This is a genomic window from Gimesia aquarii (assembly GCF_007748175.1).
GTDB classification, from domain to species: domain Bacteria; phylum Planctomycetota; class Planctomycetia; order Planctomycetales; family Planctomycetaceae; genus Gimesia; species Gimesia aquarii_A.
Genome location: NZ_CP037422.1, coordinates 4,822,033 through 4,879,703, shown reverse-complemented (window position 1 = coordinate 4,879,703; position 57,671 = coordinate 4,822,033). Strand labels below are relative to the sequence as shown.

Here is a 57,671-nt window from a genome sequence, read left to right as displayed (position 1 = left end):
AAACGAATAATCTTAGGCGTGATCTCTACATATTCATCATACTCGATGTACTCTAATGCCGCTTCGAGACTCATTTCACGAGGTGGTTTGAGAACCATGTTTTCATCTGACCCGGAAGCACGCACATTGGTCAATTTTTTGCCGCGAATCGGGTTAACGACCAAGTCATTGTTACGAGCATTTTCTCCGACAATCATGCCTTCATAAACATCTTCTCCTGGTCCAATGAAGAATTCCGCACGGTCCCGCAGTTTCCACAAAGCATACCCAACAGCCTGACCGTTATCCTGTGAAATTAGCACACCATTCGCACGTCGGGGTACTTCCCCTTCACTCAGCTTGTATGCTTCAAAACGATGATTAATAATGGCTTCGCCTTTTGTTGCATTCAACAATCGCGTCCTCAGACCAATCAATCCTCGAGCGGGTATCGAAAATTTCAGATGTGACATTCCCGTCTCACCTGACGTCATATCGATCATTTGACCACGACGGGCACAGACCAGTTCCATTACAGATCCAACGACTTCCGATGGAACGTCGACTTCCATCGACTCAAAAGGCTCGTGCCATTTGCCATCAATTTTCTTACGAATAACTTCAGGTTTTCCTACAGAGAGCTCATAACCTTCTCGGCGCATCTGCTCGATTAAAACGGACAAATGTAAAATGCCTCGCCCAGAAACGGAAAATGAATCCTTATCCTCCCGTTCGGTAACACGTAATGCCACATTTGATTCCAATTCACGCATTAGTCGTTCGCGCAGATTACGACTGGTCACATACTTTCCATCCTGACCTGCTAACGGAGAACTATTGATCGTGAATAGCATCGACAATGTGGGTTCATCAACATCAATTCGTGTGAGAGCTTCGGGCTTCTCGGCACAGGCAACCGTATCACCAATTTCCGGACTATCCAGTCCGACTAATGCCACAATATCGCCGGCAGATGCTTCATCAACGGGTGCTCTTCCCAGGTTATTGAATAGCTCAACCGAGTCAACAGTGGTCTTTACATGCTCTCCACTTCTTTTGATGAGCGTTACCTTTTCTCCCGGGCGGACTCTTCCACTACTAATTCGACCTGTCGCTACACGACCGACATATTCGGACCACTCCAAGGTTGTTACCATCATTGTTAGTGGTGCATCCTGATTCACATCGGGAGCGGGTACGTTTTCCAATACCATGTCGAGTAACGGGTGAATACTATTGCCGAAGTTTTCAAGATCGTGCGTCGCAAAACCTTCACGAGCACTGGCATAGATATATGGGAAATCGAGTGTTTCATCATCTGCATCTAACTCAACAAATAAATCGAACATCTCACTCAGTACATGATCAGGTCGACAATCAGGACGGTCAATTTTGTTGATAACCACCACAGGCTTTAAGTGGCATTCCAGTGCCTTTTTCAAGACGAAACGTGTTTGTGGCCTGGGGCCTTCAAATGCATCGACCAAGATTAAAACGCCATCAGCCATTCGTAATACACGTTCCACCTCACCACCAAAATCCGCGTGTCCCGGCGTATCGATGATGTTGACTTTGACCCCTTTATACATCAATGCGATGTTTTTGGCCAAAATAGTGATACCACGTTCCCGTTCCAGATCGTTCGAATCCAGAATACAGTCACCTTTCAATTGAGAATCACGAAATTGGCCACTTTGATGTAGTAATGCATCGACCAGTGTCGTCTTCCCATGATCTACGTGCGCAATGATTGCAATGTTCCGCACATCTTCTCGTTTCATGACTCTCAACTCTTCCCACTATGAATCCCGGAACAGACCATCTTGATATTTAAACGTTCCGTACAGGGAACAGAGGGTCTTATCTAAAACCGCCTAAAAGCGCATCAGGCAACTATATAAGGGGCGAAATATATCAACAATAGATTAACAAAGCAAAGCCCAGAAATAGATATTCTTACTGGCAGTTCTGTCCGGTTTTAGCGATACTTTGACTATTCCTACGTCAAAACTTCATAAATTACGAGATAGCAACTTAAATCTCTAGCCTACAAAGGAGTTACATCGCATGAAACAGCTTCTCTTATTACTTTGTCTGTTTCTGCTGACAACCTTTACATCAGCTTTCTCAGTAATCGCTCAAGAATCGGAACCATTTGATCTGCTTCTGAAGGGTGGCATGCTGATTGATGGCACTGGAAAACCAGGATTCCAAGGAGACGTCGCTATTAGGGACGAGCGTATAGTATTAATCGCCCCGGAAATCAACACCCCAGCCGATCAAACTATTGAATGTCGCGGCCTGATAATCGCTCCCGGATTCATCGATTTACACAACCATAGTGATCGACAGATTGTCTCCCCGTTAACTCGCGCGAATATGAACTATGTCACCCAGGGATGTACTACAATCGTAACGGGGAATTGTGGCAGCGGCCCTGTTAATACCAAGGCCTATTATCAAAAAATTGATGATTCGGGAAGCGGGACGAATGTAATGCATCTCATCCCGCAAGGTTCTCTCCGTAATCAAGTCATGGGATCAGGACAACGAAAGCCAACACCTACAGAACTCAAAACGATGAAACATCTGGCGCGGAAAGCTATGCAGGATGGTGCCTGGGGAATGTCGACCGGGTTGATCTATGTTCCCAGTTCTTATGCCCAGACAGATGAACTCATTGAACTGGCAAAAATCGTATCACAATTTAAGGGGATCTATGCCAGCCATATCCGCAATGAAAGTACAGAACTACTCTCAGCTGTAAATGAAGCCCTCAAAATTGGCCAACAGGCTAAATTACCAGTTCATATTTCACACTTCAAATCCAGTGGTCGGGATGCCTGGGGATTAGTTATCAGAGCAGCTCAAATGATAGATAATGCACGTAAACAGGGACAAATTGTAACCGCAGATCAATATCCTTATATTGCATCGAGTACATCACTGGGAGCCACTTTAATTCCTGCCTGGGCCAGAGCCGGAGGGAATAAAGAGTTGATCAAACGTTTGGAGTCTCCAGAAACTGCTCCGAAAATCATCAAAAAGATTGAAAGTAACATTGAAAAGCGAGATGGAGGTCAAGCAATACGGATTGCCCGCTATTCAAAAAAACCGGAATGGGTGGGGAAAAATCTAGAACAAATTGCAGATAACGAAAAAAAAAGTGTGCTAGAGATTGTGTTGGAGATCACTCGGTATGGAGGTGCCTCAGTTGTGAACTTCAGTATGAACGAAGAAGATGTTCAACAAATTATGAAAATCAACTGGGTTGCGACTGCTTCAGACGGACGTGCCTACCTGCCAGGCTCAGATCGTCCGCATCCGAGGCAATACGGTACATTTCCCAGAAAGTTGGGATATTATGCCATCCGGGAACAAGTAATCCCATTAGAACATGCAGTTCGAAGCGCAACCGGGCTGCCTGCTGATATTCTTGGTTTAAAAGAGAGAGGTTACCTTCGTAAAGGAGCGTACGCAGATATCGTTGTGTTTGATCCAAAGACGTTAATCGATCTGGCGACATTTGACGATCCGCATCAGTACTCGAAAGGCATCCGATACCTCTTCGTGAATGGAAAACCAGTAATCACTGCAGGATCTCCAACCGGCAGTTTGGCAGGCAAAGCCTTACGTCACAAGCCGACTGAAAAGTCATCAGAAAAGAACAGCCGTTAAAGGCTCCAGGAAGGTTCTGCATTGAATCCACATCGTGTACAGCTTCTCGTCAGTATCAGGAACCGAGACGAAGTACTACCTGCGCTAAATGGCGGTTGTGACATTCTCGACCTTAAAGAACCTTTAAACGGCGCTCTGGGAATGGTCGATGAAGAAATACTCCATTCAATAAGCGACTACTTTTTCGAGCAACCGGTAAATGTCCCCTTAAGTCTGGCACTGGGAGAACTGGTAGAGCAGAAAGAAAAACACATTACTCCGACCATTCCTTCAGAAGTTACCTACTTGAAAATGGGACTATCAGAAACGAAACAATCAGACCACTGGTACTCAGATTGGTTAAACTGCAGACAGCGAATTGAAGTAACTAATCAAGCGACATTTCAGTGGATCGCAGTAGCTTACGCAGACTGGAAACAGGCTCGTTCCATTCCACCAGAGTATGTTCTTGCCGCAGCCATCAAAAGTCGGTGTGCGGGTCTATTAATTGACACCTACCACAAACAAGGTCAAAGCCTATTAAACTGTATGTGTCTTGAAGAGATTCAGCGACTCGTTGATCGAGCACAAAAATATAATTTAAAGATCGCCTTAGCAGGCTCGATTACGTCTGATCACCTTGAGTCGCTGTCGGATATTTCGCCCGACATCATCGGAATTCGAGGTGCCGCTTGTGTTGGAAGCCAAAGAACGAACCAAGTCCAAAAACTGGCAGTGAAGACATTTCGAAAAGAACTTGACCGCCAATATACGTTCATGGAATCAGGATGACATCCCAGTCGATACCGTCTGTTCCTTAGTATCCTTCAGTGGATTGTAGGGAGCATACTTTTTCAGTTTCAACTTTTCAATCATTGGAATCACATGGTTAGCCGGGATTGCAAATGACTTTGTTCTACCAGCACGCGCAATATTCAAACCTACGGCCTGTCCTTTAAGGTCCACAATGACTCCACCACAATCTTCTGGTCTTAATACAGCATCATGTTGAAAAACTTCAGTGAAGCCAGTTTTACGGCGGCTTAAGGCGCCACCCATCTTTTTCTGCATTTCGCGTAAACGATCATAAATCAGCATTTGGGGGTCCGTGAGGATGACTTCGGCTGTGAGTTCCTCCTTTTCTCTTAAAACCTTCAAAAGGACCCGGTCACCAGGCAAAAATTTGCGAACAAAACTAGAGAGCGCATTCGCATCTTCGATCTCGACACCAGCAACGTTTAATATCACATCACCGGCTTTCAGACCTGCCTGTTCAGCGCCGCTTTCTCGAAGCACTGATTTCACCAATGCTCCACCTTCGGCATCACCAATTTGTACTCCCAGAACTCCAGGAGCAGGCTTGACGGAACGTCTTGAAACACTGAGTACGCCTACACTCACAGGTGACATACTTAAACCAGGTGTTGCGAGCCATTGTCCAACCTTGGGATCTGAGGCAGAACGCCACCTGACTGTAGGAAGATTATGTGCATCAATCTTAATCAAAGCCAAATCCAGCTTTCCGTCTACTCCGATGATTTCTGCTTCAAAGCGTTCGGCCGTTGATAACTCACAGGTGATCTTACCTTGAAGTTGGCTGGCCTTAGTTAAAATCCAGCCATCTGAGCCAACAATGGCGCCCAGAGACGCTTCTTTTCCGTTCGAGCGTACTCGCACCGTCCATGATCGAGGTGTGGAGACCACTGCACGAAAAGCTTTTCGGATCTGAGAGCCCTCTGTCAATTGACTTGGTTGTAATTGATCCCAGGCATAGCCATATGAAGTAAGACTTCCCATGAACAGCGGAACGATCAAAAGCATCGCCAAAAATCGACGACTCGATTCTGTACCTTTAATTTTTTGATCCTGGTTCAAGAGTTTCTCCTTAATACATAAATACATAATTGCGACTGTGATCTTAAATCCAAAATAGAATCAAACATCTCAGCCTGTCCTGGCATTTTATTAGTCTCTGGCTGCCAATTGCACTTCGAACGTCATTGTTTTCTTGTCTCGAATCAACTTGATCTGAATGGTTTGTCCAGGCTTATAACGCTGAACGACCTCAGCCAGTTGCTCAATTCCTGTAATTCTCTGGTTATTTAATTGAATAATGACATCATTTTCTTTTATTCCCGCAATCTGTGCTGGGAAGCCTCGTGTCACACCCACGACTTTGCAGCCTTGATCAGTGTTAACTCCATTCACCCCTAAAACAGCATTTTGCCCTAAAGGTTTTGCTCCCCACATATCACCGGAGACAAGCTTTTCCCAATCGTTCTGAAACGCTGATGCCGGAATGTGAAAGTTCCAACTTGTTGAAGGTCCGATCCGACTGTGAATGCCTATCACATCCCCACTCATATTAAAGAGAGGTCCGCCGGAATCTCCACCGATTAGAGTGCAATCCGTTTGAATAAGATGCTTCTTTTGGGAAACAATTCTACCTAAACGTACAACAGGAGGACGCCCTGCCTGATATCCATTGGGGTGTCCAGTGGCAATCACCCAGTCTCCTGGCTCCACTTTGGAATTATCTCCCATCTTTACTACAGGGAGTTTACTAATTTTTGTCTTGTCTTCATCAACGAGCTTGATCAATCCGGCATCCATTCCCCGATTTAAACCCATTGTTTTCCCTTTAAGAGTTCGGCCATCATGTAAAATGATGGTCGCATTTTTTTGTGCTAACCCAATTACATGAGCTGCTGTGAGGATATATCCAGATTTATTGTCGATAATAACACCACTTCCCTGAGCGTCTCCCACACGAACTGAAACAGTACTGTGAATTGAGGCTTTCGTGAGAGAAGTCACTTGTTTCTCAATCTCTTGCAAATCCTCCAGTGAGTCAGGCACTGTCTTAAAAAAGACTTCAGAAAGCTTTGTCTTGACAACCGGAGAAACCGGTTTCCTGACTTTCACTTCCTCAGCTGTGACTTGTGAAACCATGAGAACGAGCGCGCATCCCAACACATTACTTAAAATGTGTCTAAGTAATGCAGTAGCTGCATCATTCTTGTTCAATGAATGGCACAATTTCATAAATCATCTACAACGAAAAAAGAGGATCTACTTCTTAGGTAAGAAATGTTGACTATAGGATACGCGATATAGGGTACCGTTTTCAAGAAAAAAGACAAAAAACCACGTGGTTACTCGTTATTCTAAATTCTTTTGAAAATTAGACTTGTGGCATATCAAAACGTTTAAAAAGATACTCAACTCTACTAGATCAGACTCTTACGTTGCTTTCATACAACAGAAAATCCGCTATGATTTATTGAAGAAAACGGATTTATGACAGCTTCAATCTAACCTGAAATCGAAACAGCTATCTAATAATGGACATACAACAAACGGATTTTCCCGGTTTATTAGTCATTACACCTCGAGTGTTTGCAGACGAACGTGGGTTTTTCAAAGAAACATATCAGCAAGAACGCTATCAAAAAGTAGGAGTCAACGAAACATTTGTCCAAGACAATTCCTCTCGATCTTCGGCTGGCATTTTGCGAGGGTTACATTTTCAAGTCAAACGACCTCAGGCAAAACTTGTTTTTGTTGTCCAAGGTGAAATTTTTGATGTTTGTGTTGATCTGAGAAAAAATTCGCCCACTTTCGGTAAATCATTCTCAATTACATTAACAGCAGAAAATCACCAGCAGCTATTTGTCCCAGCCGGGTTTGCGCATGGATTTTATGTTCTCAGCCCACATGCAGATTTTATGTACAAGTGCAGTGATTATTATTTTCCGGAACATGAAAAAACACTACTCTGGAATGATCCGGCCTTAGAAATTGATTGGCCAATCACTACGGAGCCCATTCTCTCTGAAAAAGATCGAAACGGCCTTCCGCTAAACGAATGCGAATATTTCGAAACGCTATGAAACTGCCATATATTGCATTAACCATGGGTGACGTTTCAGGCATTGGACCTCAGCTTCTCGATGCGCTCTGCTGCCGATCTGAACTCTTTGAAATCTGTCACCCGATCATTTATGGTAATGCCCACATCTTGAGTCGTGCTGCCCAGCAATCTGGTAGTGAACTGCAAATCGTTTCGATTGACGGTGTTTCGGACAAACTTGAATTCAAAGTAAAAACGGCTTTCTGCATTGATCGTGGAAAAGCCGATGTTATTGACGCGGCTCCCTGTGAGATTGATGCTCGATCTGGTCAGGGTGCTTACGATTATCTGGTGAGTGCAATAGATGATTGTCTGTCAGGACAAGTAGACGCCATCACTACTGCGCCGCTGAATAAAGAAGCGTTACATCTCGCCAACATCCATTATCCCGGTCATACCGAGATTCTGGCAGACCGCTGTCAGGTCGACGAGTTTGGAATGATGCTTTATCTACCCCATAATAATGTCATTAAACCACCGTCGGGGCTGGGCATTGTGCATACTACGTTACATACATCCATTGCCAGTGTACCAGGTTTACTTAAGACTCAAGAGATCTATGAGAAGATTCGTCTGATTTGCAATTTAATGGAAATTATGGGCGCAGCTGTCCCGCGTGTTGCTGTCTGCGCACTTAATCCTCATGCGGGAGAACATGGTCTCTTTGGCGACGAAGAAGCGCGTATCATCGCTCCGGCAGTCGAACAAGCTGCACAATTGGGACTAGATATCACGGGGCCTTTCCCTGCGGATACACTCATCCGGAGAGCAGTAAGTGGCGAGTTTGATGCTGTTGTTGCGATGTACCATGATCAGGGGCATATCCCATTTAAACTTCTCGGATTTGATCAGGCAGTTAACATTACGCTGGGGTTACCTATCGTAAGAACCAGTCCCAGCCATGGAACAGCCTTTGATATTGCCTGGACAGAGATAGTTCCTGATACTAATGGAATCATGGAAGCCATTAAAGCGGCTGCGAAACTGGCTCGACATAATAAACAGTCTTAGTCATCTATTTAGAATTACCGCACTGGAATTTGATAATGGCAAAAAGAGAATTCATTCCCCGGCCTGAACCCAATGTCACCAACCTGATTCTCATCAGGCATGGCGCCACACCACCAAATGAACAACGTCCTTATATACTGCAAGGTTGTGGAATCAATCCCAGCCTGAGCGAATCGGGTCAAAAACAAGTTGGTGCTTTGTCTGAGTTCTTGTCCGAAAACAGTTCGGTTAACCATGTGTATTGCAGCCCCATGACACGTGCCAAAGAAACAGCGATGGCTGTCTGCCAACCTTTTGGCTTGGAGCCTCGGGAGATTGCTGAAATCCATGAATGCGATGTGGGGCAATGGGAAGGAAAATCCTGGGATATTATTATGCAGGAATCTCCCAAAGCGTATCGGGCTTTCATGGATAACCCTGCGGAAAATCAGTACGAGGGAGGCGAGTCTTACGGCGATGTTCTAAACCGCTCAGAACCAGCAATGCAGAATCTGCTAGAGCAACATTTGGGTGAAACCATTGCCGTTATTGCTCATAATGTTGTGAATCGAGTCTATCTGGCAAAGTTGATGGGGCTCGAAATCAAAAGAGCAAAAGAGATCACACAAAACAATACTGGTATTAATATTATCAGACATAAACCAAATGAAACCAAAGTGGTCACGATGAACGCCATTTTTCACCTGAATGGTATCCCACACTAATCTGATTTTAATGTCAGTAAATAAGCGCTCAAAGTTTCCAAATTCTGACTGAAGACTTCACTGGAAATAAAACGACTATTGACTGGAAACTTTGGCTGTCCCACAAGGCGTTGTCCGGTACTGATGCTAATCCAGCGTGCCTGATCATCCAATGTATTCAGAATTGTTTTGACCTGTGGCATTAATTTACGCCTGTTTAAGTGAGAAGCCTGTTTCTGTTTACCAGATTTCACTAAATTGAATTCGCGTTGGAGTTCCGCCAATTGTGAATCGATTTTCCAGCCATAATGCCGTGGTAAATTCGAGTCATCATAGGTCAGGCTGTATTTTTTTCCATTCCTTGTCATGTAGAGTGGTCGATTCGTTTGCAACGCATAGTATCGTGCTAATTGTCCATTCGGTAATTGGGATTTCCTCAGATAAGAAAGTGCTTTCGGAATCGGTTTCAAATATTTTTTGTCTCCACTGAAGCGATATATTTTCATCAAAGTTTCGATGGCATCCTGCGATTCTCCGCCGGTTATAGCTGGTGGTTCAAATTTACGGGCCCATATAGGCTGCATTTCATAATTGTATTGTTGAGCCCAGGCAGGCTGCGGATCAGGTAGCTGAGCTTCAATCAAAAAATCTCCCAGCTTTAATACTGCCTGCTGATAACGCTCATCTTGGTAGATTTCATACGCATCTATCAGGACTGTAGACACATAGCCTGCCAATCCATCATTTAGTGTATAGTAATCCCAGTAATTCTTGATGCGTCCTTCCGTGCGCCAATCATACTTGGGAAAGTTAGCTGCTTTTGCGGGAATCTTTTTAACGGGTCCCGTCCATACCTGCGGAAACGCGCCCACCGGAAATTGTGCTTCGAGTAACGCGTTCAAAGCGATCATTGCTGCTTGATGAATCTTTTGATGCTGGAACTGGTGCGCTTTATCAACGTGGATTAATAACTGAATTGCTGACTGCGTAATTCCATCATCAAGTGTAGAATTATTTTTACCTCTCCCTTTTCCATTACGGTAATCAGCGGTTAATTTACTCTTAGGATTAAAATCGATCGAATTTGTCCAGCCACCGGATTTCAACTGCCCGTATACGAGGGAGAGTGCGGCATCGGTCGCTGCGTCAAGATAAAATTGATCTCCCGTTGCCTGCCAGGCTCTCAGATACGCTAACCCAACCGTAGGAGTTCCCGGCGGTTGTACCCAAATCTGGTTCGGCCCTGCTTTACCCTCTCCCCAGCGTTGTTGCAGATCGAGACTATAGTAATAAACATAACCTCCATGTACGGCAAGTTTGTCACGGTAATACTCACTCGCCTTACGCATCGTGTGAACAATATTTTGTTTCGTGACTTTCTCAGCCGCGAGTAATGAAGATTCTGCAAGTCCCTCAATCGAAATCAGAACGTAACATAACAACAAAGTCAAAAAAGCATTCTTCTTTTGCATCGCTGATTCCTCTTTCTAGACTTGAATTGAATCTTATTCACTTTGCGACTGGTAGCCACTGAACGGCATCAATAATCACATAACCGTCTGAATCCTCGTTTGTCACTTCGACTACCGCTGCCTCGTCTGTTACAAAGTCGTATTCTCCCAACGAAACAAAAATACCATCCAGTGACGGCAGCTTCTTCTGATTAATGGTGCGAAGTGCTTCACCGTTCGCATGTTTGACTGCGACTTTGACTTTCGAGCTACGATTACCATGAGGAGTATACGCATAGCGTACTTCATAGCGCCCGGATTTCGGTACTTTCGTTTCGAATCGAGCGATTGCCTTTCCATCCTGTGAGTTTGATTCGTGACTATAACCTGAACCGACATATTTTTTCGACGATCTGCTGAATTCCCATGATCCTATTAGATCGGCCCGTGAATCGTCGAGTACAATGCCCTTCAACTTCGCTGGATCCACACCATTTCGACCAAATTTTGCTTCGGGAGGCGCTTCCAGAATTTGCCCTTCTTTGACTAGTTTTTCTTTGAGAACAGCATAGGGTACATCTTGCACATCCAATTTTTGATCAATGGCGATGCCGGCTGCTGTGGCCGCCGAATGTCCTAAAATCATAAAAACTGGTTCCATTCGAATCGAACCGAAGGCAATATGTGAACTGGAAACACACACGGGTACAAGCAGATTTCCACACTCTCCTTTTTTAGGAACCAGACTACCATAGGCAATCTGATAGGGACCATGGGTTGAAACACCGATGTCTCCCTCATTTTGAACGTACCCTTCAGGTGTGACATATCGCTGCACGTTATGCGAGTCCATTGTGTAAGATCCCATACCAACTGAATTGGGTGTGGGGCGTTTTTTCAACAGTTCATTCTCTGTCATCACAAACTGTCCAATCATCCGACGTGCTTCACGAATATAGAGTTGATGTGGCCAGTTTCCATTATCAGTAAACTCATCCTTGGCGAGTCCCCATTCCCGCATTTTTTTCTGTACTTCACTTGGAACGCGCGGATCATTGGCAATAAAATAGAGCCAGCCTTTTTGATAGGTCTCATGTTCTTTGATAATTTCTTTTCTGCGTTTATAAGAGGCCTCGGGATAATCGTAATTATAGCCAATGTTATCAGTACTCATTGGACCGTGATTGTTCGTATCCGTTTTATAATTGGGAATAGGATCAAATTTTGCGAAGGTTTCTCTCCAACCCGCCTGATAAATTCTCAATAACAATTCGTACTGGCTCGGATCGTAGCCTTCGGGCTTGGGAAAAGGGACACGATTTTCGGCATGTTTGGTTAAGCACATTCTGAAACAGTATGCCTGAATCTTGTCATCACCGGCACCATACTTCCCTGGATTCGCACCGCTGATACGAGGTAGCAAACCACTGGAAGGATCTCCGGGAATACAATAGGGACTGATCTTTTGTTTGACGGCTCGGAGACCAAAATGGTGCTTGTGATGTAATACACCAGTTTGTACTCCATTCCATTTCTCACCGTATACACTATTGGACTCTCTTCCAACGTGATAGCTGACATCGGCTGCCGCCATGAGGTCACCTTCATAAGTCGCATCAATAAATATGAGACCAGAATAGATATTACCGTTGAGCATCGTAATAGAGGAAATGTTCTTACCTGACATTTTCACTCCCTGCTGACGATCCAACCATTCATTGCGATGTACGGGAATCTTGTATTCTCGAACAAAGTCTTCGAAAACCTGCTCAGCAACGTGTGGCTCAAAGATCCACATTGTCCTTTGTTTCCCGTCAATGGCAGGAGTACCCTGCCCTTTGTCACCATACAATTCTCGTTTTTGCCACTTCCAGGTTTCTGGAGCCTGATAATACTTCCAGATCCGATGATAAAACTCGCGTGCCAGCCCACCTATGACTGCTTTATTTCCGGTATCAGTCCAACCTAAACCCCCACTGGACAATCCACCAAGATGTTGATCAGGGCAAACAACGACAACTGACTTGCCCATGCGTTTTGCTTGAACGGCAGCTGTCACCGCGGCTGAAGTTCCTCCATAGATCACCACATCGTATACCTCTGCCTGCACAGCTTGAGTTGAGACTGTCGCGAACAGACACAATGTGATAAATTGACGAATCAAATTCATGTGTTGTATTTCTCCAAGATGATTTTCGAACTCTTTCTCAATGACTTCACTTTATCAAAATCGACCTTTCATTCTACAGAAGAGAAAACTCAATACAAAGTCAGAATTGATGAATCCCAATTATTAAAGAATGTTCATGGATCAAATCAAATCGTGTTCGTTTAAGCTGTCGATATTAACAATTCCACAATTTCTCATCATGTACTCTTTATAAAACATAATGGACTCAAATTGACTGAAGAATTAACGGCTTATCACGAAGCAGGCCATGTATTGATGGCAGTTCATGTCGGTGCCCGCGTTCATTCCGTTACGATCGATCCCGACTGGGATGATGGTCCTGAACGTTTTGGCGATGCACAACTCTCTTGGCCTGAGGGGCTATTTGACCAAAAAACCTATCTTGAAAAAGCCGTTCTGGTTGCGTTGGCAGGACCTGTTGCAGAAATGATTCATACAGGAGACCCGTTTCACCCTGCCATGGTTGCTGAATGGTCGGGCGATTGGCGAGAAGCATGGAAAGCTGCTGCGACTCTGTTTCCTCAGCAACCAGCGAGAATGCAATATTTAGAACAAAAAACTCGGGGACTCTATCAAATGTTTCGAACTGATGCTTACTGGTCGGCTATCGGAGAACTAGTAGATCAACTCTTAGCACATGAAACCCTGGAGGAGGAAATGATCTATGAAATTATCTCTCACTGGGTTTGATCTTCATAATTAAGTATCTGGTCATTCTCATCAAAGTTAGACTGCTGTTTTTTGCGAATGGTATTCAGCAGATTCTGATGCATCCTAACACTCTTTTGGTCAGAATCGGGCAGAAAAGAAACTTGTTGCAATTCATCCAGATAACTTACTGGGAATTTGTGAAACTGAGCCCCCAGCATGACTAACTCATGGTACCAATCAAAGGGCTTGAGTGAATGCTCGATATATTGAGGCATCGCCTGATAAGTAAACACATTCATTATTTGATTCTGCTGGGTTAAAACATTGATCTTCAAGATTTGATAGCCCTGTCCCAGTGATTCATATTGATCAAGTCGACTTTTTTGTCCTTCTGATATTTGATAGACGACTCCCCAAACTTCCTTTGAATGATTTTGCTGGAATACAATGTCACATTTTCCAGAGCGATCCAACCCTGTTTTATGAAATCGCAGTTCCGCCCGCGGTAAACGAGCTACCGAAATGATATCACATGGTCCAATACGCTTTTCCAACCTCGCTGGGTGCATATTTGAACCATACGCAAAATACTTCTGAAACTCTATCATACAGCCTCAACTCTTACTTTAGTTTGATCTATGTCGCTAATGTGGTCGAAACTGTATACGTACTAAAACTATTCGCATCAGTTTTCTTCTGTTAAAATCAATTTTAAACTGACTTCAATAATTCAGCAACGGCATTCATCAGGAGCGAGTTAAGAGTGGGTATATTGAGTGATGACCAACTACCAGGACCTTTTTCAATCCCTGCAGCCTGGAAAGGTGATGAGCTGATTCAGAGACAAGACTGGTTGATCCATCTTAATGAACTACAGCTTCAAGATCTGGAACAAGCGCTGGATACGATTTCAAAAGAAAAACTGACTTTCGATCAGATTTCTAAAGCACAATTCCCGCTGCCAAACTTAAGTCCCGTTTTAAAACAAATTCAACATCAATTGGAATATGGCTCAGGAGCCTGTCAATTAAAACGATTCCCTGTCGAGAATTATTCTTCATCAGAGCTGGAGAGCCTTTTCTGGTTACTCTCGATTCATTTGGGAACACCAGTTTCTCAAAGTGCCACTGGAGAAAAAGTGTTTCATGTCAGGGACGAAGGCTATCAGGTGGGACAAGCACAGGCGCGGGGGCCAAACACACGCAAACGACTCAGTTTTCATACTGACCGTTGCGATGTTATCGGATTTCTCTGTATCCAACCCGCTGTTTCCGGCGGTAACAATCAACTTGTCAGCTCGGTTTCACTCTATAATGAGATGCGTACCAAATGCCCTGAATTGGCTAATGTTCTGATGCAGCCTTTTTATTATCTGCGTCATAATGTTGATACAGGTAACCAAAAACCATTCTGCCAACAACCAATTTTTTCAGTTCACGAAGGACATTTTGCAGCCAGTTTCTTACGTGTACTCATTGATCGTGCATATGCTTCTCCTGATCTGCCTGAAATGTCACAGGCACAACAAGATGCTCTGAGTCAACTGGAAACACTGGCGGAATCACCAGAATTGAACGTTACATTTCAGCAGGAAGCAGGTGACCTTCTCTTTTTGAATAACTGGGTAATCTTTCATCGCCGCGACGAGTTTGAAGACGCTGACGAAGATAGTTTAAAGAGACATTTGCTACGTGTCTGGTTGTCAGTCCCTAATAGCCGTCCGCTCGATCCACTATTTGCAGATAATTATGGAAACACAAAAGCCGGATCCATTCGAGGGGGTATGCAACCTTCGAAATAATCCTTGATTGTTTTCAACGTCAACCAGACTGCGGGATTTACCTCAGAGAATAGTATAAAAAGTTCGATCTTGTTCTAAGACTGAATTCAGCTAAAATATTTTATTCATTTCTGCACTCAAATAATACAGACCTTTATTTACATGATCAGAGATTCTCAACCGCAAAAAAAACTCTCTAAGGATTCAAGCAGTCCCAGAATGACCTTGGACCGAATTGCGTTTGATGAAATCCATCCTGCTTTTTTAGACACACTTGATGAAGTCTCCGTTCCCACAGTAACAGGTATCAAAAAAGCAGCTTATCTGTTTTTTGCACTCGTGTTTTTTGTGTTAGGTGTTCTCGGTGTTGCGCTACCGGTACTTCCTACGACTCCGTTCCTCCTTTTGACCAGCTTTTTTCTAATCCGGACATCACCTCGATTGAATCGCGCTTTATTACGTTCCCCGATTTTGGGACAAGTTTTAAAAGACTGGCAGCAGGATGGTGGCATTCGAATGAATGTAAAAATCCAGGCGATTTCGATCGTTGTCATCATCATTACAGCGACGTTGATTCTTTCTCCGCTTTCAATGCCCCTCAAAACGACTCTCGTCGTCCTGGCCTGCATTGGAATTCTGGTCGTCATCCGACTCCCGAGCCTCTCCTGAGCACGTTTTCAACTGAGTTTTCAGCATTTCATAATAGCAATCTCACTGTAGAATGACTGACTTTTGCTCACTTGAAACGATTCCAAGACAAATCAGGTGCATCCCCTGCGCACTTTGACTAGAATAATTATCTCCCAATAATCAACCGAACTAAAATTCACAATCAGGAGCCAAACATATGCAACGCCGAGAGTTCCTTAAAAACAGCGTTATTGCAGGCAGCACTGCTGCATTTGTGGGAAGTACAACTCAAGCTGGTGAATCAGACGATAAGAAACCGTTTCACCTGAAATACGCTCCTCACTTCGGCATGTTCAGAAACGCAGCCGGAAATGATCCCCTGGATCAATTGAAATTCGCCGCTGACCAGGGTTTCACAGCCTGGGAAGATAACGGAATGAAAAAGAAACCCCAAGCGCTCCAGCAGCAAATAGCAGACACGATGGACAAGCTGAATATGGAGATGGGTGTTTTTGTAGCACACGGTTCCATTGGTAAGCTTACATTTACTCGTAAAGATAAAGATGTTTGGAATTCAGTTCTAAAAGACATTAAAGACTCAGTCGAAGTCGCAAAACGGGTGAATGCCAAGTGGATGACTGTTGTTCCAGGCAATGTCGATGAAGGCCCTCGTGGTCGATTGGCAGAAGGATACCAGACTGCGAATGTAATTGAATTGCTCAGACGCTGTGCTGATATTTTTGAACCTCATGGAATGGTAATGGTACTGGAACCTCTAAACTGGTATGCCAACCATGGTGGTGTTTTTCTGCAAGGCTCACCTCAGGCTTATGCAATCTGTAAAGCCGTGAATAGTCCGGCCTGCAAAATTTTATTTGATATTTACCATCAGCAAATTACGGAAGGGAATCTGATTGTTAACATCGACAATTGCTGGGATGAAATTGGTTACTTCCAATCTGGAGATAATCCGGGACGGAAAGAACCAGGTACGGGTGAAATCAATTATCTGAATGTATTTAAACATATCCATTCCAAAGGATTCGATGGTATTATCGGAATGGAACACGGAAATTCCAAGCCTGGTAAAAAAGGTGACATGGCTGTCATTGAAGCCTATAGAGAGGTTGACCGGTTTTAAAATGAATCAAAAAAAAGCCAAAAATGTACTTGGTACAGAACTGGAAACTTGCTCGATGGACCCGGTCACTGGATTTTATCGGGATGGTTGTTGTAATACTGGTAGCTCTGACATGGGACTACATACAGTTTGCACAGAAGTCACGGCAGAATTCCTCGCATTCTCTAAACAACGGGGCAATGATCTCAGCACACCTCACCCTCAATTTGACTTTCCGGGCTTGAAACCCGGTGATCGATGGTGTTTGTGCGTAGAACGCTGGAAAGAAGCTCTTGAAGCAGGTATGGCACCTCGCGTGGTTCTTGAAGCCTGTCACATTTCGACACTTGAATTTGTCGATCTGGAAGACTTGGAGCAATACGCAATCGAAGCATAGTATGGCACCAAGCAATTCATATTAAAAAGAAAAACCACGGAACCTTGACTAGGTCTTCCGTGGTTTTTCTTTTATTAGTTGTATTAGTTGCAAATTAGACTCAAATGCAAGATCTGATTATTTTGATTTGAGCATAAAAATTTCACTAAAAGAGGAAGTAAGAAACATCTCGCCATTCTGATCTGTTCCGAATGTCATCACCGGTATGCTCGGCGATTCAATCACATGGTTTGCAGTGACTTTCTTGTTCTGGGCATCATATTTTAATGCCCAGAATTTACCAGAGACATAATCACCGTAAACGTACGCACCTTGTATCGCAGGAATCTTTTTACCGCGATAAACCGAACCACCAGTAATCGATTTTCCTACACTATGATCATATTCCCAAATCGGTTCAATTAAATGAGGACGCGGTTCCACTCCGTTGGGGCCGAATGGATGTTTTCCTTCACGGACGGACCAGCCATAGTTCCCTCCTTTGACGATAATATCTATCTCTTCCCAGATATTTTGTCCCACATCACCGGCCCAGAGGACATCCGTTTTCGTATCGAAGGCGATTCGCCAGGGATTACGTAATCCATATGCCCAGATTTCCTTGCGGGCTGTTTTGATCTCAGCACTTTTTCCGTGTAAAAAAGGATTATCTTTGGGAATCGCGTAGTTTAATCCCGGGTCCTTATGATCAACATCGATTCGACAGATCGTTCCCAAAACGGATGACAAATTCTGACCGTTATGGAAAACATCATTCCCAGCACCGCCATCTCCAAAGGCAATGTAAAGTTTTCCATCCGGTCCAAAGACTACTGTCCCACCTCCATGATTCCAGGCAGGCTGTTTCACACGCATCAATACTTTTTCGGAATCTGCAAGTGCTTTATCGGGATCATTCCCGGACACACGAAAACGCGAAATCACTGACGTATTCACGGGTTTGTCGGGGGTACTATAGTAGATAAAGAACTCGCCGTTCTCTTTAAATTTCGGATGAAAAGCAAGTCCTAACAAACCTTCTTCATTCTGTTTGTCGTTGTAAGTCACACGATCCGAGATATCGAGAAAAAGCTTTCCTTCTTCAAGATCTTCATCTTCGGGTGTATTTGGTACGACATAAACTTTCCCCTTCTGCGAAGCAATAAACAGGCGATCCGATCCATCACCCGCATGAGTAACTACAATCGGACGATCAATTTTGAGATAGGGAAAGACTTTCACAATCTTGACTGGAGCGGGCGAAGTATCGACTTTCTCTGCCGCGAATGCTTGCTGAGAAATCACAAGCACTACAATGAATAGAAGCATGGATATTGTTTTCATAAGCTGTTTTCTTTGTAATTAATCGAGGTTAACGGATGAAAATTATGACTAACATCAGTCATTAGCCTGGATCTAGATTTATAATAGCATTTAAGCTACAATCTTTATCTTGGACGCACTCCAGAATAGAAAAAACGACGTGGCAACGCTACTCACCAGACAAAATTGCATTCGTCGAAAGATAACAGAGTTATTTCTTTAGAATCAAAACTGGACGACACCAGTTGACATGATCTTGAATATCTGCATTCTTCCCAAAGTCCACTTTCAGCACTAACTCTTTGGCACCAGTAAGATCGATATGTGGAACAACGACTGCTTGCTGTTTGCTTCCACGAATCACTTTCTGAAAGACAATGCGTCGATCGACGAGAATCGCTACTTTAACATCACCTGCTCCATTAGTTGCATCATCGATTCCCACTTCTGTCTGGAACCTGGCATATTTGCCATCAAGATCATAACTCAATTCAGCAGCGCTGTGCATTCCGATACCAAAGGCAAATTCCTTACCTCCTACAATCAGCGGTCCTGATAAAACATTCCGATTTCGACTCCAGCCCCACTGTTGAGAAAAAAAAGGAGTAAATTCATAAGCAGTCGGTTTGAGTTGTGACAGGTAAATGACCTTTCCGTCTAATGGGACAATAGAATTCAATTGATTTAACTCAATCTGGATCTCTGCCCCAAATAATGTTTTGATCGTTGCCATTTTCTTGACGATTGTAAGTGAAGATGCTGTCAGACGTGTACCGTCTGACAGTTCTATTTGATAGTGTAACTGATCCGGTTGCGGAAAATTGATCAACTCCGGATTAAAACAAAAAAAACGAATTCCCCGCCGGGGAATCGCTGTTTCGCCGGCCCTCGATTCGAATCGGAATGTCGATGCATTAAATCCCAGAAATTCCCCTTCCAGAAAATCTCCGTTTTTCAAATAAAAGAGATCTGACTTTTTTTCTATACGTGCAATTTTTTTTATAAATTGTGAACGACCTTGCTGCATAGAAGGCCATTGAAAATAAACAGCCTGTATCGTTTCCAGTGGTACTTTCAATTCTCCCACTTCGGGATAGGAGACTAAACGTATGAGGATCGTTTCATCTTCGGAGCGAAGTAATTTTGCATGTATACGATCATCATTCGCAAGAACAATCAGTCCTTCATTTGGTCGAGGAAGACTATGATTTCCCAAGTTAACTCTGATCGTTTCATCGGCAGGAAAAATTTGTTTGCCTGATGTTGTCTGTAACGTAATCTGATTCTGGTTAACTTGTAGTAATTTACCCTGAACGAAATTCCCCTCGATCGGATAGAGCTCAGCAGCCATCACAGCCACTTCTAAAATAAAGCAGCAAACAAAATAGATGATCACTGAAAATCGCATAACAGACCGAACAAAAAAACTATGAAACCGATAAAATTAGTTTAACGCTGAAAGATAGGGATATTATTGCGTGGAATCTGTAACACAATACAAGACATGGCGGTACTATATTCGATGCAATTTGAACTGTCGGGACGCCAACCACCACTTGTCATTTGGCCGGAAATCAATTCTTCTCTGATTGCAGGATACCAACGTCCCCAATATTGACCTCCAGCTTGCCACATTGCCTGTACGGCATAATATTGGCCATAAAAAAAGTGGCTCCCCCTGAAATAACGCTGATTGGGTAGATGCCGCATTAAATAAGACAGTCCATTCTGAATTTCCGCCCCTTCATAGATCCCGGCGCTATAAAGGGCCACAACTCCTGCAGCGGACCTGGGAAATTCACTCACAGCTTGTCTTACAAGTTGATAGCGAAATCCTCCATCTGGATTCTGGCTTTTCTTAACATAATCAATACAACGATCAATGACGTCTTTGGAAACAAAGATTCCACAATTCCGAGCAGCCCTTAATGCCATAATCTGGCAAACCGTCACTGACAGATCAGCGTCTTTACTCTCGGGAGTATATCGCCAGCCCCCTTTTGAATTTTGAGACTTCACAATCAGTTCCACAGCCTTTTCTAATTTTACACGCACATCTTTACTGCGAGTCATCCCATACACTTCCGCAAGAAACAATGTGGCAAAGCCATGACCGTACATGGGACCGTGTGAAATGCTATCGGGAGAAATGATATACCCAGATGGTTTGCACGAAGCCAGAATAAAATCAACCGCCTTTTGGACCTGAAGTCCATATTTCCCTCGCCCTGGTGTATTCCCATCTGCTAGAAACGCCATTCCACACAGCGCAGTAACAGCAACATTCGTTTTAAACGTGGAACCAGAACCAAACGAACCATCGGGGTGTTGTCTTTCCGCAAGAAATTTAAGACCTCGCTTTACGGTAACGCGCGTCTGTGGCGTATAATACTTTTTGCCTTGTACATCAATCGAACGGTTCACTTCCACCTGAGCGTAGACTGCAGTTCTCCCAACAGCAAAAATCGCGCTCAACACAAGCAATATGAGCCAAAAACGATCAGCCAATTTGGAAAGTGGAATAAAACGGTAGAATTGAAATTTCAAAATAGCTACTTACCCTGAAATAAAGTTCAAAGCGTCTCTTCAGATACTGTATTGTACGTAATGCACAGGCAATGAAAAGTAGAAGCATAGAAAAAGCATATCCGGTCAGTGCGATTAAGGACGAATGACTTCAGGATATTTCGAATTGCGACCCGATAATTCCGGTACAGGGTGCAAAGTTTCTCCCGGACGTGGCTGCACAAAAGGACGGCTACGCATTGACTGTTCAATCGCCAACCTTGACTCGGTTCGCTGAGTCCCAAATTCACGAGGACGTACTACATCCGGACCTAAAGCACTGGATGGCAATGGATCTTCGAGCTCCATTAGTTTTTTTTCCTGGATGCGCTGACCGCGAGTCATAGCCTGACGCCCCGGAAAAATACGTGGAATCCGGGTGTTATAGGAATTAAAGCACCCCGAACAAGCAGGTAGCAATAAAGCAAGCAGGAACACGCGAAAAAAGAAGCTCATGAAACGGCGTACTTATTTAGAAGCAAATCTTTGATCTCATTTTGATGAAAATCAAGACAGAACAGAATCTGTGAGGAGTTGCGGACTATACCAGATTCACTCTATAACGAATAGATCGATTTCCACTGGTCCCCAGAAAAAACATTCCACATAAACCACTAATAATAAAAGACTTATAAACCCAAAACGATAATCATTTATTCGGAACACAGGAAAACAGAGTTTTTATAGGGTATCAACGCCGTAACTCTGGAAGAAAAATGGTTTTCGCAATAGCATCCTTCTTAACGAGAACGCCTCTCATCCCCCTGGAATTTGTAGTAAAATTGTAAGGATTAGTTCTGCTCTTATGTCAACTTCCCCAAAAGTCTGTGTGTTACGTGCACCCGGAACAAACTGCGACATCGAAACCGCACACGCATTCGATCTCTGTGGAGCCCATCCAACAAGAATTCATTTACTTCAATTGCTGGAGAATCCCAATCAGTTAGACGATTATCAGATTCTCTGCCTTCCCGGCGGTTTCAGCTATGGGGATGATGTAGGCGCCGGTGTGATCTTTGCCAGTCACTTGCAGGGGCAACTCTCCGAAACAATTGGAAATTTTCTTGCAGCAGATAAATTGGTTTTGGGGATTTGCAACGGCTTTCAAGTTCTTCTCAAAGCCGGAATTCTTCCCGGAGGTGCGAAAAGCTGGCCTTCTCCACCAAATCAAAGCCGCGATGCAACACTGACCTGGAATACTAATGGAAAATATACATCGCTCTGGGTTCAACTCGGAGTGCTTGCACCAGAAAATGTATTTCTGAAGGGAATCGATCAGATTGAACTTCCTATTGCCCATGCCGAAGGACGCATTGCGGTGAGCGATGTGGCGGTTATTGAAAGGTGGAAAGCCAATCAGCAAATCGCCATGTGTTATCGTGAATCAGGAGAAGCAGAAACAACTCTTCAAGAAGAGATCTTGGATTATCCAATCAATCCCAACGGTTCGGCTTACAATATCGCCGCATTGGGTGATCCTACAGGGCGTATCCTAGGCTTGATGCCACATCCTGAACGTTTTTTATTCGCAACGCAACATCCCCAATGGACGCGTCTCGGCCTGGAAGGTGAAGGCGCAGGTATCCAGCTCTTTCGTAATGCCGTCAATTATTTTGAATAGCATCAATCAGACAGCCTCAGTAACAGATCATCATCGACCAGTTCCCCCTTGGGAAGTTCTTTGATCGCGACTAAAACGCGCTGCAACACTTTTTCGTTTGGCTCTTTTCCCAATTCGTGCAGCCGATGTAGAATTGCTTTCTTTCCACTGTGCCGTCCTAACACAAGCTTAATGCCATCTGCTCCTACCGTTTCTGGACGATAAGGCAGATAAGTATCAGGATTTTTGAGCAAACCATCCTGATGAATTCCTGCTTCGGTCGCAAAGATATTACAGCCCCCCACCGGCTTCATGGGTGAGAGTGAAATCCCTGTCAAATTAGAGACCAATTGACACAATGGCTCTAATTGAGAGATATTCAAATGATGGGGACGCTCAAACTCATCCTGATGTAAATACAATGCCATCGCGACTTCTTCGAGAGCCGCATTTCCGGCACGCTCTCCGATACCATTCACAGTGCACTGCACCACATTTGCACCTGCTTCAATACAAGCTAATGTATTCGCTACCGCCAAACCAAGATCATTGTGAAAGTGAACTGCCAACAACACGTTTTCAATACCCGGAACCTGGTCTTGGATCTGGCAGATAAAATTCTGAGCTTTATAAGGCGTCAGAATCCCCACCGTGTCTGGAAATCCAATCGTCGTGGCACCGGCAGCAATCGCCTCTCGGTAGACCTCACACAGAAAATCGGGTTCGGTTCGACTCGCGTCTTCGGGACTGAAAGCCACAATATCAAATTTTTCTACCGCATATTGAATACTATCAACGATCAGTTTGAGAACTTCCGCTTTGCTTTTCTCGAGTTTAAACTGGCGATGCAAAGGGCTGGTTCCACAAAATAGACTCACTCCTCTTTTATGTGGTGGATTTCCAGCCAATGCCAGTTCGGCAGCGTCAATATCACCCGGTAATGTGCGGCACAAGGCTGTGAGTACAGGTTTTTTAATCACACCTACCATACTTTGAATGGCTTCGATATCTGCCTGTGAAGATGCAGGGAACCCGGCGTCTAAAGAATGCACGCCTGCCGCCTCCAGTGCTTTGGCGATTTGTAGTTTCTCGATCGGATCCAACGTGGCGCCGGGCATCTGTTCGCCATCCCGTAACGTGGTATCACTGAATAAAACAGTACCTGACCGGCGATGATGTCGGATGACCGCACGCTTTACTTTGATTTTAACGTTTTTTTTCGCACGCGAGAAAAGCTGAAACATCAAATTGTATCCATACAAAAAGTTGATCTCACAGTTTTTGAATTGCAGAGGATTATAGCATGTCAACAAAAAGGCCCATCTGTCAAAACGACAAATGGGCCAAATTTATTAACAATAAATCTCAAACATTTTAGAGCTTCGCTGTAGATGGAACCACAAATGGAGCACGATATTCACGTGTCAGTTTGGGATTTGCTGTGGAAGCCATTGAACCGGTGAAGACTTCCTTCTTACCATCAAGACTCAACTCAGGCCCTAAGCTGACTTGGGTCTTGGCTGGGTCCAGCTTGTTGTTGCTCAGGTGCTCGCGATAACGTCCTAAAGTTTCCTGAGCTTCCGCATCACCTGTAAATCGGGCGTTAAGCTCTTGCACAGGAACCTGTTCACCAAGTTCATAGGAGATATTACCCAAGTGACAGAGGGCACTGGAGATATGGCCTTCTTCGATATCCGCATTCAGATCACTAATTTTACGACTGCGAACAGCATCCACAAAGTTTGCAAAGTGATCTGCTGAACCAGAAAACTTCTTGATCAATTTTCCATCTAGATCGAAAGCAGAAGCGCTGTTATAGCTCGGAATCACCACATAACCTTCTGAACCATAGAAGATAACTCCTACCTTAGCACCTCGGTACGCTTCGGTTTCTAAGCCACGGACTTCAAATACAAGTCGCTTATCACCAAACTGATGAATACTGACCTGTGTATTGGCAACATCACCTGCATCAACATAACCGAGGCGACCACCGTAGGCTTGCACACTGTCTCCAATGCTGTCGACGCCTAATCCCCAGCGAGCAACATCCATTTGATGAATCCCCTGGTTCCCCAGATCACCGTTACCCGTGGGTGTTTGCCAATGCCAGTCATAGTGGAATCGTTTTCGCGTTAGCGGCGCCATAGGTGCCGGTCCAAGCCAGAGATCATAGTCTACACTGGCAGGCACATCATAGTTGCCTTTAGGACCAATCGACTTTCGTCGTTTGTAACAAGTTCCTCGAGCCAGCTTCACTTGACCAATACCACCATCTTTGACAAATTTGATTGCATCAATCAAACCTGGTTGTGAGCGGCATTGCGTCCCTGTCTGAACGATCTTGTTATATTTTCGAGCTGCTTCGACAATCCGTCGTCCTTCACTCACATTGTGACTGACGGGCTTTTCACAATAAACGTCCTTACCAGCTTGAATCGCCCAGATTGCTCCGAGGGCATGCCAGTGATTCGGAGTGGCAATACTGACGATATCAATTTTCTGGTCGTCAAACGCTTTTCGCAGATCTTTATAATAGGCTGGTTTTTTGTTGGTCTTCTTATAAACGTTACCGACACCTTTTTTCATCCCGACACTCTCGTCAGGGTCGACAACCGCTACCACTTCTGTATCTTTTCGCCCGGTAAAGGCACTCAAATGAGACTGACCGCGGCCATTGACACCCAGTAAGGCAACTCGCAGTTTTTCATTCGGACTGCTGGATTCTGATTCTGCAGCAGAGAGATGAGGAATCGAAGCACCCAACGCTGCCGCACTGGCTGCAGCAAACATGGATTGTTCAAGAAATTCGCGACGAGAGTGTTGAGACATCTTCTTTGTTCTCCTCAATAAATGTCAATGGAAGGATTGCACTGAGTGTTCTCAGGTAGGATTGTACAAAGCCCATGCAACTTGATGACTTTTAGATCGATCTAAACTGGCCATCAAAATGAACTTCTTTTGTACCATAAAAAATGGTCGTGATTACTAAACTCTGTTAATCAAAGTCTAACCGATAAAAGTACGAATATTCAAGGTTGAACCAAATTTCATCATATAGTAAGCGTTATTTTCCTCCGAAATCACTTTCGATTTCCCAGCCTGGGAAATTGTTATTTCCCTCACTCTTTACGCTCATTTCTGGGATATCAATGGTAGAAAACTTTGTAATCCAATTTCCTCACGACTGGCATAAGGTTCACCATAGGCGCGGTGGATCGACCAGCCCCAATATCGGGCACGATCTTGGATGTCATCGAGAATAGTGGGATGTTCTGTAGAACGGCCCCTCAGCATCTGGCTTTCATAACATCGAATGGCCTGCATTTTCTGTTCAATGTGGTCAGAAATATCGAATACAAAGCTTGGTTTAGGATGAATCCGCAGATGAATGCTCCAGAAATAATAAATCTGAGGCGGCCAATAGGGTTCCCCCGCCATGTCAGTTTTACTCAATTTGGACCAAAATCGAGCTGCATCAGTCAAATGACTGGCGGCAACATGATCGGGATGCACATCATCCCAATAAGGCGCCAAAATGACTTTGGGACGTCGTGTGCGAAATACCACTGCCAACTTACGCCGTGCTTCTAAGTTTGACTCCAAACTTCGATTTGGAAGTCCCAGATTTTCACGCCAATCAATCTCCAGAACTTGTGTCGCGGCGGCTGTTTCTTTCGCACGGATTTCTGGACTACCGTAAGGCGTTGGTTCACCATTGGTTAATTCAATCACTCCTACTTTAAGGCCCTGCTGTTTGCAGGCCAGGATCGTCCCACCCACACTGATTTCCGCGTCATCAGGGTGTGGTGCCACAACGAGTATATCTAGAGCTGAATCCACGTATGCTCCTTAAATCAGGAATATTTTTGCTTGCTAAACGACTCTCAAAAAATGGGGTAGACGCAATTCACGAAATCATTAGAATCCAGAATCTCTTCTCTCAAAAATAACACTCAATCTCTCACAATTCATTTCTAAATCGTTAACCATCAATCTTAACGGCTGAAGGTCTGTTTGTCCTCATCCGTCGTTGGTTGTATGGAGGAACACCTCATGAAATCGTCCATTTTGACCCTCTCTATCGTATTATTCCTAAGTTCTGGCTGTACATCAATGATGGATTCCATCGCCGATGCCAATCAGCAGACATGGCGTGCCTTAAAACCAAAGGCATTTGATTCGGACTGGAGTAGTGGTGGTGAGGAAGAAATCGATCAGTGGGGTTTTGTGGGAGAAGAAGCCCGTGGAGATCGCCCCAAAGAGTCTGATCCTGACCCCTGGTGGCAGAAGTATGTCATGAGCTCCAAGGCTAGAAATATAGAACGCAATCTCGGAATTGAATAGAAACACAGCATTTACTGCTGATGATAGCCATCGTCTTTTCACCAGACAGGACGACTTCTTGCATCTCCCCTCTGAGCGAGTTAGAATAAAGGCTGGTATTTTAGCCACTATAATGTTTTAACTTACCTGCTGCTTGTTTCTAAAACAGTTAGCTACCGTTGGTTTACATAACGACGGATCGGTATCACCAAACCTAAATTCGTAATGTTTGATGTACCAACAACCTCTAATTCCGCTTACGAAATGGAATGATCCAGAAGTTGCATCAGCATTGCCAACCTTCCCGAAGGTGAATGCCAATGTTTGATCTCTCACAGAGATTTCTTTTAGTTGGGATGATGTTCCAGTGCTTTGTTGTCAACAGCATTGCTAGATCTGCAGAACCATCCAGTAAGACTAGTCCTGTTGCTGATGTCGATTTCAATCGAGACATCCGGCCGATTTTGTCCAAGAATTGTTTTCATTGCCATGGACCAGATGAAGGCACACGCGAAGCGGATCTACGGCTAGACCAAAGAACATCGGCAACGGCAAAACTGGATAGCGATCATCGGGCTATCGTTCCTGGTAACGTTGCCGAAAGTGAACTCTACCGCCGCATCATTTCAACGGACGAATCCGAAGTCATGCCTCCCCCCGATGTGGGAGAAAAATTGACAGCTTCTCAGATTGCCTTAGTCAAAAAATGGATCGAACACGAGGCACCATATGCGCGGCATTGGTCCTTCGTACCACCGAAACAACCAAAACGCCCTACAGTCAACTTAACAGACTGGCCAGCGAATGAGATTGACTACTTTATTCTATCACAACAGGAAGCAGCAGGGATCAAGCCCAGTCCGCAAGCAGACCGCTACACTTTAATTCGTCGTTTGAGTTTTGATTTGCGTGGGCTGCCTCCCACTTTGGATGAAGTGGACCAGTTTCTCAAAGACACTTCTCCTGATGCATATGAAAAACTGGTAGATCGATTCTTAGAAGACACGGCATACGGAGAACGTTGGGCGCGAAAATGGTTGGATCTCGCACGCTATGCCGATTCAAAAGGTTACGGCTCTGATCCGCTGAGAATGGACATCTGGCGTTATCGCGACTGGGTCATCTCTGCTTTCAATCAAAACATGCCCTTTGATCAATTCACACTCGAGCAACTGGCGGGAGACCTCCTACCGAATGCCACTCTTGAACAAAAAGTAGCGACTGCCTTTCACCGTAATACGATGACTAATACCGAAGGTGGCACCGATGACGAAGAATTTCGGACTGCCGCTGTTACCGACCGGGTAGATACAACAATCCAGGTCTGGATGGGGCTCACAATGGGCTGTGCGAAATGTCATACACATAAATATGATCCAATCTCGCAAAAAGAATATTATCAGCTTTACGCGTTCTTTAACCAAACCGCTGACAACGATCAACCAACGGACGCCCCTACGATCGCTGCTCCTACACCAACCATGTTGGAAGCAACCAAACGCATTGATGCAGCAATTGTGGCCTTGAATAAAAAAATTCAGACACCAACTAAAGAACTCGAATTAGCACAACAAAAGTGGGAATCGACGCTGCACGCCAAACCAAAGTGGAATATCCTGACTCCTTTATCCGCCAAATCGACATCTGCAACGACCAAGTTTCAAATTCAAAAGGATGGTTCTGTCCTGGCAAATGGTCCAGCTGCGAAAGAAAAATATATCATTAAAACAGAACTCGATCCCTCAACCTTTAAAGGCTTGAGATTAGAAGCGATTTCCGATGATCGATTGCCTGCTAACGGACCGGGCCGTGCCAAGGATGGCAATTTTGTGCTCTCAAATATCAAACTGGAGACCCAGCCACTCAAAATAGATGATGCACCAGCCAAAGGACAGTTCCTGAGAATCGAACATCAGGGAACGAAAAAACAGATCCTGTCACTGGCGGAAGTCCAGGTTTTCCAAGCCGACACAAATATTGCCAGTCAGGGAACGGCTTCTCAATCAAGTACCACGCATTCTGCTCCTGCTAAGTTAGCCATCGATGGTAAGACGGACGGTCACTTTTTTAATGCAAAGTCAACTACGCATACCAAAACCGAAGTCAAACCCTGGTGGGAACTCAAGCTCAAGGCAGAAACTTCCATTGATCGAATTACCATCTGGAACCGCTCTGATGGTGCCCAGGAACGGCTTGCCAATTTTAAAGTCAGTGTACTTGACGCAAAACGTAACGTTGTCTGGCAGAGCATCGTAGAGGCTTATCCGAAACCATCGACGACTCTGGCGGTTTCACGTCGCAAAACGATCCCATTGAAACGCACGTTTGCATCATTTTCGCAAAACGGTTTTCCAGTGAACGCAGCCATTGACCTCGCCAACAAAAACAAGAAGGGCTGGGGCATCGCCCCTCAATTCGGAAAAACGCACGCCGCCTACTTCATCCCCGAAGCCAGTCCTACTGCGAAAGCAGGGAAACAACGTTTGATTGTTACTCTATCTCACTCGTTTAATGATCCTCAGTACGCATTAGGACGTTTTCGTATTTCGTCTACAACGGAAGCAAAACTTGAACCACGACTCAAAGTCCCGAACGATATTCTCGCGATCGTCGATACTAAACCGGAAGACCGTCAGCCCGCGCAACAGAAAAAATTAGCGACCTACTACCGGAGCATCTCTCCTGCACTCAAGTCTACGCGGGATCAGATTGCGAAACTCCAAAAATCCAAACCCGTTTATCCGCAACTACCCATCATGCAGGAATTGCCAACAGACAAACAACGTGAAACGCGCATTATGGTTCGCGGCAGCTTTCTCTCACCTGGAGATGTTGTCAAACCAGCAGTATTGAGTGCGTTCAATCCCTTGCCTGAAAACGTACCCACCAATCGTATTGCGGTCGCCAAATGGCTGACTTCACCAGAAAATCCTTTGACGGCTCGCGTTGCCGTGAATCGTTTCTGGTCAGAACTGTTTGGCGCAGGTTTAGTTGTGACAGAAGAAGACTTCGGAACACAAGGTGAACTGCCCAGCCACCCCGAATTACTCGACTGGCTGGCAACGGAGTTTGTCCAGAATGGCTGGGACATGAAAGCAATACTCAAAACGATTGTAATGTCGAGTACCTACCGTCAGTCTTCGACAACAAAACCAATACACATCCAGAAAGATCCTCGTAATCGACTCCTTTCTCGCGGTCCACGTTTCAGGCTGGAAGCGGAAATGATTCGCGACCAAGCGCTACAATTGAGTGGGCTGCTTAATCGAAAGATTGGTGGACCTTCCGTCTACCCTGTTCAACCAGAAGGAATCTGGCGGGCAGCTTTTAACGGACAGCGGAACTGGGCCACCAACAAGGACGAAAATCGATTTCGCAGAGGTCTCTACACATTCTGGCGACGTACTGTCCCCTACCCTTCGATGGCGACCTTTGATGCCCCCAGCCGGGAAATCTGTACGATTCGACGTATTAGCACAAATACTCCGTTACAGGCTATGATTACATTAAATGACCCGGTCTTTATTGAGATCTCTCAAGCGTTAGGGCTACGCATTTTTAGAGAGGGTGGTGATTCTCCAGAATCACGCATCAAATACGGCTTAAAGCTTTGTTTGATTCGCCCTGCACTCTCCGAACAGATCGCCCCCTTACTGAAACTCTATGAATCAGAGTTAAAATACTATCAATCTCACCCTGAGGAAGCAGCGAATCTCGTTGAGAATTCGTTGAACCCTTTACCGGATCAATATAATAAATCGGAGTTGGCAGCCTGGACCGTCATCGCTAACGTTTTACTTAATTTAGATGGCGTTCTCACAAAAGGATAATGAAATGGACCTGAAGCACAAACGATTACAGGCAATCACCAGACGACATTTTCTGGGGAAAGGCTCTACTGGTATCGGCGCACTCGCTCTGAGTTCGATGTTATCCGATAGTCATAACGTCTCAGCCAACTCGCCCAGTCAACCCGATGCGACAAAATTCCGCATGCCCGCGAAAGCAAAGAGCGTGATTTTTCTACACATGGCAGGCTCACCTCCACAACAGGAATTCTTTGACTACAAACCTGAGCTGGTCAAACGCAATATGCAACCTTGCCCTGATTCCTTCCTGAAAGGGCGCGGCTTCGCGTTCATTAAAGGGCATCCCAAAATGCTGGGAACGCCCTATCAATTCAAGCAATATGGCGAGTCGGGCACTTGGATGAGTGAGCTACTGCCACACTTCCAAAAGGTAGCCGATGATGTCACCGTCATCAAATCGATGCACACCGACCAATTTAATCATGCACCAGCCCAACTCTTCCTCTACACGGGGACTCCTCGTTTCGGAGGTGCCTCCATGGGTTCCTGGATTACCTATGGGCTTGGCTCGGAAAACAAAAATTTACCGGGCTTCATGGTGTTATTGAGTGGTCCCAGCGATCCAAGTGGTGGTAAAAGCCTTTGGGGGAGTGGTTTTCTGCCCTCAATATTTCAAGGTGTTCAATGCCGAACAACAGGCGATCCGATTCTGTATGTAACCAACCCGAAAGGGATCAATCGTGAAGTGCGTCGGCGCAGTCTGGATGCATTAAAATCACTGAACGAATTCGAACTCAAACAATTCGGTAATCCGGAAACCTTAACGCGCATCAATCAATACGAACTTGCCTTCCGGATGCAGATGTCCGTTCCGGAGGCGGTTGATCTAAGCAGTGAAACAAAGCAGACCCATGAATTATATGGTACGACAGGCGATGCCCCTTCTTTTGCCAATAACTGCTTATTAGCCCGCCGCATGGTGGAACGAGGTGTACGGTTCATTCAGTTATTCGATTACGGCTGGGACATGCATGGCACGGGAGCCGGCAACGATTTAATTACAGCTGTTCCTCGCAAAGCAAAAGAGATTGATCGCCCCCTCTATGCTTTAATCACTGATCTCAAACAGCGAGGCTTGCTCGATGAGACTCTCGTTGTCTGGAGCGGAGAATTTGGTCGAACGTCAATGAACGAAGAACGCAACGGCTCAAAATTCCTTGGTCGCGATCACCATCCTCACTGCTACTCCATTTGGATGGCCGGTGGTGGCATTAAAGGCGGCATGTCCTACGGCGCAACTGACGAACTCGGTTATTTCATCGCCGAAAAGAAAACCAGTGTTCGCGACCTGCAAACCACGATTTTACATCTGACCGGCCTGAAATCTCGAAAACTAAAGGTCCCTTATCAGGGTCTGGATCAACGGCTTATCGGTCCCGCTGATGAAGATCATTTATTGAAAGAGATTCTGGCTTGAGACAATAAAAGTAGCTGGTCTCGTTCATACCAGCTACTACTCAAGAAATCCGCTATACCATCTCGCCCGATCAATCAACTGCGGCCCCTCTGGTTGTGAGACACGTTTCTCTTCTTTACAGTTCTCTATTAGTCGTCGAGGCACTGGATTGGCCAGTCAACTTTCGGGTGAGAGTTTGATGAATCACATATATGGAACTGATTGATTAGCGATACCTTTTTTGGCCGGGATGCACTCACTACTCATGAGCAACCAGATGAGAATATTTGAAGTTTTTTTTGGATAAAGAAAGTTTTTGTGTCCAAATATTCTCCGTATGATGCTTTATCTTTATCAGTAGGAGTTCTAACAGATTTCCTACACCATTTTGCGACTCACTTCTAGAATGTCGGGCCTCATAACATTCAGTAATTTATTAAGATGCGTAAGATTCTTAATGAGATTAATAATTCAAGTCTCGTAGTAATTGCTCCAGAAAACCCCACTTTGCATGAAATTCACATAGATTTCTTAATTAATCAGATGTATATTAATAAACTGATGTATTAATTTGGACTCTACTGAATCAGTTTACGCTAAACAATTATTTTATTGAAAGTTAGGCTCACATTATTTGCCCTAAGTTTAGGTCCGCTCCTTTGAACTGTCAAAATTTATCTCTTTTGAGATCAACATTATTTATTGATATTCATTCTTTATTTTTCAAAGGAAATAAAAGATGCGACGCTCGAAAAATTCCGGTTTTACTCTGATTGAACTACTCGTGGTGATTGCAATTATCGCCATTCTCATTGCTCTATTGTTACCCGCCGTACAACAGGCGCGCGAGGCTGCCCGCAGAAGCCAGTGTAAGAACAACATGAAGCAACTTGGGATCGCGATGCATAACTACCACGATGTATTCCAGATGTTTCCCATCGCTTCTTCAGTAGCGCCGCCTGTCGCTGATGGACCTCGTAACAGAAATATGGACAAAGTTCATGCCTGGCCGTGGGGAATGCGAATTTTACCGTATATCGATCAAGCTCCGCTTTACAATCAACTTGATGTTGGTAGCTCCAGTATCACCATTCCCACTGCGGATCTCAGCGTGACCACTGATTTTCTCACAGCCCAGACTCCCGGCTCCATTGAATCGTTGCTCACAACGACCATACCCGTTTATCTCTGTCCCTCTGCAACAGGTAAAAATGTCAACCACTACCAACACAATCTGGGAACCATGATGTATGCGATGACGTCAAGGTTCGCCGTCTACCCTAATACAGACAATCCTCTTGGGATTTCAACTGCCGACGTACTTGACGGAACATCGAATACGATTTTGATGGGTGAAAAGGCGTTGATGGAAGCACCTTTCGTTTCAATCGGTGCGACCTGGGCATCGCATCGCCCTGCTGGGTCGCGTATTGGTATTGTGCACCACACGAGTGCAATCAATACTCCGTTTGACGGAACTCGCGACGCGGCAAACAATATTTATATTGAGAACACTCCCTTGGATGTCACTCGTGCAGTCATTGCCAGTGCACACACCGGTGGTGCCCACGTATTGATGGCTGACGGCGCAGTACGATTTGTCAGCGAAAATATCCAAGATGACCCATCAAGATCGCTTATAGGGAACTTCCTTTATTCAAACTTATTTCAACTGGAAGACGGCAACACTGTTGGCGAATTTTAGCCTTGACCAACAGGTGTATTCGTGAAGTGAATTTAACAAAATACGGAGGAGGACGAACGTTGAAACTGGCATCTTGTTTGATGATCTGTTCCCTATTTTTACTGACTGGTTGCGGAGGAGATGGTCGACCGACACTCGTCCCAGTCGATGCCTCAGTGACTCTGGATGGACAACCTTTGGATGGTGCCACCATCGCATTCATACCAAATGAAGGAAATCCCATTCAGCGCGGATCAAATGCAAACTCCACCGCTGGTGGAAAATTTACAGTCGGAACTTATACCAAAGATGATGGAATTCCCGTTGGCAGTTATAAAGTCACTGTGATCAAGAAGGAACTTGTCAGCAAATTGACTGATGATTTTAACTCCGAAGATCCGGCAGCCAGTTCAAAACCCATAAAGTATAAATGGATTACGCCCCAATCATATTCAATACCTGAAGAATCCGGACTGAACGTCGAAATCACGTCTGACGGAATGTCCCCTTCCACAATAGCCCTGACTTCTGATGGAGCAGGTCCTGTTGTCGAGACTGTTGGCGGTCGTGCCGCCAATGAACCTTAATTAAGACGTTATTTTATTTTTATTCATTTTTCAGCTTAGAAGGAGATGTCCATGAAGCTCCAAAAAAGAAACGCGTTCACACTGATTGAATTGCTGGTGGTGATTGCCATCATTGCAATTCTAATCGCACTGTTGCTGCCAGCAGTACAGCAAGCACGCGAAGCAGCCCGTCGTACAGAATGTAAGAACAAACTCAAACAGTGGGGCCTGGGACTGCATAACTACCATGATAACTACCAAACGTTCCCACCAGGTACCATGGGCCTTAACAATAGCTCTACAAACCCCTGCAATAACCACCCGTGGTCTGTACGGGTATTGCCCTTTGTAGATCAAGCTCCGTTGTACAACACATTTAATTTCAGCTTATATTATAATGACACGTCTGGTTCGCCAACCAACCAATCACGCCGCGATGAAAAGTTCCCACTCATGCATTGCCCCAGTGCCCGTACTCGTGACAGAAAACCTTCAAATCAAGCTGAAGGCTGGACAATCCACTACTATGGAATTGCAGGCCCTAAGGGAGTTCGCCCTGCCCCGTTAACTGGTAATTGGCCAAGAAAAAATGGAAATAGTTTGACAAGCAATCATGGAAACCATAGTACCAGTGGAATCCTGTTTCGACAGAGTAATGTTGCGATTCGCGATATTACTGATGGGACGACGAATACCTTTCTACTGGGAGAAATTTCATCGAAACCGACCGGTTCCAATAGCTATCGCGCCTGGATCCAGGGTGCCAGTAACGGCACCGACGGCTTTGCCAGCTACGCGTGTAAGAACCTCAAAGATGGAATCGGCCCCTCCGGCTGGGATAGTGGAAATGCGGATCGCCTCTTCAACGATGTGGACTTCGGTAGTAATCATACAGGAGGCGCTCACTTCCTGATGGCAGACGGTTCTGTTCGCTTTATATCTGAAAACATCAACTTTGCCACCTATCAGGCTGCTGGTAGTCGTGACGATGGTTTGACACTGCAAATCAACGAATAAGCCTTTCTTATAATTCTGAATCAGCCACCTCGCAAACGGTTTTCTGAGGTGGCTGTTCATTTCCCCTACAACATTAAGCAGAAGAACATGAAGATATTCGTAACAATGATGATCGGTCTCTCATTTCTGTTTTTGAGTGCTTGCGGTGAAAACGGTGTTGAGCGACATGAAGTATCTGGGACAGCAACATTTGACGGCCAACCCATTGTATTTGGTACAATTCAATTCATCCCAAAGCTGGATAATGAAAAGGAAGCACCAACAGGAAGCGCAACAATTGAAAACGGAAAGTACCACACAGATGAAGGTCAGGGAATTGTAAGTGGCCCACATGAAATCCGCGTGACAGCATACCCGTCTAAACTAGTCGATTCCGAAGACGAAACAGCGGAAGTTGAAACTGTTGAACCAATTTTCGTTGGCTATTCCCTAGAGGCTTCAATTGAACCTCCCTCGTTTGATGTAATCGTTCCCGCCGAGGCTGAAGGTTATAACTCAGCAAACACAGGTACAACTAGTCGCTCTATAAACGATCCCTAAAAAGTGCCATCCGTTTATTGATTATCTTCAATTGGCCACAAAATCTGATACCGTATAGCCACTCTTTCTCGCGATTGGTCAATCAAGAATCATATTCTTTTGCAACAGCGTGGTCATTTCGTAAATAGTGATCAAGACGGAACTTGTAAACTCTCTTCAAACACGGCTCGTCAAACCGCTTATAGAGATCACCATTCTATAGATTTTTCAGTTACAATATCCAATTTATTTAGGTATCAGTACCTATAGTAAAGGATGAAGAAAAAACATTACAATTTGAATGAGAGTTTTATTTGACTGCCTCCTCTTCCTGGCCAATTTACGTTCGACAGACTTGGGCTGATTTTTTACGAGTCTGTATCAATAAAAGATACATCGCAGAGAAGGAGAACAACGAATCATGAAACGATTCTCATTTCTATTGATTACTTTTACTGTAATTCCCATTTTGGCACTTGCCGAAACAAATGAGGGCAGTTCAAGTGTGGGTCGATACAATATTGTCGCTACGAATGAAGGTCTCTATTTTTTAGATACAGCGACCGGATCGCTCTGGCTTAAGAGGGGTCACGGAGCTTGGATACAAATTGAAAGCCCTGTCACTTGGAAATCGAATCAAATAAAACAATCGAACAAGCCAGTTACTCTGACACTTCCCCAAGAGGGAGTCACAATACCAATGATTCAAAGAGAGCGACGAAAAGTTCCCGGTTCGTCCGGCACACTTTCCGTTCAACTGGGCGACATTACAGCCGGACAAGTTTTTGTAGAAGTAGTCGACATCAATGGGAATTATTTGGCAACACGCACTTCGTTAAAGAACAATGAATTCCTGAAATTTAAATTAGATGGGGAAGACGTTTATCTCCAGATCTTTGATATGGTAAACAATTTGATTGGCGAAGACATCTGCAAAGTTCGTCTCTCATTTGAGAAGCCAAATAAGAAGTCGAAAAAAGAGAAGCCTGAGAAGGCGATAGAAAAGCAATCAAACAAATCATAGAATGAGAGTGACAGATTTCCTGATTGTTAGTTGAGGTCAAGTAAGCTTGAAGAATCCTGGCTTTCCATGTTCCAAAACGTTTCATATTTCAAGACACTCATAATTGCAGCCTATTGTCTCTTCGGAGTCACTATTGCGCATGGACAAACGAAACTGGTTCAACCAGCAGTCGGCACTACGCTTGTTCAATCGCTCGTTTTTCCAGGTCAATTGCAAGGTGAAGAAGGGTTGATCATTGTTCCCGAGAATCGTGAGAATCCATCGGGCCGGATGATCAGCGTTCATTACCTTCGATTTCCAGCAAAGGAAACGGTCGGTTTACCCCCAGTTTTCGTATTACCTGGCGGTCCTGGCCAGTGCATCACAGTCGAAGATATTCAACAGGGCTTACGGCAGAAGCGTTATAACAAGATTTCTGAAATTGTTGCCTTCAATCGAAACCGCGATGTGATCATTGTCAATCAGCGTGGAAACAGTCGAGTGCCAGGAATTCACAGCCTGCCCTCAACATGGTTCGCGAAACCTGGAAAGAGTTCAGAACCAATGTCATTCGAGAAATCATCACGGCGACTGGTTGCAGGTCTTAAGGCTTCACTGAAAAAATGCGAATCCCTGAATATCGACACGAGGGGTTATGACATTCTGCATCTGATTGATGATGTGGACGCGATACGCCGTGTTTATGGATATGAGAAGATCGCATTACGTGGCAGTAGTTTTGGCTCTCAATGGGCTCTCGCGTATCTAAAACGGAAGCCGAAGCATGTCGACCGGATGATTCTATCCGGTGTTGAGCCATTGGACCATGGTTACGACAGTGCCGATGGTATTTGGAACGTATTCAAAAAAATCGAGGAGGAAGCGCGTAAGTCCAAGGATGTAAAATTACCTGACGTAGGGCTTTTAGGGGCAGTACGAGCAGTGATCGCGCGCCTTGAGGAACAACCGGTACGAATTCGTGGACATCATCCAAGAAAGAATTATACCGCGAAAGTCGTAATTGGAGCTGATGACTTTCGGCATTACCTCACTCGTCCGATTCTTGACGCTCCGATCCATTCGCGGAAGATGCTTGAATTCTGGCCGAAATTTGTGCTGGAAATCTATCGGGAAGACTATCAGTATCTTGCTGCAAAGATCATTGACGATCGCCCTGAGTACCAACATCATAGTTTACTGCTGACACTCGTCGATAATAGCCTTGGGATTACCGCAAATCGCGAAACAAAACTACAATCTGAGTCAGCCTATCGGTGGCTCGGCGATCAGAATTGGTTTTATAAAGCAACGCGTAATGTAACTCCCACACCGGTAGTCAGCGATGAGTTTCGTCAACCTAGTGTCAATCAGACACCAATATTAATGATTCATGGGACACTTGACCTCGCAACACCAATTGAAAACGCAGAAGAATTGTTACCGTACTTTCCCCAAGGACATCTCATCACTGTCAAAGGAGGTACTCATGCGGCAACACATCATGCCGCTAGTGTTGATCCGGATTTTTTGGAGTATTTATCTGAATTCATGAATTCCAATGATCCATCAAGTATCGTTCAAAAGATCCCGAATACGATATTCCTCCCTGCATTGCAATTCAAAACTAGTAAAGATCGCTCACTATTCTTTGAACTGATACAGAAAAAAGACAATCATCAAACAAAGTAATTTCTGAACTCCACTTCCGCTACAAGACCTGGTCCTATTTACGTTTGTACTAGATTCTCAAGATGGTGTAGGCTACGATAGAGCAAAGTCACACTGCCGGTAATAACGTAAAAGGTAAGATGTCTACATCCCATTTACGTTTCTCTCCAACTCCTTTGGTAATACTCGCATCAGCTCACTGAAACTAGAGGTTCGCTAGAAAATGTTCTCATCAAATCACTGTTTTCTGAGAAACCGAACGCTCCTTGTTATATTTTTTTTCTGTGATGTACTTCTTCTAATCGCGTTACCTGGTTGCTCTCAATCCGAACGTGACCAAACTTCGCCTACTTTTGAAAAACAAACGACAAAAACCCAGGATTCTACCCTCTCTCAGCCAGCAAATGATGTTACAGAATCGTTGGATGTCACACAAATCTCTCAGTCGTCCCCCTCATTGCAGGCACAACATTCGGGAAAAGTGAATCAAATCCAGTCAGACAAACAAACCAAATCTACAGATAAGACACCTGTGCTACAAGCGAAACCGCTGTTGGCACCTTTCAGTCAACTTAGTGCCCAAGACATGCAACTTGCATGGGCTTCATCAATGAATCTTGAAGTCCTGAAAATCAATAGTTTAGGAATGCAACTGACATTGATACCACCTGGTGAGTTTATGATGGGATCTCCTGTCACTGAAGAGGAAAGTCAAAAGACGGAAGTTCCACATCGTGTACAAGTCACGAAGCCATTTTATCTGGGGAAATTTGAAGTTACTCAAGCTGAATATCAAAAGGTCATGGGAGAAAATCCGAGTTGGTTTTCCAAAAATGGTCGTGGGCAAAATAAAGTTGCAGACCAAAACACCGACCGATTTCCTGTAGATTCTGTCAGCTGGCATAATGCAATTGTCTTCTGCCGTAAATTGTCAGAACGGGAAGGAAAGACGTACCGACTTCCTACCGAAGCAGAATGGGAGTATGCGTGTCGCGCAGGAACGACAGGACCATTTCATTTTGGAACGATTAATAATGGCCGATTCAGCAACTCAGATGGGAGATATCCTTATGGAACAAATGCAAAAGGCCCCTTTCTGGCTCGAACGACTCAAGTGGGATCTTACAAACCAAATGCATTCGGTTTATTTGATATGCACGGAAATGTTTTTGAGTGGTGTGCTGACTGGTTTGACCCTCAGCTCTATCATCGACGGCAAGGAAAGCTGACCAGCAATCCCTTCGTGTCTACTAAGACTCGTTTTGTGACCACTCGAGTCTTAAGAGGCGGTTCGTGGTTTAAAGGTAAAGACCTACACAGTCGTTCTGCCTACCGTCGTGGAAATTTACCTTCATGGAAAGGACAAAATATTGGTTTTCGAGTCGTTCAGGAAGCGAATTATAATAGTCGCCCAACTGAAATTGTGGAATCCCGCAATGCGAACAAGAAAGACTTCGTAACAATTAATGATCCGAGAGCAGGAAAGCTGGTTTACATTCCTGCCGGGACTTTTTTGATGGGAGCCCATGCTAATGAAAAAGAGTCAAGGCCCTCTGAAAGACCGCAACATAGTGTGCAGATCAAAAAAGGATTTTATATCGGGGAGCACGAAGTAACCTTTTTACAGTTTCGAAAGTTTGTTGCAGAAACGAAGTACATAACCGACGCTGAAAAAGTCCCTAAAGGGGGAGCAGGATATGATGCCCGTCGACAAGAAATTGTAAACCATGATCCTCAATTTTCTTGGAGAAATACAGGGTTTAAGCAGGAAAGTAATTCACCTGTCGTCAATGTGAGCTGGAATGATGCAGTCGCCTTTTGTAAATGGTTATCAGCGAAAGATGGAAAATACCATTTTCGTTTACCTACCGAAGCAGAACGTGAATATGTTGGCAGAGCGGGAACAATCATGCCTTACGGATGGGGAAAAACGTCAGAATCTCTCATTGGAAATGAAAATATTTCTGATCAATCTCTAGCAAAGATTCTTAGTAATAAATCGTTCCACAAAAATCGATGTGGAAAAGGAGATGATGGCTACCCATTCAATGCGCCTGTTGGCTCATTCAAGCCTAATCCCTTTGGTTTATATGACGTTCATGGCAATGTTTCTGAATGGTGTAATGATGTGTATGTGGAAGACCGTTACTTGATTTCCGATAGTCGTATTCCAACAAACGGAAAGAAACGAGTGCTTCGAGGTGGTTCAAGTAATTACTGGCCCATTGATTGCCGTGTTGCCAGAAGAATCGGAGTTCCAGCAACCGAGACGCGCTGTGATCGTGGTTTTCGGGTGGTACGTGAGGAACTGCCCGGACCAGTTACAAAGTCGATTGTAATCGCTCCCGACTCGCGCCCCCATCCAAGTAAAGTTGTTCAGCCTAAATCCTTCGTGCGTGAAGTGATTCAATTCCAACCATTCCCGATGGATGAACCGGTCACCTCTTTTACGATCTCGGAGGACAACCGCTTGCTGATCTGCTCGCATCAGGCGGCAAATCAAGTTTCAATATGGGATGCAATATCAAAAGAAAAAGTGGCGATATTGTCTACGACAGCGCCCCGATCTATCTTGAGTCGTGGAAACCAATTACTTGTGGCAAACGACGGTGAAGGAACAATCAGCGTTTTTGAGCAAGAAAATAATTGGGCTCTTACGAATCAACTGGAAGTGGAAAAGCCGCATATTGTTCATCTAAGTGCAGCAAAAGGGAAGTTTTTTAAAGGCGATCTAATCGTTACTTGCCATGGGCAAGGTAATAAGGCATCTTACCATGATTGTCATATCTATCATTTAAATGTGAATACCGGCCGCGACAAGCATGTCTCAAGGTCTGCTATGGCGACTTGTAGTTACGATGGCCGGATAGTGATTACTCAAGGATCGTTCAACCTTAGCCCGTCTGGAGGAATCTCCGCGTTTGCCTGGAAAGATTTCATTTCTGGTGAGTCTCCAAAACCCATCTATCGAGGAGGGATTCCCCAAACCCCTTATGCATATCAGATCCATCCCGGATCTTTCTGGGTTGCCAATAATAATATCTTTGGTGGTATTCCCCTTGCCAACATCAAGCGAGGTCTGGGCTACATCCTGATTGCCGATCGCTCCAAAAAAATGATCTATTCAGTGACGAAAGAACGCATCCATGCACATCGCCTGAATGTGACAGTCGATGAAGTTGATGATCGCAAAGTTCAATTTCCGAAAGGAGAATTCAGCAGGATTTATCACAATATCTATCGAATCCGTGATTATCTTCTCGATCATCCGATTGCCTTCACAACCAATGATGTCACTCACTTTTTTGTGATTGATATGGAAAAGAATTTAATACTGTCTGGAAGCACTCCTGCGTTTAGCGAATCGAAAAGCAAACTGACTACTTCCCCGTCAGATACTGATCCACCTACATCAACTCCGACTACGGGCAATGCGGTTGCCAGACAATCAGATCTCCTACCCGCACGGATTGCGGAAGGAGAAGAGTTTAATCATTCATTGCCTGAAAAAACAAATACAAAATATCATTTGATGAATGGTCCAAAAGGTTTGAAACTGGAAAATAATATTGTAACTTGGAGGCCTGATTCTGACGACGTTGGTTCTCACGAACTAAAATTCAAATTAACCCAGGGAGATAAGATTTCATTTGCTTGGGTTAATCTTGAAGTGGTTTCTCAAGACCTAATCAAACATGCCGGTTCTTTAGCCTCTGTTGATTCTTTTTCGCGTCTCACATTAGAACCTGATTTATTTAAACTCGTGCCGACAAACGGCCACCAATCTCTGTTGCTCTTACAAGGTGACTCTGTAAAACGGCTCAAAGGAGACGGAATTCAAATCGTACAGAAGTATCAGCTCCCTCAGCGTTACAATTTCCTGGCAGAGCGCAAGAATACGTTTCTCGCTTTGGACCAGAGTCAGAAACAACTTGATCTCATCGACCAAAACACTCTAGAAATCACCAGAAGTATTCCGTTAAAACTGTCTAATCTCACCGTGATGGAGATCACCGACCTGACAGTTCACCCAGAATTACCCGTCAGCTATGTGACCGTCAAAATACAGGGAGAGCAACCCCGCTATCGAGTGCTGGTTGTTGATGAACAAAAGGGGGAGGTTTCTGCACCTGATGAGATGCTGGGAACCTGGGTCCGAGTCGACCCTGCCGGAAATATGCTCTATGTCGGCTACAAAGATTTATTTCGGAAAGGAACACGATTCCAGATTAACCCTCGCTGGCAAGTTCTGGAGATTCCCGAGTATGGAAGTATCGACTTCTTATTCAGCTATAATCTGCGTAATGGGTTCCCATATCTCAGGCAATATATTCCTAAAGCAGGCGCGAATGGAACGGGGATCTGTATCTCTCCTGACGGTCAACGTCTCACTTATCTTTCAATCGGAGGTACGCCTGCCCGTTCCAATAATCTTGCTGGCTGGAAAACGAACAATCTCAAGAAAACTCCTATAGTATATAAAACGAAAGATCGAGCCACTACAACTCTGCTGGCATTTCATCCGATGCTCAATCTTGTCGCTGTACCGGGAGGCAAATCTGCTATTATTTATGATCGAGAAACAGGGCAAGTCATTGAGCGAAAGCTCTTAATAACAACTTCTGGATTAGGTGAAGTTACAGTCGAAAACTTATTTTTTTCTCCCGATGGATTGTCTCTGCTATTTGTCTGTAATGAAAAATTAGAAGGACGCTACCTGCGAAGTGTTCTACTGAAACTGAGTCCTGAGGAAAAAGTTCGAATTCGCGAAGGAGTGAAGATCACTTCACAGAAATCGTTGATTGCAAATTATAAACAAGTTGTGAATCAGTTAGAAATTGACTCACTCGGTCCAGCACTGAAAGCAAAAAAAATTACTTCACAAGAAATCGCAAAACAGTTTAATCAATCTGTTGTACTCATCAAAAGTAATGAAGGCTCCGCATCAGGTTTTGTAGTAGGCCAAAGTGGTTTTATTTTAACTTGTGCCCATGCGGTTCCTTTCGACGGTAAAATTATCGTTTCTTATATGTCAGGAAAAACTAATCCGAAAAGCAAACAGGAATCTGAGGCGGAACTGGTTCATATTGATCAGGGTCTTGATCTTGCACTGATGAAAATGAAAGGAACATTCGATTTAAAAACAGTATCACTCGATGATCAGAAAACTGTCGAATCTGGTGAACTAGTGACTGTCATCGGCAATCCAAGTACAGGAGATACAATCCTTTCTCAAACTCTTACAACTGGTGTTGTCAGCAACCCTATGCGTATCCTGAGAGGGCAACCGCACATTCAGATTTCTGCAGCCGTGAATCCAGGTAACAGTGGTGGTCCCGTATTCGATGACCATGGAAACGTGATCGGTTTAGTCGTTCTCAAAGCAAACATTGAAGGTGCCGGTTTTGCAGTACCTTCAACTCAGCTGCGGGGTTTTCTACAAGCTGTCATAAAAAAATCGAAACCTGCGAATTAACATAACTTATCACCAACCCCTGTAGAATTGTTTTTTCAGTTCTCTTTCCCAACGATTCTCTGTTTCCTAAACTTGGGCAGGGTTAATCAGATCAGAATGTGGCAAAGTCAAATAACTCAAGAAAGATACTACAAATGAGCTCAAAAGTTGCATTAGTCACAGCTGCAGGAAGCGGTATGGGAGCTGCCATTGCCCGCAAACTAGCTGACCTTGATTACAAAATTGCGATCTTGTCTTCTTCGGGAAAAGGTGAAGCTCTTGCTACAGAGTTAGGAGGCATAGGTATCACAGGATCAAATCAAAATACGGCTGATCTCAAACGTCTTGTGGATACCGCTATGAATTCATTTGGCAGGATTGATGCGGTCGTCAATAGTGCCGGTCATGGGCCAAAAGGAAAAATTCTCGAAATCACTGATGAGGATTGGCACTTGGCGATGGAAGTGTATTTGCTCAATGTCGTTCGCATCGCGCGGTTGGTGACACCGATCCTAAAAGTCAATGGTGGAGGCCCAATTGTGAATATCTCTACCTTCGCTGCTTTTGAACCCGAACCGGCGTTTCCTACTTCCGGTGCGTTTCGCGCCAGCCTCGCTGCTTTCACAAAACTCTTCGCAGGTGAATACGCAAAGGACAATATCCGCATGAATAATATTCTGCCAGGATTTATAGATAGCCTTCCAGAAAAAGAAGAGTTTCTTAACCGCATTCCTCTGGGTCGATATGGTACAACTGATGAAATTTCAGAAACCGTCGCTTTTCTTCTCTCTGAGGGAGCAAAATACATTACCGGGCAAAACATTCGTGTTGATGGAGGTATTACACGATCTGTCTGATGAAAATTCGTTACTTTTTGCGATCGCTTTTTTAGAACCAATACAAAGTACCCTTGCAAATCAAGCAAGCGTTCATTTGGTTCCTACTTCCTGTTCTTTTTCACAGTTTCTCCTGACTCATCTTTTCCATAGACCCGTTTCCAGGCTATTGAAGTCAGAATAACAAAAACAATGTTTACAGCCGACATGACAAAGATATACCAAAGCATAAAGTTAGAAAATGCTGACTGCCAAACATTCTTTCTCCAAAACATAATCCCAATCGCTATCAGTGCTGTGACACCATTACTTGTTCCGTATAACTGAAATGAGTACTTTGGAAAGCGCTGGCTTAGTTGGGCCGCAATGAAACTGACACAAATCGCCGAGATTGTCATCGCTGCTAAGATCAGCCAATCTCTTGCAATCAGTGGTAAGATGGCGGGAATCGTCATCACCAATAGCGCGCTGAGAGAGAAGACTCCGAATATTTTAAAGGCAATTGATCCATTTTGACCCGATTCGATCAGCGGTCTTAATGGAGTATCAGTTCCCTCTTCTTTACGAATACGTTCGATTTGTTTTCCCATTTTCCGACAATACAGAACCCAGGGTATTAAAAACAAAACCATCATCGTAGCTGGGATCATCGCACGCAATGAGGGAGGTTCGATGTATTGCTGCCACCAAATCGATGATACAAGGGCTGCAATAAGGGCCAGAAGACCACAAAACGCGAACAAGAAACCACGCCGCAACAATTCTCGCTCGCGTTCTGAACGAGTTTCATCAACTGCCAGCTTGGTTAACCAGGCGATCACGGGCAGATTCAAAAGTGGGCCTAGAAAAAAACTACTCCATCCACTCGCTGCCCCAGCCCCCACAGCGGATTTCACTACTGTATCAGTCACTGTTTTTGCCACGGTTGTCGTCGCGGTTGTCACCCCAGCCGCGGCCGCTGGCTTGGTTGCTGCTCCTGACAGTCCTAACAAAACAGCTCCTGTAAACAGTTTTGTCGGTTTCGAATCGGAGAGTGCCGACGCAACAACCGCTGCCAGATGTTGTTGTACCATTTTCCGGCCTCGCGATAATCGCTGCTTTACTGCATCTTCAGATAAGTCCAATGCTTCTGCCACACGCGCGACCGATTGCTCTTCACGATAGAACAGAACTAAAGGCTCACGATACGTCTCAGGAATATCAGCCAACGCCTGCCATGCCAACTTTTCTTCTTCCACGCTCACCGCTCGCTCACTCGGAGATTCTGTTTCTGCAGGAACGTCAGGAACCGCATCGAGATGTGTTGCGCGGGTAATGCTACGTCCTGGTCTTTGTGTCGATCGATTAGCCAGATTACGAACGATCGTGCAAATCCAGGCCTTGAATTTACTGATGTCTTTCAAGTCGCTCAGTTTTTGCCAAGCTAGAATGAAGGCATCTTGAGCCAGATCTTCACTTTGCGCCAGATTACCACAACGGTTGTATGCCACAGAACAAACAAGCGACTGATAGCGCTCAACAATCTGACCATAGGCATTTTGATCGCCTTGCCCGGAAAGTTGAATGAGTTTGGCGTCGGTTATCTCTTTCAAGTCGTTAGAATTGATTGATTTCATAATAAGCCTTTCGTGGTTAGTGTTCACATTATACACTAGAGACCATTAGGCTTTGGCAGGTGACATCATTTTCTTCAAATTCTCAAATAGATGGAAAATACTAATATTATTGAGCAAGGTGTAGTTTGAATCTGGAAAAGACCACAATGTATCGTCGCAATAAGTATGAGAAACTCATTAAGTGTTTCTTGAGATTTACGTTTTGTTTATTCTATAGTTCACCTGTTATTTCGATTGCGGCAACGCCGCCAAATATTCTACTGATTGTTTCTGAAGACAACGGAACTGAGCTAGGGTGTTATGGAGATCCTTATGCCCAAACTCCACATCTGGATCGATTGGCTTCAGAAGGTGTTCGCTTTGAGAACGCGTTTGTACCTTACTCGGTCTGCTCCCCCTCACGTGCCTGTTTTCTGACCGGACTGTATCCTCATCAGAATGGTCAGATCGGTTTAGCAACCCATAAGTTTGCAACTTACAATTCGGACATACCAAACTTTGTGACTCTACTTAAATCAAACGGTTATCATACTGGATTGATTGGAAAACTACATGTGAATCCTGAGTCGGCATTTCCCTTCGATACGCATACAATACGCGGGGCGAATTTTAATCGTAAACAGACTGTCACAGATTACGCAAAAGAGGCGGCTGCATTTTTCGGAGCATCTAAAGGCAAACCATGGTTTCTTTCAGTGAACTTTCCTGATGCTCACTTACCATTCATCCGAAAGATTAACGGACGCCCAACGAAACCTGTTTCAGAGAAGGATGTAAAACCCATGCCCTGGGTGGGTGTGAATACACCGAGACTACGCAAACAGGTGGCAAATTATTATAATTGCCTCGCACGGCTTGACGAGGGCGTAGGCTTGTTGCTTTCCGAATTGGATCAATCCGGACAGTCGGATAACACCATCGTCTTTTACTTTGGTGATCACGGCGCTCAATTCCCCCGCGGCAAAGGAACCGTTTATGAGGGTGGCCTGCGTGTCCCTCTAATTGTTCGCTGGCCCAGAGTGGCAAAAGCAGGGCAAGTTCGAAAGGAACTCACTTCCACCATCGATATACTGCCGACAGCACTGAAAGCTGCAAGTATCAAAGCGCCGACCCGTCTACCGGGCTGGGATTTAAAACCTTTGCTTATCAACTCCAGACCGCCTCAGTGGCGTCAATACCTGTTTGGTTTCACGACCGGTTCTTTTCCTCGAAACTGTTTCATCCAGCATTCTCTACGAGATGACCGTTATAAATTAATCTCGAGTCCGAGACCTGGTACAGAAAACCTCGATGCGGGTAGCTATCTTGATGAAGCACACCCACATTTTGTTATTTCGGGTGCGACAGCCAAAGACCAATCGACAGCAAACGAAACTGTGAAGCAGGCATTTGCAATCTGGTCGCGACCACCGCGTTACGAATTGTATGATCTGCAGAAAGATCCGTACGAGTGGAATAACCTGGCCGATGATCCCGCACATGCTGAGATTAAATCGCGACTCATCAAAGCTCTGATTAATCTACAGGAACGCACTCGCGATCCTTTTCTCGATCAGAAAAACGTCGATGAGTTTGTCAAAGAACAACTGGCTAACCGCGATATGAAATACCGTAAGCAGAAAAATTTTCGCTGGTCGTATCTCGAAACCTTTCCGCAATGGCGCGCATTGGAATAATTTCACGTAGGCTTGCCACAAAAGGAGCACAAATAATGACTCAAAAACAGTGCTGTGTACTCATTTTAGCTGTAGGCTTCATTTCAAACGGCGCATTTGCTTTTACCGAAAATCCAGAAAACACATCTCGTAATCCCAAGTCATTAGAGGAACGCATTCTGACAATCACTGATGTTGTTTTACAACAACACATTGATCCGCCGACGCGACAAGAGATGATTTTGGCAGGTGTCAAAGCACTTTACTACGCTAACAACCATCAGGTCCCTAAAGGATTAAGCCAACGCATTTCTAATCTGACAACATCAGACCAATTCATAGTGTTCTTAAAAGACGTTAGTGCCGAGTTCGATAAAGAGCAGGATCTCGATGTGATCCTGACAAAAGGGGTATTGAGTTCTCTGCCTTGTGGAGCGCATTTAATCGATGCAAAAAACAGTAAGGTACAAGAACAACTTGCCGCCAATCGTTACGTGGGTGTCGGCATCGCGATCAGTATGAATCAACATGAAGGTTATCCAGCAATCCCCTCTGTGATCTATAATGGTCCAGCATGGAAAGCAGGCATTAAGCCTGGTACCTTAATCCTCAAAGTAAATGATAAATCCATGAAATCGAAGGCTCTGACACACGTGATTCAACATCTGCGAGGCGAAGCGGGCTCAGAAGTCACAATTTCTATTCGACAGCCCGGCTCTCAGGAATCGCGCACAGTAACAATGACACGCGGTCGCGTGTTTATTCCCACGGTCGAAGGTTCTCGAAAGGTCTCTGAAGGAGAGTGGCAATATACTCTCGATGCAGCCAGGGATATCGCCGTCTTCCGCTTCAGTCGTATCGGCCCCAGCACATTACATGAGTTACGTCAGATTGAGAACAAACTCCGAAAAGAAAAGATCAGCGGAATCATTCTGGATCTCAGATCGGGTAATGGCATCCTGCATGATACGATCATGGTCGCAGATAGTTTATTAGACGGTGGGGTTATCGGACATATTCAGTCCTTGGACTCAATCCAAAAACATGAAGCACGTCCAGGGGCTCTTTTCCAAAACATACCGCTGGTTGTGCTGGTCAGTAAACACACAAGTTCTGGTCATGTATTCCTGACTGCTGCTTTACAAGATAATAAACGAGCAATTGTGATTGGTGAACCAACTTCTGGCCAGACTTATGTCAGATCGACTGTCTCCCTCCCAAACCGGAATGATAAAATTGTCATGGCAACTGCCTTGATGCAACGTGGTGATGGAACGACACTCCTCACCCATCCTTTTCGCTCATCACCTTCAGTGAGTCACACCTTCGAGAAGACATCAAAGCTAAAGAAGAAATCTGGTTTCATCCTACCCGATCATCCTCTTCCCCCTAGCATTGTTAATTCAAACATAGTGAGAAGGGGTGAAAATAGTAAGAGACTTACTACATTACCACCATTATTTGAAAAGGCTATAGAAGCACTAAAAAATGACCATATTCAAGTTCCCTCTGCTACTACTAAGCGAAGAGTGAACAAGGCTACTTCTGGATCATAAAATGTATCGTCTCCGATTCATGATCATACTCATGCTGTTTGCAACCACAGGATGGCAATCCGACGCTGCAGAGTTAGAGCGTCGGCTCAGACGACCTGTGGCATTAACAGCTTCAGACAATTATAAATGGTCGTATGTCGCAAACCGAAATAGCGGCAGCATTACAGTAATTAATACAGCAGCCCTGTCGGCAGCCAATGAAATTGATGTTGGAGGACGACTCACAGATCTGGCCATACTTGACGACACTCATCTCTTGATATTAGACGAAAAGAATCACCAACTGGTCGTGCTGGCAGGTCAAGGGACTCATTGGAAAGTTGTATCAAGACTGGACATCGCCCAGTATCCCATCCAACTGCAGGTAGACCGCACGACAAAACGTTGCTTCATCGCATCGTTATGGTCACGAACTGTGACAGTTGTCGACCTGTCCAGAATCGATCACAAACCACTCTCTCAGAAAAATATCACAGCTAAACTGCAGATCCCTTTCGAACCCCACAAAATGTGCTTGGTTAAAGAGAGAAAGAAGCTGATTGTTGCGGGCTCTTTTCAAAATAAATTGGCTATAGTTGATACGGATAATTTGAAGTTGACCGTTACTAAGAAAATCCCTGGTCACAATATACGAGGCTTGGCGATCAGCAATGATGGAAAACGCGTATTGATAGCACAACAGGAACTGAACTCACTCGCGCGATCCACGCGCGATGATGTGCACTGGGGCAACATGCTCTCTAATCTGTTGGTTTCATTGTCTTTGGATGATCTCTGTCATTCAGAAGCCGACGTGTTGAAACGACGTGAAGTAATTCATCTGGGTGAACCGGGCAGAGCAGCTGGAGACCCGGGGCCAATCTACGTCTTGCCTAAAGGGAAATTAATAGTCGTACTTTCCGGTGTGGATGAAATTGCGATCAGTAACGACAAACATCATTTTGACTTCGAGCGAGTAGCCGTTGGACGACATCCCGTTGCTGCCATTTCAACACCCGATGGGCGTCTATTTGTCGCTAATCAATTTTCGGATTCTATTTCCATCGTTGATATGAATGGCACAAAGCAAATCGAGCGAGTCTCTTTGGGACCTCAGCGAGAATTGAGTCCCGACGAACGAGGAGAAATGCTGTTTTTTGACAGTCACCTTTCACATGATGGCTGGATGAGTTGCCACAGCTGCCACACAAATGGTCACTCGAGTGGCCAATTAAATGACAACTTAAGTGATGGTTCTTTTGGCGCACCTAAACGTGTACTGTCCCTGGTCGGAGTAGGACAAACAGGACCTTGGGCATGGGATGGAAAGGTACAGACTCTTTCACAACAAGTGAAAAATTCGATTCAGAAAACCATGCAGGGGTCAGCTCCCTCTGAAAAGCAAGTAGCTGATCTCGTCGCCTACTTGAATACACTGACACATCCCCCTGTGCTCACTGAATTGAGAACCGCTGCTCCAAATGAAACCATAATCAATCACGGTCGTCAATTGTTTCAGGCACTGGATTGCAAGCGCTGCCACGTGCCACCATTATACACTTCAACCGCGTCATACGATGTAGGATTGAAAGACTCGGCTGGGAATACGCGATTTAATCCTCCTTCATTACGTAACGTCGGTCGGCAAACGTCGTTCTTTCATGATGGGAGGGCTCTGACACTAAAAGATGTTTTTACGAAATACAAGCATCAAACGAATCGCACCTTGACCGAGGTGGAACTTAACGCGCTCCTGCAATATCTGACGTCACTTTAATCATTGATAGAAACTATTTTGGAGATATTGAATATTTTATATTATCGAGAAAGATTCCGTTCTAATCCCTTGAATTGTGTATGTGTGCCGAGATTTCAGATCCAATTTGGCTCCGAATTAATTTTCAGTGAGAAACACTCAGAAAACAAGCCGTTTCAGGCATGAGATTGACTTACGATATCATTCTGTTATCATCAACTGCAGGTGATTTAAAACCATAAGGAATGGGGAGTTAAGGAGTGCTGGCTCTGTTCGGCACACAAGGAAAAATGCTCATGTCGACATTCTGTTGTGTTAGGAAGATTGTGTTAGCCGGTATCTGCCTTCAGTTGGTTGGATGCAGTGATACTCCTGCCCCTGTCAACAGTCCCAAACCGGCTGGTAACCAAACTGCATCCTATGGATATGGTGGTTACGGAGGCTACGGCGATGTGAACGACATCCAATTTAAAGATGCTGTTGAGTCTAATGCTTCTGTCGAACAAAGTTTTGCCGGACTTGAGTTCATCGATACTGATGGTAAGCCGGTCCAACTTAGTAAATTTCTTGGTAATAAAAATCTAGTCCTGGTTTTTACGCGCGGCTTTGGAGGCACGATCTGCCCCTACTGTTCCACACAAACTTCGCGTCTTATTTCCAATTATGATAGCTTTGCCGATCGAAATACTGAAGTTGTCGTCGTCTATCCGTTGAGTAGTGACACCGACATCCCGCGTTGGGATGAGTTTCTCGCTGTTACACGTAAGAAACTCTCATCACCAGAGACGCCTGTACCGTTTCCGGTCTTATTCGACATTGAACTAAAAGCGGTCAACCAACTGGGGATTCAACGCCAGCTATCGAAGCCGGCAACTTACATCCTCGATCCACAGGGACAAATCCGTTTCGCCTATGTTGGTTCTACTTTAGCTGACCGTCCTTCTATCAAAGCCATGCTTGAGCAGCTCGACAAACTCAATTCCGATAAACCAGCTACTGAAGACAAACCGAGCAAATAATGTCATCTGAAGAGCCACCGCAAGATGATCGGGAATTCTTTTCCATTGCTGCCAAGCTGAACTTCATATCGACAGAGATGGCCCAGGATCTGACTGAAGAATTTGCCGCTGGAAATTCTCATCCCACACAAATGATCCTGCAAAAAGGATTACTCGATAATGTGGAGATCGATATCGTTCAAACGCTGCTCCACTCGACGGAAATTATACCGGACTATAAAATTCTCGGTATGTTGGGAAAAGGAGGCATGGGCGTTGTTTACCGTGCCAAGCAACTTAGTTTAGACCGGATCGTAGCACTTAAGACAGTACTCGTCAGTCAGATGGGTAATCCGAACATGGCCAGCCGCTTCGAGCGAGAAGCAGTTACTGTCGCCCGGCTCAAGCACCCGAATATCATCGCAGCTTATGATTTTGGCCAGCATGATAACAGATTATTTCTGGCAATGGAGTTTGTTGATGGTAAAGATGTCGAAAAGCTGATAATGCAGCGGGAGTACCTGGACGAAGCAACGACCCTCGGAATCATTCGCCAAGTCGCTTCTGGGTTGTCACATGCGAAACAACACGGCATCGTTCATCGAGATATCAAGCCAGCAAACTTGTTACTGATCGAACCACCGGAATGGTTTCCACTGCCCCCAGGTGTCCCCATGGTCAAAATTGCCGACTTCGGACTGGCATTTCTCACACAAGATCAGAACATACAGACTAGATTGACGGCTGCGAATGCGTCTGTCGGTAGTCCACACTATATGTCTCCAGAGCAAATCAACGGTCAAGAAATTGATCATCGCTCCGATATCTACGCTTTAGGAGCAACGATGTATCATATGCTGACAGGCCGTCCTCCCTTTGATGGAAATACCATACCACAAATTATTGCACAGAAATTAAATGGGGAAGCGACATCATTAAGCGCAGGACCACATGTCATCTCAGAGCAGACAACTCAACTTGTCAAAGACATGCTCGCATTAAAACCAGAGGAGCGTTTAGACGATTACAATTGCCTGATAGATCGCATTGATGCCGCACTACAGGAACGCCCCACACTCCAGGCAGGGATAGGGTCGAGTACCGATACTGTCACAACCATCTTAGAGCGGTCACACCTGCAATCTCAGGCGATGACCACTGAAGTCGACCAGCCAGTAACATCGAACCGCAAGCGTCGATACATCATGACGGCAACACTCTCGATTATTGTTTTGCTGCTCCTCGGTTTGCTGTTTTTCTATCCGAAGCAACCCGAAGCTCCCCTACGCAGCATGATTCCCAGCGGTTGGAGCGAACCCTTATTCAATGGACAGACGCTGGGGGCCTTACCTTCCAGTGGAAGCTGGACTGTGGATAAGGATGATGAAGGGGCCATTGTGATTGCCGGCACGAACGGAATGATTCGCCGACCGTTACTCCGTAATAACTTACCCCTTGAAAACTATAAATTGCTGCTGTTTGTACGTCTCAATAAAGCGTCAGCAGTCCAACTCCATTTCGGTATTGAACAGGATCAGAAAGGTAAGGGCCCCTATTCCGTTCTCCGAATTACTCCAGAACAGGTCATTCTGACCGAACACCGTAGCCCCTCTGCTGAATCATCAACTCCCCACACTATCCAAAATGCTGCAGATCAATATCATGTTATCGAGCTGGAATACCAGCACGGACACTGGTGGGTCTTTTTTGATGATCAGCTGGTCGGCACTGTGAATACGCAACAGAAACCAATCCTACCGGAAGTCCGTCTCTCAGTCGAAGGTGGTCCTGCCTGGTTCTCAGATTTACAAATTGAAGAACTCATACCCGTTGATCAGGAAGTGATTTCTGAAAACTGATATTTTTCAAAATTCAACTGATGCGAAACAACAGTGATCGTCAAACTGAATCATGCAACAAGAAAACAGAGCCCCCGAGGTTACTCATCTATGATGAGTTGATTCCATTCATCAGCATGCTTAGTACTCTCAACATCTTGATGAATCAGTTTTGCGAACCCTGGGAGTGCTGAGATCACAATTATACCAAGCGGCATCAGAAGTGAGATTACAAAGACACCAGGCGAGAGTTCTGGAGTAACAAAATATTTTAAAAGAGCAATTGCAGCAGTCAATCCAATACAACCACCTGTAGCAAAGAGAAATGTTCGCCACATTGATTTGCGCTGACCATAGGCTCCATGCATCGCTCCGAAAATACCAATCGCCATTGCCAGTTCCATGAAACCAAAAATACTCAAAATCAGCCAGAGTGCGGAAGCACTTTCAATGGATTTGCGTCCAGTCGCGATGAGCACACCGCACCATGGAATTCCGACCACGAGCCAGAATAGCATTCCTGTGAACCAAGCGCGCCGGATAATCGCCCAAGTTGATAATGGCCAAAATCGAACAGGTGCGAACATTGGCAAGTACGAAAACAGCATAAAATACCGGGGTAATGATTCCTTAAGATGGCGAGATATGATCTCCGCGGGACCAAACCTCTCCAGAGCGACCTTCATTGCCAATTCTGATTTGTCATGCTTCTGAAGTTCTTCTTCATAGATCTCTGTGAGGTGGTTCAGCAACTCTTCGCGAATCAAACCTTTTTGCTTCAGAGGAATGCGAAGAGGTCGGACAACTTTCTCGACATGAATCATTAGTTCTTCCATACCGGAACTCCAAGAATATTGCTCATGACAGTAACAAATTCAGTCCACTCTTGCTGACCTTGTGTTAACTGCCGTTTCCCCTTAGTCGTTAAATTATAGAGTCGTCGTCTGGCGCCACGTCGTCCTGAACTTTCCCCCTCCCATTGTGCTTTCACATAGCCAGCCTGCTCAAGTCGATAAAGAGCCGGGTAAAGGGAACCTTCTTTGAGCTTTAAAGCGCCTGAACCAGCAGTTTCCAATCGCTTAACGATTTCCAGACCATGAGCTTCGCCTTGTTTAAGGGAGGAAAGCACCATCATTTCCAGATGCCCACGTAGTTTGTCACCGGTAATATTTAGCATGTCTTTAATTATAGACAGTCTATTAATTAGAGCAATACTAGATTTGCAAAAACTTTAAAACAGCGATAAAATTGGTCTCTTGAACTATTAGTTCTCCTTCTATTGATTGAAGTGGGATTACGGGTAATGAACTTGTGATTTTAAGGTTATGAAGCCTCGTTCCAACTCTTTACTAGTACCGTTGCTTAGTCTTGGATTCTGACTCTTTTCAAATTTTTTGGGGAGAAGGAATCGAACCTTCACCTCCTGCTTCAAAGGCAGGTAGCCTCCCATTAGCCGACCCCCAAAGTGCTCTGCGGGAGTCGAACCCGCCTGGCCAGATTGGAAATCTGGAACCTAACCGCTCGGCCAAGAGCACAAATTTTGTAGCGGAAGTCGTGGGACTCGAACCCACAACGGGGTGAACCGCACCTGTTTTCGAGACCGGCCCCTCATCCAGCCGGATGACTTCCGAATTGTTAAGCTGCGGCGACAGGAATCGAACCTGCGTCAGGTCGGTTAACAGCCGACCGCCCGTACCAACACGAGCACCACCGCATTCTATTGAATTTCTTTTCGATTGTTTCGAAGTGGGACTGGAGGGACTTGAACCCTCACCTACCTGGGTAAGAACCAAGAATGCTGCCGCTAACACCTCAATCCCATTGATAGATTTAGTTGATGCGGTGGGATTCGAACCCACGACTTGCGTCTTGTAAGAACGCCGCTCTAACCACTGAGCTACGCATCAATGTTGAATGAGGTCGGAAGGGTTTGAATCTTCATCCACTTGAATAAGAATTAGGGATTCCGCCATCAAAACCTCAATCCCATTGTTAGGTTCAGTTGATGCGGCAGGAATCGAACCCACGACCTGCGACTTATAAGGACGCTGCTCTACCACTGAGCTACGCATCAATGTTGAATGAGGTCGGAAGGATTTGAACCCTCACCCGCCTGAGTAAAAATCAGTGATGCTACCATTACACCACGACCTCGAGTATCGGTCGGGGGTATCTGTTTCCAGCGTTCTTGTTCGCTCATAGTATTCCCTTTTGAATTGTTCTTGAAAAATTTGTTTTATGGACGATCTTGGTCAATCGTTACGAATAAACCTGTGAATGGTAGACCTGAGAATCGAACTCAGCGCCGCCGCTTTATCAGAACGACTTGGGCGACCAGCCCTCGACTACCAACAAAAAAATAGTGACCCGTATGGGAATCGAACCCACCTCTCCGCCTTGAAAGAGCGGTATCCTACGCGATAGACGAACGGGCCATATTGTTTGCGCAATTTGAGCGCAAAGTGGATCAAACGGTGCTCGAACCCGTGTCTCCTGGGCTTCAACCAGGCGCTTTACCATCTAAGCTATCGATCCATAATGACAAGGGGAATAAAAAAAGGTCCGGTGTCGCTTATGACACCGGACCTTGTTGAAAGGCTCTCTAAATGAGAAGTGTCATATGCGCAGAATCTGTCCGGACAACTCATTGGCTATCTGTTTGCCAAAGTGTTGCTCTTCTTGATTTCTGCCGACAAATCTCACATTTGATAAAGGGTACATTGAGAGTAGTTTCTTTCATATAAAATGATAATTGTGCTTGTGATTAATGAGATGCACGGTACAACGATAAAGTTCGCACTTTTTCTTACAATTTCAAAATTTAAATTCGATAGACTCGAAGAAAAGAGTCCATCGAACTGAGTGAAGTAAGGATTCCAAAGTTGTCCTCTCGTTTGAATCTGTTAATAATATAGATACTAAACCATCCCAATTATTCCCGCCTGTCAGTAAAAAGGTCGTAAATCGAATGCCGTTTACTTCTCGTGTTTTAGTTCTGGTCGGT

The 57,671-nt window shown here is 44.8% G+C and carries 44 protein-coding genes and 10 tRNA genes (2 of these 54 only partly in view); 28 read left to right on the top strand and 26 right to left on the bottom strand.

Going from position 1 to position 57,671, the window contains the following annotated elements:
• Positions 1-1,760, bottom strand: the 5' portion of a protein-coding gene (typA, locus tag V202x_RS18645; RefSeq protein ID WP_144985295.1) for a translational GTPase TypA. The gene continues 64 nt to the left of window position 1, outside the view; 1,760 of the gene's 1,824 nt are visible here — the first part of the coding sequence; its start codon is at positions 1,758-1,760; the stop codon falls past the left edge of the window.
• Between the two features lie 286 nt (positions 1,761-2,046).
• On the opposite strand from typA, the gene V202x_RS18640 reads away from it, so the two are divergent.
• On the top strand, positions 2,047-3,657 hold the full coding sequence (locus V202x_RS18640; RefSeq protein ID WP_145178141.1) for an N-acyl-D-amino-acid deacylase family protein: 1,611 nt from the start codon (positions 2,047-2,049) through the stop codon (positions 3,655-3,657).
• Between the two features lie 21 nt (positions 3,658-3,678).
• A complete protein-coding gene (locus V202x_RS18635; RefSeq protein WP_145178139.1) occupies positions 3,679-4,428 on the top strand; it encodes a (5-formylfuran-3-yl)methyl phosphate synthase in 750 nt (249 codons plus the stop codon).
• Here V202x_RS18635 and V202x_RS18630 read toward each other — a convergent pair.
• Positions 4,420-5,511 carry a S1C family serine protease gene (locus tag V202x_RS18630; RefSeq protein ID WP_197992958.1) on the bottom strand — a complete coding sequence of 364 codons (1,092 nt, stop codon included), beginning with the start codon at positions 5,509-5,511 and terminating at the stop codon, positions 4,420-4,422. The genes V202x_RS18635 and V202x_RS18630 overlap by 9 nt on opposite strands.
• 90 nt (positions 5,512-5,601) lie before the next feature.
• Positions 5,602-6,681 (bottom strand): S1C family serine protease, encoded by a 1,080-nt coding sequence (locus V202x_RS18625; RefSeq protein WP_145178123.1) that lies wholly within the window; start codon positions 6,679-6,681, stop codon positions 5,602-5,604.
• Between the two features lie 299 nt (positions 6,682-6,980).
• On the opposite strand from V202x_RS18625, the gene rfbC reads away from it, so the two are divergent.
• Genes rfbC through V202x_RS18610 form a run of 3 tightly spaced genes read left to right on the top strand, consistent with a single transcriptional unit; the run spans position 6,981 to position 9,264 of the window.
• Positions 6,981-7,529, top strand: coding sequence for a dTDP-4-dehydrorhamnose 3,5-epimerase (gene rfbC, locus V202x_RS18620; protein WP_145178119.1), 549 nt, complete (start codon positions 6,981-6,983; stop codon positions 7,527-7,529).
• A complete protein-coding gene (pdxA, locus tag V202x_RS18615; RefSeq protein WP_145178117.1) occupies positions 7,526-8,560 on the top strand; it encodes a 4-hydroxythreonine-4-phosphate dehydrogenase PdxA in 1,035 nt (344 codons plus the stop codon). The genes rfbC and pdxA overlap by 4 nt, the downstream gene beginning before the upstream one ends.
• A gap of 35 nt (positions 8,561-8,595) precedes the next feature.
• Positions 8,596-9,264, top strand: a complete 669-nt coding sequence (locus V202x_RS18610; RefSeq protein WP_145178115.1) for a histidine phosphatase family protein — start codon at positions 8,596-8,598, stop codon at positions 9,262-9,264.
• On the opposite strand, the gene V202x_RS18605 is transcribed toward V202x_RS18610, so the two are convergent.
• The gene (locus V202x_RS18605) at positions 9,261-10,715 is read right to left on the bottom strand and encodes a pectate lyase (protein WP_145178113.1); all 1,455 of its coding nucleotides are present in this window, start codon (positions 10,713-10,715) and stop codon (positions 9,261-9,263) included. The genes V202x_RS18610 and V202x_RS18605 overlap by 4 nt on opposite strands.
• Before the next feature lie 37 nt (positions 10,716-10,752).
• On the bottom strand, positions 10,753-12,864 hold the full coding sequence (locus V202x_RS18600; RefSeq protein ID WP_145178111.1) for an FAD-dependent oxidoreductase: 2,112 nt from the start codon (positions 12,862-12,864) through the stop codon (positions 10,753-10,755).
• A 231-nt stretch (positions 12,865-13,095) separates the two neighbouring features.
• On the opposite strand from V202x_RS18600, the gene V202x_RS18595 reads away from it, so the two are divergent.
• Complete coding sequence (locus V202x_RS18595) at positions 13,096-13,575, top strand: hypothetical protein (protein WP_145178108.1); 480 nt, start codon at positions 13,096-13,098, stop codon at positions 13,573-13,575.
• Here V202x_RS18595 and V202x_RS18590 read toward each other — a convergent pair.
• The gene (locus V202x_RS18590) at positions 13,563-14,144 is read right to left on the bottom strand and encodes a gamma-glutamylcyclotransferase family protein (RefSeq protein WP_145178106.1); all 582 of its coding nucleotides are present in this window, start codon (positions 14,142-14,144) and stop codon (positions 13,563-13,565) included. The two genes, V202x_RS18595 and V202x_RS18590, sit on opposite strands and share 13 nt — an antisense overlap.
• Positions 14,145-14,299: 155 nt before the next feature.
• On the opposite strand from V202x_RS18590, the gene V202x_RS18585 reads away from it, so the two are divergent.
• The 4 genes from V202x_RS18585 to V202x_RS18570 all read left to right on the top strand — a co-directional run bounded on the left by V202x_RS18585 (position 14,300) and on the right by V202x_RS18570 (position 17,463).
• A complete protein-coding gene (locus V202x_RS18585; RefSeq protein WP_197992957.1) occupies positions 14,300-15,337 on the top strand; it encodes a TauD/TfdA family dioxygenase in 1,038 nt (345 codons plus the stop codon).
• A gap of 198 nt (positions 15,338-15,535) precedes the next feature.
• Positions 15,536-15,985, top strand: a complete 450-nt coding sequence (locus tag V202x_RS18580) for a YbaN family protein (protein ID WP_197992956.1) — start codon at positions 15,536-15,538, stop codon at positions 15,983-15,985.
• 178 nt (positions 15,986-16,163) lie between these two features.
• Positions 16,164-17,087, top strand: a complete 924-nt coding sequence (locus tag V202x_RS18575) for a hydroxypyruvate isomerase family protein (RefSeq protein ID WP_145178100.1) — start codon at positions 16,164-16,166, stop codon at positions 17,085-17,087.
• Between the two features lies 1 nt (position 17,088).
• Entirely contained in the window at positions 17,089-17,463 is a 375-nt protein-coding gene (locus V202x_RS18570) for a DUF2237 family protein (protein ID WP_144985280.1), read from the top strand.
• A gap of 117 nt (positions 17,464-17,580) precedes the next feature.
• Here V202x_RS18570 and V202x_RS18565 read toward each other — a convergent pair whose 3' ends face one another.
• From V202x_RS18565 to V202x_RS18550, 4 genes are all read right to left on the bottom strand, one after another.
• Positions 17,581-18,786, bottom strand: a complete 1,206-nt coding sequence (locus tag V202x_RS18565; protein ID WP_145178098.1) for a PQQ-dependent sugar dehydrogenase — start codon at positions 18,784-18,786, stop codon at positions 17,581-17,583.
• Positions 18,787-18,976: 190 nt separating this feature from the next.
• On the bottom strand, positions 18,977-20,116 hold the full coding sequence (locus V202x_RS18560) for an NPCBM/NEW2 domain-containing protein (protein ID WP_197992955.1): 1,140 nt from the start codon (positions 20,114-20,116) through the stop codon (positions 18,977-18,979).
• 98 nt (positions 20,117-20,214) lie between these two features.
• A complete protein-coding gene (locus V202x_RS18555) occupies positions 20,215-21,312 on the bottom strand; it encodes a prenyltransferase/squalene oxidase repeat-containing protein (RefSeq protein ID WP_232098568.1) in 1,098 nt (365 codons plus the stop codon).
• Between the two features lie 114 nt (positions 21,313-21,426).
• Positions 21,427-21,786 carry a hypothetical protein gene (locus V202x_RS18550; RefSeq protein ID WP_144985277.1) on the bottom strand — a complete coding sequence of 120 codons (360 nt, stop codon included), beginning with the start codon at positions 21,784-21,786 and terminating at the stop codon, positions 21,427-21,429.
• 349 nt (positions 21,787-22,135) lie between these two features.
• Between V202x_RS18550 and V202x_RS18545 the strand changes: the two genes are divergently transcribed.
• Entirely contained in the window at positions 22,136-22,951 is an 816-nt protein-coding gene (locus tag V202x_RS18545) for a phosphoribosylformylglycinamidine synthase subunit PurQ (RefSeq protein ID WP_145178094.1), read from the top strand.
• 2 nt (positions 22,952-22,953) lie between these two features.
• Here the strand turns inward: V202x_RS18545 and V202x_RS18540 are convergent, their stop codons facing one another.
• The 3 genes from V202x_RS18540 to bshB1 form a co-directional block, all read right to left on the bottom strand.
• Positions 22,954-24,174, bottom strand: a complete 1,221-nt coding sequence (locus V202x_RS18540; protein WP_145178092.1) for a pyruvate carboxyltransferase — start codon at positions 24,172-24,174, stop codon at positions 22,954-22,956.
• Between the two features lie 130 nt (positions 24,175-24,304).
• Positions 24,305-25,762, bottom strand: coding sequence for a Gfo/Idh/MocA family protein (locus V202x_RS18535; protein WP_145178090.1), 1,458 nt, complete (start codon positions 25,760-25,762; stop codon positions 24,305-24,307).
• Positions 25,763-26,065: 303 nt separating this feature from the next.
• Entirely contained in the window at positions 26,066-26,773 is a 708-nt protein-coding gene (gene bshB1 / locus V202x_RS18530; protein WP_145178088.1) for a bacillithiol biosynthesis deacetylase BshB1, read from the bottom strand.
• Positions 26,774-26,986: 213 nt separating this feature from the next.
• Here bshB1 and V202x_RS18525 point away from each other — a divergent pair, with 213 nt between their 5' ends.
• From V202x_RS18525 to V202x_RS18475, 11 genes are all read left to right on the top strand, one after another.
• Complete coding sequence (locus tag V202x_RS18525; RefSeq protein WP_145178086.1) at positions 26,987-27,277, top strand: hypothetical protein; 291 nt, start codon at positions 26,987-26,989, stop codon at positions 27,275-27,277.
• A 299-nt stretch (positions 27,278-27,576) separates the two neighbouring features.
• Positions 27,577-31,086, top strand: coding sequence for a DUF1553 domain-containing protein (locus tag V202x_RS18520; protein ID WP_232098566.1), 3,510 nt, complete (start codon positions 27,577-27,579; stop codon positions 31,084-31,086).
• Between the two features lie 4 nt (positions 31,087-31,090).
• Positions 31,091-32,542: a DUF1501 domain-containing protein gene (locus V202x_RS18515; RefSeq protein ID WP_145178082.1), complete on the top strand. Its 1,452-nt coding sequence runs from the start codon at positions 31,091-31,093 to the stop codon at positions 32,540-32,542.
• Between the two features lie 718 nt (positions 32,543-33,260).
• A complete protein-coding gene (locus tag V202x_RS18510) occupies positions 33,261-34,226 on the top strand; it encodes a DUF1559 domain-containing protein (RefSeq protein ID WP_145178080.1) in 966 nt (321 codons plus the stop codon).
• Positions 34,227-34,252: 26 nt separating this feature from the next.
• A complete protein-coding gene (locus tag V202x_RS18505; RefSeq protein WP_145178079.1) occupies positions 34,253-34,792 on the top strand; it encodes a hypothetical protein in 540 nt (179 codons plus the stop codon).
• A 51-nt stretch (positions 34,793-34,843) separates the two neighbouring features.
• Positions 34,844-35,788: a DUF1559 domain-containing protein gene (locus tag V202x_RS18500; protein WP_232098563.1), complete on the top strand. Its 945-nt coding sequence runs from the start codon at positions 34,844-34,846 to the stop codon at positions 35,786-35,788.
• Positions 35,789-35,875: 87 nt separating this feature from the next.
• On the top strand, positions 35,876-36,328 hold the full coding sequence (locus tag V202x_RS18495) for a hypothetical protein (RefSeq protein ID WP_145178074.1): 453 nt from the start codon (positions 35,876-35,878) through the stop codon (positions 36,326-36,328).
• 400 nt (positions 36,329-36,728) lie between these two features.
• On the top strand, positions 36,729-37,331 hold the full coding sequence (locus V202x_RS18490) for a hypothetical protein (RefSeq protein WP_145178072.1): 603 nt from the start codon (positions 36,729-36,731) through the stop codon (positions 37,329-37,331).
• A gap of 66 nt (positions 37,332-37,397) precedes the next feature.
• Positions 37,398-38,999: an alpha/beta fold hydrolase gene (locus V202x_RS18485; RefSeq protein ID WP_145178070.1), complete on the top strand. Its 1,602-nt coding sequence runs from the start codon at positions 37,398-37,400 to the stop codon at positions 38,997-38,999.
• 202 nt (positions 39,000-39,201) lie between these two features.
• On the top strand, positions 39,202-44,454 hold the full coding sequence (locus V202x_RS18480; protein ID WP_145178068.1) for an SUMF1/EgtB/PvdO family nonheme iron enzyme: 5,253 nt from the start codon (positions 39,202-39,204) through the stop codon (positions 44,452-44,454).
• A 134-nt stretch (positions 44,455-44,588) separates the two neighbouring features.
• Positions 44,589-45,290 (top strand): SDR family oxidoreductase, encoded by a 702-nt coding sequence (locus V202x_RS18475; RefSeq protein WP_145178066.1) that lies wholly within the window; start codon positions 44,589-44,591, stop codon positions 45,288-45,290.
• A gap of 83 nt (positions 45,291-45,373) precedes the next feature.
• Here the strand turns inward: V202x_RS18475 and V202x_RS18470 are convergent, their stop codons facing one another.
• Entirely contained in the window at positions 45,374-46,885 is a 1,512-nt protein-coding gene (locus V202x_RS18470) for an RNA polymerase sigma factor (protein ID WP_145178064.1), read from the bottom strand.
• 146 nt (positions 46,886-47,031) lie between these two features.
• On the opposite strand from V202x_RS18470, the gene V202x_RS18465 reads away from it, so the two are divergent.
• The 5 genes from V202x_RS18465 (at position 47,032) to V202x_RS18445 (ending at position 54,688) form a co-directional block, all read left to right on the top strand.
• A complete protein-coding gene (locus tag V202x_RS18465; protein WP_145178062.1) occupies positions 47,032-48,561 on the top strand; it encodes a sulfatase in 1,530 nt (509 codons plus the stop codon).
• A 35-nt stretch (positions 48,562-48,596) separates the two neighbouring features.
• On the top strand, positions 48,597-50,096 hold the full coding sequence (locus V202x_RS18460; RefSeq protein WP_197992954.1) for a S41 family peptidase: 1,500 nt from the start codon (positions 48,597-48,599) through the stop codon (positions 50,094-50,096).
• A 1-nt stretch (position 50,097) separates the two neighbouring features.
• A complete protein-coding gene (locus V202x_RS18455; protein ID WP_145178058.1) occupies positions 50,098-51,852 on the top strand; it encodes a cytochrome c peroxidase in 1,755 nt (584 codons plus the stop codon).
• Positions 51,853-52,127: 275 nt separating this feature from the next.
• Positions 52,128-52,850, top strand: a complete 723-nt coding sequence (locus V202x_RS18450; RefSeq protein WP_197992953.1) for a peroxiredoxin family protein — start codon at positions 52,128-52,130, stop codon at positions 52,848-52,850.
• The gene (locus V202x_RS18445; RefSeq protein WP_145178054.1) at positions 52,850-54,688 is read left to right on the top strand and encodes a serine/threonine-protein kinase; all 1,839 of its coding nucleotides are present in this window, start codon (positions 52,850-52,852) and stop codon (positions 54,686-54,688) included. The genes V202x_RS18450 and V202x_RS18445 overlap by 1 nt, the downstream gene beginning before the upstream one ends.
• Before the next feature lie 80 nt (positions 54,689-54,768).
• Here V202x_RS18445 and V202x_RS18440 read toward each other — a convergent pair whose 3' ends face one another.
• The 12 genes from V202x_RS18440 to V202x_RS18390 all read right to left on the bottom strand — a co-directional run bounded on the left by V202x_RS18440 (position 54,769) and on the right by V202x_RS18390 (position 57,202).
• The gene (locus V202x_RS18440; protein WP_145178052.1) at positions 54,769-55,503 is read right to left on the bottom strand and encodes a hypothetical protein; all 735 of its coding nucleotides are present in this window, start codon (positions 55,501-55,503) and stop codon (positions 54,769-54,771) included.
• On the bottom strand, positions 55,491-55,844 hold the full coding sequence (locus tag V202x_RS18435) for a PadR family transcriptional regulator (protein WP_145178050.1): 354 nt from the start codon (positions 55,842-55,844) through the stop codon (positions 55,491-55,493). The genes V202x_RS18440 and V202x_RS18435 overlap by 13 nt, the downstream gene beginning before the upstream one ends.
• Positions 55,845-56,060: 216 nt before the next feature.
• Positions 56,061-56,131, bottom strand: a tRNA-Gln gene (locus V202x_RS18430).
• A tRNA-Gly gene (locus V202x_RS18425) sits at positions 56,132-56,202 on the bottom strand.
• An 11-nt stretch (positions 56,203-56,213) separates the two neighbouring features.
• Positions 56,214-56,296, bottom strand: a tRNA-Ser gene (locus V202x_RS27575).
• An 11-nt stretch (positions 56,297-56,307) separates the two neighbouring features.
• A tRNA-Asn gene (locus tag V202x_RS18420) sits at positions 56,308-56,382 on the bottom strand.
• Between the two features lie 32 nt (positions 56,383-56,414).
• Positions 56,415-56,487 (bottom strand) — tRNA-Lys (locus tag V202x_RS18415).
• Between the two features lie 14 nt (positions 56,488-56,501).
• Positions 56,502-56,574 (bottom strand) — tRNA-Val (locus V202x_RS18410).
• A 95-nt stretch (positions 56,575-56,669) separates the two neighbouring features.
• A tRNA-Ile gene (locus tag V202x_RS18405) sits at positions 56,670-56,741 on the bottom strand.
• A gap of 8 nt (positions 56,742-56,749) precedes the next feature.
• Positions 56,750-56,821: transfer RNA gene (locus V202x_RS18400), tRNA-Lys, on the bottom strand.
• Between the two features lie 209 nt (positions 56,822-57,030).
• Positions 57,031-57,102, bottom strand: a tRNA-Glu gene (locus V202x_RS18395).
• A gap of 28 nt (positions 57,103-57,130) precedes the next feature.
• A tRNA-Phe gene (locus V202x_RS18390) sits at positions 57,131-57,202 on the bottom strand.
• Positions 57,203-57,635: 433 nt separating this feature from the next.
• Here V202x_RS18390 and V202x_RS18385 point away from each other — a divergent pair.
• Positions 57,636-57,671, top strand: the 5' end (the start) of a protein-coding gene (locus V202x_RS18385) for a neutral/alkaline non-lysosomal ceramidase N-terminal domain-containing protein (RefSeq protein ID WP_145178048.1). 2,460 nt of this gene lie beyond the right edge of the window; only the first 36 of its 2,496 coding nucleotides appear in the window; its start codon is at positions 57,636-57,638; the stop codon falls past the right edge of the window.

Excerpts from the sequence above, each read along its gene's own strand:
- V202x_RS18525 (WP_145178086.1), top strand. The coding sequence starts at position 26,987 with ATGAAATCGTCCATTTTGACCCTCTCTATCGTATTATTCCTAAGTTCT.
- V202x_RS18520 (WP_232098566.1), top strand. The coding sequence starts at position 27,577 with ATGTTTGATCTCTCACAGAGATTTCTTTTAGTTGGGATGATGTTCCAG.
- V202x_RS18540 (WP_145178092.1), bottom strand. The coding sequence starts at position 24,174 with ATGTTTCAGCTTTTCTCGCGTGCGAAAAAAAACGTTAAAATCAAAGTA.
- V202x_RS18450 (WP_197992953.1), top strand. The coding sequence starts at position 52,128 with ATGTCGACATTCTGTTGTGTTAGGAAGATTGTGTTAGCCGGTATCTGC.
- V202x_RS18550 (WP_144985277.1), bottom strand. The coding sequence starts at position 21,786 with ATGAGCTTCTTTTTTCGCGTGTTCCTGCTTGCTTTATTGCTACCTGCT.
- V202x_RS18590 (WP_145178106.1), bottom strand. The coding sequence starts at position 14,144 with ATGATAGAGTTTCAGAAGTATTTTGCGTATGGTTCAAATATGCACCCA.
- V202x_RS18435 (WP_145178050.1), bottom strand. The coding sequence starts at position 55,844 with ATGCTAAATATTACCGGTGACAAACTACGTGGGCATCTGGAAATGATG.
- V202x_RS18440 (WP_145178052.1), bottom strand. The coding sequence starts at position 55,503 with ATGGAAGAACTAATGATTCATGTCGAGAAAGTTGTCCGACCTCTTCGC.
- V202x_RS18545 (WP_145178094.1), top strand. The coding sequence starts at position 22,136 with ATGTCAACTTCCCCAAAAGTCTGTGTGTTACGTGCACCCGGAACAAAC.
- V202x_RS18535 (WP_145178090.1), bottom strand. The coding sequence starts at position 25,762 with ATGTCTCAACACTCTCGTCGCGAATTTCTTGAACAATCCATGTTTGCT.
- V202x_RS18560 (WP_197992955.1), bottom strand. The coding sequence starts at position 20,116 with ATGGCTGCTGAGCTCTATCCGATCGAGGGGAATTTCGTTCAGGGTAAA.
- V202x_RS18485 (WP_145178070.1), top strand. The coding sequence starts at position 37,398 with ATGTTCCAAAACGTTTCATATTTCAAGACACTCATAATTGCAGCCTAT.
- V202x_RS18570 (WP_144985280.1), top strand. The coding sequence starts at position 17,089 with ATGAATCAAAAAAAAGCCAAAAATGTACTTGGTACAGAACTGGAAACT.
- V202x_RS18640 (WP_145178141.1), top strand. The coding sequence starts at position 2,047 with ATGAAACAGCTTCTCTTATTACTTTGTCTGTTTCTGCTGACAACCTTT.
- V202x_RS18470 (WP_145178064.1), bottom strand. The coding sequence starts at position 46,885 with ATGAAATCAATCAATTCTAACGACTTGAAAGAGATAACCGACGCCAAA.
- V202x_RS18475 (WP_145178066.1), top strand. The coding sequence starts at position 44,589 with ATGAGCTCAAAAGTTGCATTAGTCACAGCTGCAGGAAGCGGTATGGGA.
- V202x_RS18465 (WP_145178062.1), top strand. The coding sequence starts at position 47,032 with ATGTATCGTCGCAATAAGTATGAGAAACTCATTAAGTGTTTCTTGAGA.
- V202x_RS18460 (WP_197992954.1), top strand. The coding sequence starts at position 48,597 with ATGACTCAAAAACAGTGCTGTGTACTCATTTTAGCTGTAGGCTTCATT.
- V202x_RS18480 (WP_145178068.1), top strand. The coding sequence starts at position 39,202 with ATGTTCTCATCAAATCACTGTTTTCTGAGAAACCGAACGCTCCTTGTT.
- V202x_RS18455 (WP_145178058.1), top strand. The coding sequence starts at position 50,098 with ATGTATCGTCTCCGATTCATGATCATACTCATGCTGTTTGCAACCACA.
- V202x_RS18490 (WP_145178072.1), top strand. The coding sequence starts at position 36,729 with ATGAAACGATTCTCATTTCTATTGATTACTTTTACTGTAATTCCCATT.
- pdxA (WP_145178117.1), top strand. The coding sequence starts at position 7,526 with ATGAAACTGCCATATATTGCATTAACCATGGGTGACGTTTCAGGCATT.
- V202x_RS18500 (WP_232098563.1), top strand. The coding sequence starts at position 34,844 with ATGAAGCTCCAAAAAAGAAACGCGTTCACACTGATTGAATTGCTGGTG.
- V202x_RS18580 (WP_197992956.1), top strand. The coding sequence starts at position 15,536 with ATGACCTTGGACCGAATTGCGTTTGATGAAATCCATCCTGCTTTTTTA.
- V202x_RS18600 (WP_145178111.1), bottom strand. The coding sequence starts at position 12,864 with ATGAATTTGATTCGTCAATTTATCACATTGTGTCTGTTCGCGACAGTC.
- V202x_RS18575 (WP_145178100.1), top strand. The coding sequence starts at position 16,164 with ATGCAACGCCGAGAGTTCCTTAAAAACAGCGTTATTGCAGGCAGCACT.
- V202x_RS18445 (WP_145178054.1), top strand. The coding sequence starts at position 52,850 with ATGTCATCTGAAGAGCCACCGCAAGATGATCGGGAATTCTTTTCCATT.
- V202x_RS18515 (WP_145178082.1), top strand. The coding sequence starts at position 31,091 with ATGGACCTGAAGCACAAACGATTACAGGCAATCACCAGACGACATTTT.
- V202x_RS18510 (WP_145178080.1), top strand. The coding sequence starts at position 33,261 with ATGCGACGCTCGAAAAATTCCGGTTTTACTCTGATTGAACTACTCGTG.
- V202x_RS18565 (WP_145178098.1), bottom strand. The coding sequence starts at position 18,786 with ATGAAAACAATATCCATGCTTCTATTCATTGTAGTGCTTGTGATTTCT.
- V202x_RS18495 (WP_145178074.1), top strand. The coding sequence starts at position 35,876 with ATGAAGATATTCGTAACAATGATGATCGGTCTCTCATTTCTGTTTTTG.
- V202x_RS18625 (WP_145178123.1), bottom strand. The coding sequence starts at position 6,681 with ATGAAATTGTGCCATTCATTGAACAAGAATGATGCAGCTACTGCATTA.
- V202x_RS18610 (WP_145178115.1), top strand. The coding sequence starts at position 8,596 with ATGGCAAAAAGAGAATTCATTCCCCGGCCTGAACCCAATGTCACCAAC.
- rfbC (WP_145178119.1), top strand. The coding sequence starts at position 6,981 with ATGGACATACAACAAACGGATTTTCCCGGTTTATTAGTCATTACACCT.
- V202x_RS18605 (WP_145178113.1), bottom strand. The coding sequence starts at position 10,715 with ATGCAAAAGAAGAATGCTTTTTTGACTTTGTTGTTATGTTACGTTCTG.